The 57,068-nt window shown below is 67.9% G+C and carries 45 protein-coding genes and 1 pseudogene (2 of these 46 only partly in view); 35 read left to right on the forward strand and 11 right to left on the reverse strand.

All coding sequences use genetic code 11. The features are described 5' to 3' along the window. The 16 genes from ACE3RQ_RS05535 to ACE3RQ_RS05610 form a co-directional block, all read left to right on the forward strand. Positions 1 to 264: the end of a TIGR03084 family metal-binding protein gene (locus ACE3RQ_RS05535; protein ID WP_374520729.1), read on the forward strand. It extends 534 nt beyond the left edge of the window; only the last 264 of its 798 coding nucleotides appear in the window; its start codon lies beyond the left edge, outside the window; it ends in the stop codon at positions 262 to 264. Between the two features lie 7 nt (positions 265 to 271). Further along, positions 272 to 1,144, forward strand: coding sequence for a phosphatidylglycerol lysyltransferase domain-containing protein (locus ACE3RQ_RS05540; protein WP_374520731.1), 873 nt, complete (start codon positions 272 to 274; stop codon positions 1,142 to 1,144). Between the two features lie 184 nt (positions 1,145 to 1,328). After that, entirely contained in the window at positions 1,329 to 2,948 is a 1,620-nt protein-coding gene (locus tag ACE3RQ_RS05545) for an acyl-CoA carboxylase subunit beta (RefSeq protein ID WP_374520733.1), read from the forward strand. Positions 2,949 to 2,966: 18 nt separating this feature from the next. After that, positions 2,967 to 4,121 (forward strand): acyl-CoA dehydrogenase family protein, encoded by a 1,155-nt coding sequence (locus ACE3RQ_RS05550; RefSeq protein ID WP_374520735.1) that lies wholly within the window; start codon positions 2,967 to 2,969, stop codon positions 4,119 to 4,121. Positions 4,122 to 4,136: 15 nt separating this feature from the next. Then, on the forward strand, positions 4,137 to 6,113 hold the full coding sequence (locus ACE3RQ_RS05555; protein ID WP_374520737.1) for an acetyl-CoA carboxylase biotin carboxylase subunit: 1,977 nt from the start codon (positions 4,137 to 4,139) through the stop codon (positions 6,111 to 6,113). A gap of 19 nt (positions 6,114 to 6,132) precedes the next feature. Then, positions 6,133 to 6,912, forward strand: a complete 780-nt coding sequence (locus ACE3RQ_RS05560) for an enoyl-CoA hydratase/isomerase family protein (RefSeq protein ID WP_374520739.1) — start codon at positions 6,133 to 6,135, stop codon at positions 6,910 to 6,912. 25 nt (positions 6,913 to 6,937) lie between these two features. Continuing rightward, positions 6,938 to 8,509, forward strand: a complete 1,572-nt coding sequence (locus ACE3RQ_RS05565) for a long-chain fatty acid--CoA ligase (RefSeq protein WP_374520741.1) — start codon at positions 6,938 to 6,940, stop codon at positions 8,507 to 8,509. Between the two features lie 41 nt (positions 8,510 to 8,550). Then, positions 8,551 to 10,137, forward strand: coding sequence for a long-chain fatty acid--CoA ligase (locus ACE3RQ_RS05570; RefSeq protein ID WP_374520743.1), 1,587 nt, complete (start codon positions 8,551 to 8,553; stop codon positions 10,135 to 10,137). Positions 10,138 to 10,337: 200 nt separating this feature from the next. Then, a complete protein-coding gene (locus ACE3RQ_RS05575) occupies positions 10,338 to 11,138 on the forward strand; it encodes a helix-turn-helix domain-containing protein (protein WP_374520745.1) in 801 nt (266 codons plus the stop codon). Positions 11,139 to 11,359: 221 nt separating this feature from the next. Beyond that, complete coding sequence (locus ACE3RQ_RS05580) at positions 11,360 to 12,298, forward strand: hypothetical protein (RefSeq protein ID WP_374520747.1); 939 nt, start codon at positions 11,360 to 11,362, stop codon at positions 12,296 to 12,298. Between the two features lie 44 nt (positions 12,299 to 12,342). Further along, entirely contained in the window at positions 12,343 to 19,716 is a 7,374-nt protein-coding gene (locus ACE3RQ_RS05585; RefSeq protein ID WP_374520749.1) for a tandem-95 repeat protein, read from the forward strand. A 21-nt stretch (positions 19,717 to 19,737) separates the two neighbouring features. Next, complete coding sequence (locus ACE3RQ_RS05590; RefSeq protein WP_374520751.1) at positions 19,738 to 21,513, forward strand: hypothetical protein; 1,776 nt, start codon at positions 19,738 to 19,740, stop codon at positions 21,511 to 21,513. Further along, on the forward strand, positions 21,510 to 21,806 hold the full coding sequence (locus ACE3RQ_RS05595) for a hypothetical protein (protein ID WP_374520753.1): 297 nt from the start codon (positions 21,510 to 21,512) through the stop codon (positions 21,804 to 21,806). The genes ACE3RQ_RS05590 and ACE3RQ_RS05595 overlap by 4 nt, the downstream gene beginning before the upstream one ends. Beyond that, positions 21,803 to 22,291: an N-acetyltransferase family protein gene (locus ACE3RQ_RS05600; RefSeq protein ID WP_374520754.1), complete on the forward strand. Its 489-nt coding sequence runs from the start codon at positions 21,803 to 21,805 to the stop codon at positions 22,289 to 22,291. The genes ACE3RQ_RS05595 and ACE3RQ_RS05600 overlap by 4 nt, the downstream gene beginning before the upstream one ends. After that, positions 22,281 to 24,455, forward strand: coding sequence for a peptidase domain-containing ABC transporter (locus ACE3RQ_RS05605; RefSeq protein ID WP_374520756.1), 2,175 nt, complete (start codon positions 22,281 to 22,283; stop codon positions 24,453 to 24,455). Before ACE3RQ_RS05600 ends, ACE3RQ_RS05605 begins: the two co-directional genes overlap by 11 nt. 17 nt (positions 24,456 to 24,472) lie before the next feature. Continuing rightward, positions 24,473 to 25,837 (forward strand): HlyD family type I secretion periplasmic adaptor subunit, encoded by a 1,365-nt coding sequence (locus tag ACE3RQ_RS05610; RefSeq protein WP_374520758.1) that lies wholly within the window; start codon positions 24,473 to 24,475, stop codon positions 25,835 to 25,837. A 58-nt stretch (positions 25,838 to 25,895) separates the two neighbouring features. Here ACE3RQ_RS05610 and ACE3RQ_RS05615 read toward each other — a convergent pair whose 3' ends face one another. After that, a complete protein-coding gene (locus tag ACE3RQ_RS05615) occupies positions 25,896 to 27,080 on the reverse strand; it encodes an acetyl-CoA C-acyltransferase (RefSeq protein ID WP_374520760.1) in 1,185 nt (394 codons plus the stop codon). A gap of 44 nt (positions 27,081 to 27,124) precedes the next feature. Next, positions 27,125 to 29,236, reverse strand: coding sequence for a 3-hydroxyacyl-CoA dehydrogenase NAD-binding domain-containing protein (locus ACE3RQ_RS05620; protein WP_374520761.1), 2,112 nt, complete (start codon positions 29,234 to 29,236; stop codon positions 27,125 to 27,127). Positions 29,237 to 29,530: 294 nt separating this feature from the next. Here ACE3RQ_RS05620 and ACE3RQ_RS05625 point away from each other — a divergent pair, with 294 nt between their 5' ends. The 3 genes from ACE3RQ_RS05625 (at position 29,531) to ACE3RQ_RS05635 (ending at position 32,615) form a co-directional block, all read left to right on the forward strand. After that, a complete protein-coding gene (locus ACE3RQ_RS05625; RefSeq protein WP_374520763.1) occupies positions 29,531 to 30,685 on the forward strand; it encodes a C4-dicarboxylate TRAP transporter substrate-binding protein in 1,155 nt (384 codons plus the stop codon). A 66-nt stretch (positions 30,686 to 30,751) separates the two neighbouring features. Further along, complete coding sequence (locus ACE3RQ_RS05630) at positions 30,752 to 31,288, forward strand: TRAP transporter small permease (RefSeq protein ID WP_374520765.1); 537 nt, start codon at positions 30,752 to 30,754, stop codon at positions 31,286 to 31,288. A 19-nt stretch (positions 31,289 to 31,307) separates the two neighbouring features. Continuing rightward, complete coding sequence (locus ACE3RQ_RS05635) at positions 31,308 to 32,615, forward strand: TRAP transporter large permease (protein WP_374520767.1); 1,308 nt, start codon at positions 31,308 to 31,310, stop codon at positions 32,613 to 32,615. A gap of 87 nt (positions 32,616 to 32,702) precedes the next feature. Here the strand turns inward: ACE3RQ_RS05635 and ACE3RQ_RS05640 are convergent, their stop codons facing one another. Together ACE3RQ_RS05640 and ACE3RQ_RS05645 are read right to left on the reverse strand one after the other, a co-directional pair. Then, positions 32,703 to 35,102 carry an MASE3 domain-containing protein gene (locus ACE3RQ_RS05640; RefSeq protein ID WP_374520769.1) on the reverse strand — a complete coding sequence of 800 codons (2,400 nt, stop codon included), beginning with the start codon at positions 35,100 to 35,102 and terminating at the stop codon, positions 32,703 to 32,705. Positions 35,103 to 35,295: 193 nt separating this feature from the next. Then, a complete protein-coding gene (locus tag ACE3RQ_RS05645) occupies positions 35,296 to 35,859 on the reverse strand; it encodes a hypothetical protein (protein ID WP_374520771.1) in 564 nt (187 codons plus the stop codon). A 49-nt stretch (positions 35,860 to 35,908) separates the two neighbouring features. Here ACE3RQ_RS05645 and ACE3RQ_RS05650 point away from each other — a divergent pair, with 49 nt between their 5' ends. Beyond that, positions 35,909 to 37,099 (forward strand): MFS transporter, encoded by a 1,191-nt coding sequence (locus tag ACE3RQ_RS05650; protein WP_374520773.1) that lies wholly within the window; start codon positions 35,909 to 35,911, stop codon positions 37,097 to 37,099. A 38-nt stretch (positions 37,100 to 37,137) separates the two neighbouring features. On the opposite strand, the gene ACE3RQ_RS05655 is transcribed toward ACE3RQ_RS05650, so the two are convergent. Continuing rightward, positions 37,138 to 39,522: an MASE3 domain-containing protein gene (locus tag ACE3RQ_RS05655; protein ID WP_374520775.1), complete on the reverse strand. Its 2,385-nt coding sequence runs from the start codon at positions 39,520 to 39,522 to the stop codon at positions 37,138 to 37,140. Between the two features lie 235 nt (positions 39,523 to 39,757). Here ACE3RQ_RS05655 and ACE3RQ_RS05660 point away from each other — a divergent pair, with 235 nt between their 5' ends. Next, positions 39,758 to 40,549 (forward strand): polyprenyl synthetase family protein, encoded by a 792-nt coding sequence (locus ACE3RQ_RS05660; RefSeq protein WP_374520777.1) that lies wholly within the window; start codon positions 39,758 to 39,760, stop codon positions 40,547 to 40,549. A gap of 16 nt (positions 40,550 to 40,565) precedes the next feature. On the opposite strand, the gene ACE3RQ_RS05665 is transcribed toward ACE3RQ_RS05660, so the two are convergent. Both ACE3RQ_RS05665 and ACE3RQ_RS05670 read right to left on the reverse strand, forming a co-directional pair. After that, the gene (locus ACE3RQ_RS05665; RefSeq protein WP_374520779.1) at positions 40,566 to 41,549 is read right to left on the reverse strand and encodes a c-type cytochrome; all 984 of its coding nucleotides are present in this window, start codon (positions 41,547 to 41,549) and stop codon (positions 40,566 to 40,568) included. 162 nt (positions 41,550 to 41,711) lie between these two features. Then, positions 41,712 to 43,757 carry a bifunctional UDP-sugar hydrolase/5'-nucleotidase gene (locus ACE3RQ_RS05670; protein ID WP_374520780.1) on the reverse strand — a complete coding sequence of 682 codons (2,046 nt, stop codon included), beginning with the start codon at positions 43,755 to 43,757 and terminating at the stop codon, positions 41,712 to 41,714. Between the two features lie 187 nt (positions 43,758 to 43,944). On the opposite strand from ACE3RQ_RS05670, the gene ACE3RQ_RS05675 reads away from it, so the two are divergent. After that, positions 43,945 to 44,499 (forward strand): phosphatase PAP2 family protein, encoded by a 555-nt coding sequence (locus ACE3RQ_RS05675; protein ID WP_374520782.1) that lies wholly within the window; start codon positions 43,945 to 43,947, stop codon positions 44,497 to 44,499. Positions 44,500 to 44,515: 16 nt separating this feature from the next. On the opposite strand, the gene ACE3RQ_RS05680 is transcribed toward ACE3RQ_RS05675, so the two are convergent. The 4 genes from ACE3RQ_RS05680 to phnF are packed head-to-tail and all read right to left on the reverse strand — an operon-like array spanning position 44,516 to position 47,274. Further along, complete coding sequence (locus ACE3RQ_RS05680; protein ID WP_374520784.1) at positions 44,516 to 45,277, reverse strand: endonuclease/exonuclease/phosphatase family protein; 762 nt, start codon at positions 45,275 to 45,277, stop codon at positions 44,516 to 44,518. Further along, complete coding sequence (phnN, locus tag ACE3RQ_RS05685) at positions 45,274 to 45,837, reverse strand: phosphonate metabolism protein/1,5-bisphosphokinase (PRPP-forming) PhnN (RefSeq protein ID WP_374520786.1); 564 nt, start codon at positions 45,835 to 45,837, stop codon at positions 45,274 to 45,276. The genes ACE3RQ_RS05680 and phnN overlap by 4 nt, the downstream gene beginning before the upstream one ends. Next, entirely contained in the window at positions 45,834 to 46,541 is a 708-nt protein-coding gene (locus tag ACE3RQ_RS05690) for a DUF1045 domain-containing protein (RefSeq protein WP_374520788.1), read from the reverse strand. Before ACE3RQ_RS05690 ends, phnN begins: the two co-directional genes overlap by 4 nt. Continuing rightward, positions 46,531 to 47,274 (reverse strand): phosphonate metabolism transcriptional regulator PhnF, encoded by a 744-nt coding sequence (gene phnF / locus ACE3RQ_RS05695; protein ID WP_374520790.1) that lies wholly within the window; start codon positions 47,272 to 47,274, stop codon positions 46,531 to 46,533. Before phnF ends, ACE3RQ_RS05690 begins: the two co-directional genes overlap by 11 nt. Before the next feature lie 74 nt (positions 47,275 to 47,348). Here phnF and phnG point away from each other — a divergent pair, with 74 nt between their 5' ends. The 13 genes and pseudogenes from phnG to ACE3RQ_RS05760 form a co-directional block, all read left to right on the forward strand. Beyond that, positions 47,349 to 47,852 carry a phosphonate C-P lyase system protein PhnG gene (gene phnG / locus ACE3RQ_RS05700; RefSeq protein WP_374520792.1) on the forward strand — a complete coding sequence of 168 codons (504 nt, stop codon included), beginning with the start codon at positions 47,349 to 47,351 and terminating at the stop codon, positions 47,850 to 47,852. After that, on the forward strand, positions 47,849 to 48,463 hold the full coding sequence (gene phnH / locus ACE3RQ_RS05705; protein ID WP_374520794.1) for a phosphonate C-P lyase system protein PhnH: 615 nt from the start codon (positions 47,849 to 47,851) through the stop codon (positions 48,461 to 48,463). Before phnG ends, phnH begins: the two co-directional genes overlap by 4 nt. A gap of 4 nt (positions 48,464 to 48,467) precedes the next feature. Next, on the forward strand, positions 48,468 to 49,568 hold the full coding sequence (locus ACE3RQ_RS05710) for a carbon-phosphorus lyase complex subunit PhnI (protein WP_374520796.1): 1,101 nt from the start codon (positions 48,468 to 48,470) through the stop codon (positions 49,566 to 49,568). After that, complete coding sequence (locus ACE3RQ_RS05715) at positions 49,565 to 50,458, forward strand: alpha-D-ribose 1-methylphosphonate 5-phosphate C-P-lyase PhnJ (RefSeq protein WP_374520798.1); 894 nt, start codon at positions 49,565 to 49,567, stop codon at positions 50,456 to 50,458. Before ACE3RQ_RS05710 ends, ACE3RQ_RS05715 begins: the two co-directional genes overlap by 4 nt. After that, complete coding sequence (locus ACE3RQ_RS05720) at positions 50,455 to 50,916, forward strand: N-acetyltransferase family protein (RefSeq protein ID WP_374520800.1); 462 nt, start codon at positions 50,455 to 50,457, stop codon at positions 50,914 to 50,916. The genes ACE3RQ_RS05715 and ACE3RQ_RS05720 overlap by 4 nt, the downstream gene beginning before the upstream one ends. Further along, the gene (gene phnK / locus ACE3RQ_RS05725) at positions 50,913 to 51,710 is read left to right on the forward strand and encodes a phosphonate C-P lyase system protein PhnK (RefSeq protein WP_374520802.1); all 798 of its coding nucleotides are present in this window, start codon (positions 50,913 to 50,915) and stop codon (positions 51,708 to 51,710) included. The genes ACE3RQ_RS05720 and phnK overlap by 4 nt, the downstream gene beginning before the upstream one ends. An 8-nt stretch (positions 51,711 to 51,718) precedes the next feature. Beyond that, on the forward strand, positions 51,719 to 52,423 hold the full coding sequence (gene phnL, locus ACE3RQ_RS05730; protein ID WP_374520804.1) for a phosphonate C-P lyase system protein PhnL: 705 nt from the start codon (positions 51,719 to 51,721) through the stop codon (positions 52,421 to 52,423). After that, positions 52,420 to 53,574 (forward strand): alpha-D-ribose 1-methylphosphonate 5-triphosphate diphosphatase, encoded by a 1,155-nt coding sequence (locus ACE3RQ_RS05735; protein ID WP_374520806.1) that lies wholly within the window; start codon positions 52,420 to 52,422, stop codon positions 53,572 to 53,574. Before phnL ends, ACE3RQ_RS05735 begins: the two co-directional genes overlap by 4 nt. A 103-nt stretch (positions 53,575 to 53,677) precedes the next feature. Beyond that, a complete protein-coding gene (gene phnC, locus ACE3RQ_RS05740; RefSeq protein ID WP_374520808.1) occupies positions 53,678 to 54,532 on the forward strand; it encodes a phosphonate ABC transporter ATP-binding protein in 855 nt (284 codons plus the stop codon). A gap of 56 nt (positions 54,533 to 54,588) precedes the next feature. Beyond that, complete coding sequence (gene phnD / locus ACE3RQ_RS05745) at positions 54,589 to 55,533, forward strand: phosphonate ABC transporter substrate-binding protein (RefSeq protein ID WP_374520810.1); 945 nt, start codon at positions 54,589 to 54,591, stop codon at positions 55,531 to 55,533. Positions 55,534 to 55,548: 15 nt separating this feature from the next. Then, positions 55,549 to 56,355: pseudogene (gene phnE, locus ACE3RQ_RS05750) on the forward strand (phosphonate ABC transporter, permease protein PhnE). 7 nt (positions 56,356 to 56,362) lie between these two features. Beyond that, positions 56,363 to 56,926: a phosphonate degradation HD-domain oxygenase gene (locus ACE3RQ_RS05755; RefSeq protein ID WP_374520812.1), complete on the forward strand. Its 564-nt coding sequence runs from the start codon at positions 56,363 to 56,365 to the stop codon at positions 56,924 to 56,926. 80 nt (positions 56,927 to 57,006) lie between these two features. Beyond that, a protein-coding gene (locus ACE3RQ_RS05760) for a hypothetical protein (protein ID WP_374520814.1) crosses the window boundary here: on the forward strand, positions 57,007 to 57,068 show its 5' end (the start). 307 nt of this gene lie beyond the right edge of the window; only the first 62 of its 369 coding nucleotides appear in the window; it begins with the start codon at positions 57,007 to 57,009; its stop codon lies off the right edge, out of view.

The following is a 57,068-nucleotide window of genomic DNA, read 5'->3' on the forward strand; positions in this document are numbered from 1 at the left end:
AAGCTGCCGGTGCCCGCGCCGCAGCCCTACGTGGAACTCACCGCGCCCGACGGCAGCCTCTGGACCTGGGGCGAGCCCTCGGCCACCGACTTCGTGCGCGGCCCCGCGCAAGACTTCTGCCTGCTCGTCACCCAGCGCCGGAACCGCGCCGATACCCAGCTGCAGTGGGCCGGCGAGGGCGCCGAGCAATGGACCCGCCTGGCCCAGTGCTTTGCCGGTGACCCGGCCGACGGCCCCGGCCCCGGCGTGCGCCCCGCCATCTGACGCGCCCATGGTCCGCGAATCGGTGGACCTGGACCGCGCCCACGCCGCCCGCGTGGGCGCGCTCATTCGCGCCCTGGCAGAGGGCACGGGCGAGCGCTGCCTGTCCGAGTATTCGTTCACCAACCTCTGGCTGTTCCGGCGTGAGCACCAGTACCGCTTCACCGACGGGCCGTGGCCCTACATCAGCGGCCTCACCTACGACGGCGCGCACCACGCCATGCCCCTGTTCTCGCTGGACAAGGCCCCGGCCAGCGTGATCGACGACCTGCTGCGCCGCCACGACTGCCTCTACCCCGTGCCGCTGGCGCAGGCCCAGCGTCTGGACGCGGCGCGCTACCTGCACAGCGCCAGCCGCGACGACGCCGACTACCTCTACCCGGCCGACCACTTCCGCTTCTACCGGGGCGAGCTGCTGAACAAAAAGCGCAACCTGATGAAGCAGCTGCTCAAGGCGCACAGCGTGGTGGCCGAGCCCTATGGGCCCGACTGGCACGCGCGCGCCCTGGCCGTGCTGGACGGCTGGATGGCCGACAAGGGCAAACCCGCCGGCAGCGCCGACGAACGCCCCTGCCGCGACGCCCTGGCCGACGCCCGCGCCCTGGGCCTGGAGGGCTTTGGCTACACGGTGGACGGCGAGCCCGCCGGCTTCGTGCTGGCCGAGCCGCTGCAGCCTGGCGTGTACGCCATGCGCTTCGCCAAGAGCCTGCACCGCTTCAAGGGCCTGGCGCAGTACATGTTTCACCACTTCTGCACCGCGCGGCCCGAGGTGCAGTGGCTCAATTTCGAGCAAGACCTGGGCTTGCCCAATTTCCGCCAGACCAAGCAGTCGTACCAGCCCGAGGCGCTGCTGGACAAGTGCCGCCTGCGCGGCCGCGACTGACGCCGCGCCGCCCGTGCTGCGCCCCCGGGACAACCCGCGTGGCGCACAGCCAATTCTCGCAAGACAGTGCGAGAGCCCCTGCCTACGATGACCCTCACACCGGCAACAGGCATTCGTGCCCGCCGCCGGCGCGGCCACGGGGCGCCTGCGCCCAGGGGCACCAAGCCTTTCAACCGAGCACACCATGGCAAACATCGAGTCATCCTTGTCCGTCGCCAGCGAGACCTACCGCGCCAACCGCGAAGGCATGCTGGCCTTGCTGGACCGCGTCCGGCAGTACGAAGCGCGCACGCGCCAGAAATCGGCCGCCTCGCGCGAGCGCTTTGAAAAACGCGGCCAGATGCTGCCGCGCGAGCGTTTGTCGCTGCTGCTCGACCCGGGCGCGCCCTTCCTGGAGCTGTCCACCCTGGCCGGCCTGGGCCTGGACAACCCCGACCTCGACAAGAGCGTGCCGGGCGGCGGCATCATCACCGGCATCGGCTTTGTGAACGGCATCCGCTGCATGGTGCTGGCCTCTGACTCGGGCATTGACGCCGGTGCCCTGCAGCCCATGGGCCTGGACAAGCTGCTGCGCGCCCAAGAGCTGGCGCTGGAAAACAAGCTGCCCTACGTGCAACTGGTGGAAAGCGCGGGCGCCAACCTGATGGCCTACCGCGTGGAAGACTTTGTGCGCGGCGGCAGCAGCTTCCGCAACCTGGCGCGCCTGTCGGCCGCTGGCCAGCCGGTGGTGACCGTCACGCACGGCTCGTCCACCGCGGGCGGTGCCTACCAGACCGGCCTGTCCGACTACATCATCCTGGTGCGGGGCCGCTCGCGCGCCTTCCTGGCCGGCCCGCCCCTGCTGAAGGCCGCCACGGGTGAGGTGGCCACCGAGGAAGAACTGGGCGGCGCGGTGATGCACACCTCCATCTCGGGCCTGGGCGACTACCTGGCCGAAGACGACCGCGACGCGCTGCGCATTGCCCGCGAGGTGATGGGCCAGATCGACTGGAACCACGGCATGCCCGTTGACGCGCCGCGCCAGTTCAAGCCGCCGCGCTACGACAGCGAAGAGCTGCTGGGCATCATGCCCATGGACCACAAGCGCCCGGTGAACATGAAAGAGGTGATCGCGCGCATCGCCGACGACTCCGAGTTCCTGGAGTTCGGCGAGAACTACGGCAGCGCCACCGTGTGCGGCCACATCAAGATCGAGGGCTGGTCGCTGGGCGTCATCACCAACAACGGCCCCATTGACCCGGCTGGCGCCACCAAGGCCACGCACTTCATCCAGGCCTGCTGCCAGTCCAAGACGCCGATCCTGTACCTGAACAACACCACCGGCTTCATGGTGGGCCGCGCCTACGAAGAGGGCGGCATCATCAAGCACGGCTCCAAGATGATCCAGGCCGTGACCAACGCCACCGTGCCGCAGATCACCATCTACTGCGGCGCGTCGTTCGGCGCCGGCAACTACGGCATGTGCGGCCGGGGCTTCCACCCGCGCTTCTGCTTCTCGTGGCCCAACGCCAAGACGGCGGTGATGGGCGGCGAGCAGGCCGCCGGGACCATGGCCATCGTCACCGAGGCCGCCATGCGCCGCAAGGGCGAGGTGGACCAGGCCAAGATCGAGGCGCTCAAGCAAAACATCATCGAGCGCTTCGACCGCCAGATGAGCGTGTTCACCACCAGCGCGCAGTTGCTGGACGACGGCGTGATCGACCCGCGCGACACCCGCGCCGTGCTGGCCAATGTGCTGGCCGTCTGCCGCGAGGCCGCCGCCCGCCAACCCCAAGCCATGCAGTTTTCCGTGGCCCGTCCCTGAGGCCCGAGGAGTCACACCATGCAATTCACGCACGAGCACGAACAGATCCGCGCCACCATCCGCCGCTGGATCGCCGAGAAGGTCAACCCCCATGTGGACGCCTGGGAAGAGGCCGAGATTTTTCCCGCCCACGAGCTGTTCCGCCAGATGGGCGAGCTGGGCCTGCTGGGCCTGAACAAGCCCACCGAGTTCGGTGGCATGGGCCTGGACTATTCCTACGGCGCCCTGCTGGCCGAAGAGCTGGCGCAGATCAACTGCGGCGGCATTCCCATGGCCATTGGCGTGCAGACCGACATGTGCACCCCGGCCCTGGCCGAGCGCGGCAGCGACGAGCTGCGCGCCGAGTTCCTGGCCCCGGCCATCGCGGGCGAGGCCGTGGGCTGCCTGGGCGTGTCGGAAGTGGGCAGCGGCTCTGACGTGGCTTCCATCAAGACCACGGCGCGCAAGGACGGCGGCGACTACGTCATCAACGGCGGCAAGATGTGGACCACCAACGGCACCCAGGCCGACTTCTGCTGCGTGCTGGCCAACACCTCCGACGGCGCGGCGCACAAGAACAAGTCGCTCATCATCGTGCCGATGAAGACCAAGGGCGTGCAGGTGGCCAAGAAGATCCGCAAGATCGGCATGGACTCGTCTGACACCGCGCAGCTCTTCTTTGACGAGGTGCGTGTGCCGCAGCGCTACCGCATTGGCGAAGAGGGCATGGGCTTCATCTACCAGATGGAGCAGTTCCAGATCGAGCGCCTGTGGGGCGCGCTGAACACCACCGCCTTCGCGCAGCGCGCCATCGACATCACCATCGAGTACACCCGCGAGCGCCGCGCCTTTGGCAAGTCGCTGCTGGACAACCAGATGGTTCACTACAAGCTGGCCGAGTTCCAGGCCGACGTGGAGGCCGTGCGCTCGCTGTGCTGGCGTGGCGTGGACATGGTGGTGCGCAACGAAGACGCCACCCACCTGGCCACCATGGCCAAGCTCAAGGCCGGTCGCCTGGCGCGCCAGGTCACCGACGGCTGCCTGCAGTACTGGGGCGGCATGGGCTTCGTGAAGGAAAGCCTGATCTCCCGCCTCTACCGCGACATGCGCCTGCCCTCCATCGGCGGCGGTGCCGACGAGGTCATGCTCCAGATCCTGTGCAAGAACATGGGCATCTTCCCCAAAGCCGCTTGACCCTTGATGCCCGCCATGACCACCTCCACCCCTTTCCACAAAATCCTCATCGCCAACCGGGGTGAGATCGCGCTGCGCGTGATCCGCTCCGCGCGCGCCATGGGCTACCAGACGGTGGCCGTGTACTCCACGGCCGACGCCACCTCGCGCCACGTGCTGGAGGCCGACCAGGCCGTGTGCATCGGCGAGCCGCTGCCCGCGCAGTCGTACCTGCGCATTGACGCCATCATCGAGGCCGCGCGCCAGACCGGCGCCGACGCGGTGCACCCCGGCTACGGCTTTCTGGCCGAGAACGAAGACTTCGCCCGCGCCTGCCGCGACGCGGGGCTGGTGTTCATTGGCCCCTCGCCCGAGGCCATCATCGCCATGGGCCACAAGGCCGGCGCCAAAAAAATCATGATGGACGCGGGCGTGCCCTGCATCCCGGGCTACCAGGGCGAAGACCAGAGCGAAGGCCGCCTGCTGGCCGAGGCCGAGCGCATCGGCTTCCCGGTGATGATCAAGGCCACCGCGGGCGGCGGCGGGCGCGGCATGCGCCTGGTGCACAACGCCAAAGAGTTCCCCGACCTGCTGCGCAGCGCGCAATCGGAGGCGCAGAACGCCTTTGGCGACCCCGAGGTGATTCTGGAGCGCGCCATCATCGAGCCGCGCCACATCGAGATCCAGATTTTTGCCGACCGCCACGGCAACGCCATCCACCTGGGCGAGCGCGACTGCTCGGTGCAGCGCCGCCACCAGAAGGTGATTGAGGAAGCCCCGTCGCCGGCCGTGAACGCCGAGCTGCGTGAGCGCATGGGCGCCACCGCCGTGGCCGCGGTGAAGGCCATCCGCTACGAAGGCGCGGGCACGCTGGAGTTCCTGCTGGACCAGCAGGGCAACTTCTACTTCATGGAAATGAACACCCGCCTGCAGGTGGAGCACCCGGTGACCGAGGCCATCACCGGCCTCGACCTGGTGGAGCTGCAACTGCGCGTGGCCGCTGGCGAGGCGCTGCCCATTCGCCAGGAAGACGTCACCTTCAAAGGCCACGCCATTGAAGTGCGCCTGTGCGCCGAAGACGTGGGCAAGGGCTTCATGCCCCAGAGCGGCACCATGCTGCTGTGGCACGCCGCCGACAACCTGCGCGTGGAGCAAGCCCTGCGCACCGGCGCGGAGATTCCGCCCTACTACGACTCGATGATCGCCAAGGTGATCGCCCACGGCGCCACGCGCGACGAGGCGCGCCGTCGCCTCATCACCGGCCTGCAGCAAACCGTGGCCCTGGGCGTGACCACCAACCAGGTGTTCCTGGGCAGTTGCCTGCGCCACCCGGTGTTCGCTGCCGGTGGCGCCACCACCGCCTTCATCGCCCAGCACCAGGACGAGCTGCTGCAGGTGGACACCACTGCGCGCGAACGCGCCGTGGCCCTGGCCGCGCTGCTGCTGTTCGAGACCGCCAACCAGGCCCCCACGCGCCCCGCGCTGCGCCGCCTGGCGCACTCGCTGCCGGTGGGCATGCGCCTGGAGATCGACGGCGCCAAGCACAACGCCCAGCTCACCCAGAGCGGCGCGCACCGCTTTGACATTCAGGTGGAAGGCCGCCAGCACAGCATTGACCTGGTGGAGATCACCCCGCACCAGGTGCGCGTGGTGCTGGACGGCGTGATGGAAACCGCCGTGTTCCTGCGCGACGGCCCGCAACTGCTGCTGCACTACCGTGGCCAGCCCGTCACCGTGAACGACCACACCCGCAGCGCCAGCGAGCGCGCCACCGAGACCGGTGGCGACGGCAAGGTGCGCGCCTCAATGAACGGCCGCGTGGTGGCCGTGCTGGTGGCCGAGGGCGACCAGGTCGAGGCCGGCCAGCCCATCGTCACGCTGGAGGCCATGAAGATGGAACACGTGCACCTGGCCCCGGTGAGCGGCCGCGTGAGCGGCCTGAGCGTGGGCGTGGGCGAGCAGGTGACCCTGCGCCGCGTGCTGGCCGAAATCGAGGCGCCCGCCGCCGCCTGACCCCCACCCGGAGACCCCCATGAGCGACGTGCAAGAAGTGCTGTTGGAACGCCGGGGCCAGGCGTTCTGGATCATCATCAACCGCCCCGAGAAACGCAACGCCATTCACGGTGGCGTGGTGGCCGCCATGCGCGAGGGCATTCGCCAGGCGCATGCCGACCCCGAGGTGCGCGCCATCGTGCTCACCGGCGCGGGCGACAAGGCCTTTTGCGCTGGCGGCGACCTGCAACCCGGCAAGGGCTTTGCGTTTGACTTCTCCAAGCCCAGCGTCGATTACGCCGACCTGCTGCGCGACGCGCAGAACGCCACGCAGCCCATCATCGCCCGCGTCAACGGCACCTGCATGGCCGGTGGCATGGGCCTGCTGTGCATGGCCGACATGGCCGTGGTGGCCGACCACGCGCTCTTCGGCTTGCCCGAGGTGAAGGTGGGCGTGTTCCCCATGCAGGTGCTCAGCCTGCTGCAGAACCTGGTGCCGCGCCGCCTGGTGCGCGAATGGGCGCTCACGGGCGAGCCCATCGGCGCGCAAGAGGCGCTGGACGCCGGCCTGGTGAACTACGTGGTGCCCACGGCCGAGCTGGACGCCAAGACCGACTGGCTGCTCTCGCGCCTGGTGGACAAATCGCCCACCGCGATCCGCCGTGGCAAGTACGCCATGCGCGCCATCGAGGCCATGTCCTTCGACCAGGCCATTGCCTACACCGAGAGCCAGATCGCCCTGCTCGCCATGACCGAAGACGCCAAGGAAGGCCTGGCCGCGTTCAACGAGCGCCGCAAACCCGTGTGGACCGGCCGCTGAGCGCGGCCTTGCCCGGAGCCCCGACATGAGCACCCAACCCCAGTGGCCCGGCTCCCGGGCCGCCGTGCCCAGCCCCGTGCTGGGCTTGGCCGTTTGGCTGCGCCGCGTGGCCCAGCGCTACCCGGCCCGCCCCGCGCTCACCTGCGACGACACCACCTGGACTTACGCCGAGCTGCAGGCCCGCATCGAGGCCCTGGCCGCGGTGCTGGCCACGCGCGGCGTGAAGGCCGGTGACCGCGTGGGCTACCTCGGCTTCAACGACCCGCACTTTCTGGTGGCCCTGTTCGCCACCGCGCGGCTCAACGCCATCTTCGTGCCGCTGAACTTCCGCCTCACCGGGCCCGAGATCGCCTTCATCGCCAACGACGCGGGCGTGAGCCTGCTGCTGGCCGACGCCCACCACCGCCCGGTGATCGACGGCATCCGCAGCGGCCTGCGCTGCGCGCACTACCTGTCGGTGGACGGCCCCGCCACCGGCTGGGACGCGCTGCCGCCGCTGGACGTGGCGCCCGCCACGGTGCCGCCCGAGGTGCAGACAGAGCCCGACGAGGTGGCGCTCATCATGTACACCTCGGGCACCACCGGCCACCCCAAGGGCGCCATGCTCACGCACGGCAACTTCTGGACCAACAACCTCAACGGCATCCTGAGCAACGGCCTGAGTGTTGACGACATCACCCTGAACTTCGCGCCCCTGTTCCATGTGGGCGGCCTGTGCTCGGTGTCGCTGCCGGCCATGGGCGCGGGCGGTCACCTGGTGCTGCACCGCGCCTGGGATGCCGAGGCCGTGATGCGCGACATCGCGAAGTACCGCGTGAGCGTGACCTTCGCCGTGCCGTCCATGCTGCTTTTCATGAGCCAGCACCCCGGCTTCGAGGCGGCCGACCTGTCCACCCTGCGCACCATCGCCGTGGGCGGCGCGCCCATGCCGGTGCCGCTGCTGCAGCGCTACGCGGCGCGCGGCATCCCGGTGAACCAGGGCTTCGGCATGACCGAGACCTGCGCCACCGTGAGCCTGCTGGTGCCCGAGCGCGGCATCGACAAACAAGGCTCGTGCGGCACGCCCGCGCTGCTGACCGAAGTGCGCCTGACCGACTACGACGGCCAGCCCATCACCCAGCCCCATGTGAAGGGCGAGCTGTGCATTCGCGGCGGCAACGTGATGAAGGGCTACTGGAACCGGCCCGACGCCACCGCCGCCAGCTTCGACAGCGAGGGCTGGTTCCGCAGCGGCGACGTGGCCTATGTGGACGAAGACGGCTTCTATTTCATCTGCGACCGCCTCAAGGACATGGTCATCAGCGGTGGCGAGAACGTCTACCCCGCCGAGGTGGAGAGCGTGCTCTACCGCCACCCTGCCGTGGCCGAGGTGGCCGTGATCGGCGCGCCCGACGAGCGCTGGGGCGAGCGCGTGGTGGCCGTGGCCGCCCTCAAGCCCGGCGCCAGCCTCACCCTGGACGAGCTGCAGGCCTTCGCCCGCGAAGGCCTGGCCGGCTACAAGGTGCCGCGCGAGCTGCGCCTGGTGGACGCCCTGCCGCGCAACCCCACCGGCAAGGTGCTCAAGGGCAAGCTGCGCGAGCAGAACCAGCCGATTTGAATTGCCGATCGCCTACTTAACAACCACCCGCTGGAGACAACATGAGCACCACCCCTTCCCCCGCGCTGGCCGACGCTTTCGGCGGCGTGCCCGCCCCCCTGCCCAAGATCGGCATGGGCCAGTGGTTCACCGAGCGCGCGCGGCGCGATGGCGGCCGCCAGGCCCTCACCTTTGAAGGCGTCACCTGGACCTATGCCGACATGCTCGGCCACATCGACCGCATGGCCGGTGCCCTGAAGGCAGGTGGCGTGCAGGGCGGCACCCGCGTGGGCTACCTGGGCTTCAACCACCCCATGTTCTTCGTCACGCTGTTCGCGTGCTCGAAGATCGGTGCCATCTTCGTGCCGCTGAACTTCCGCCTGGCCGGCCCCGAGTTCGAATACATCATCAACGACGCGGGCGTGCACACCCTCATCGTCGACGCCGACCACACCGCCGTGATCGACACCGTGCGCGACAAGCTCACCTGCAGCCGCTACCTCTGCGCCCACGGCAGCCCGCAGGATGCCGCCCGCTGGCCCGACGCCGCCCAGGCCATGGCCGCCGCCACGCCCGTGACCGAGGCCCACCAGCCCCACCAGGACGACGTGGCCGTGATCATGTACACCTCGGGCACCACCGGCCGCCCCAAGGGCGCCATGCTCACCGCCGGCAACTTCTGGTGGAACCACGTGAGCGAGCTGGTGATGCTCGACATCCGCCCCGACGACGTGCTGCTCACCTTCGCGCCCATCTTCCACATTGGCGCGCTCAACGTGCTCACGCTCACCACCTTCCTCAAGGGCGCGCACATCGTGCTGCACCGCAGCTTCGACCCGGCCGCCGCGCTGCGCGACATCCAGCGCTACAAGGTGACCACCATCTTCGTGGTGCCCGCCATGCTGCTGTTCATCAGCCAGCACCCCGACTTTGCCAAGGCCGACACCTCCAGCGTGCGCTTCATCATGTGCGGCGGCGCGCCGTGCCCCGAGCCGCTGCTGCACCTCATGAGCCAGCGCGGCATCCTGGTGCAACAGGGCTATGGCCTGACCGAGACCGCCGCCATGGCCACCGCGCTCTCGGCCGAATGGGCCGTGAGCAAGATCGGCTCGGTGGGCGTCTCGCCCCTGCTCACCGACGTGCGCATCGTCGCCCCCGACGGCCGCGTCGTCACCCAGCCGCACGAGCGCGGCGAGGTGTGCGTGCGCGGCATGAACGTCACCCGCGGCTACTGGAACCAGCCCGAGGCCACCCGCAACACCATCAGCGACGACCACTGGTTCCGCACCGGCGACGTGGGCTACTTCGACGAAACCGGCTTCTTCTACATCTGCGACCGCGTGAAAGACATGGTCATCACCGGCGGCGAAAACGTCTACCCGGCCGAGGTGGAAAGCGCGCTCTACGCCCACCCCTCCGTGGCCGAAGTGGCCGTGATCGGCGCGCCCGACCCCCAATGGGGCGAAGCCGTGGTGGCCGTGGTGGCGCTCAAGCCCGGCACCAGCCTCACCCTGGACGAGATGCGCGACTTCGCCAGCGAGCGCCTGGCCCGCTACAAAGTGCCCAAGCAACTGCGCATCGTCGAGGCCCTGCCCCGCAACCCCACCGGCAAGATCCTCAAGTACAAGCTGCGCGAAGCGGCGAACTGAGCGGCGCCGCTCCATGAAAAAAGCCCGGGCGAGTCCCGGGCTTTTTTGTGGGCGCTACCGACCCAGGGTATCGGCCCTGGCGGTCCCTTCCAATGCCCGGCTGTGGCGGCCAGCGGTCAACGCCGGCCGCACCTCTTGCCCGGACTCGTCACCGCCACGGTGATGCCGGTGGTCCACCTCGATCCCGCCTGCGCCACCCCATGTCGAAGCTCTACGTGCTGGACGCCATCCGTGCCCACCTGAAGGCACGCCAACTCACCTACAAAGACCTCGCCCTCGGTTTGGGCCTGTCAGAGACCAGCGTCAAGCGCCTGTTTGCCAGCGCCGATTGCAGCCTGGAACGCCTGGAGCAAATCTGCCAATTCCTGCAACTTGAGTTCGCCGATCTGTTCCGCAGCGCGCCGAAGAAGCGCGCCCTCATCGCCCAGCTCACCCACGACCAGGAAGTCGAGTTCGCCACCCACCGCCACCTGCTCATGGTGGCCGTGTGCGCCCTCAACCGCTGGAAGGTGCCCGACATGTGGGAGCACCTGCACATCAGCCCAGACGAATGCCGCCGCCTGCTATGGCGACTGGACGACATCGGCTTTTTGGAAATGCAGACCGAGCACCAGTACCGCCTGCGCGTGGCCCCCACCTTCAGCTGGATTACCGGTGGGCCCATCATGCAAATGGTCCAAGGCATCAGCCACGAGTACTTCAACGACCCCTTTGACGGCGAAGGCGAAGTGCTGCGCATCGTCAACCTGCGCCTCTCGCGCGAGGCCCAGGTGCGCCTGAAAAGGCGCCTGGAACAGATCGCCCAGGAATACGTTGACCAGGCCCGCGCCGATGCCCACCTGCCCCTGCCCGAGCGCCCGCCCATCTCCCTGTGCATCGCCGCCCGCGCCTGGATCCCGCAGTTCATGCAAGACCTCATCAAGCAGGTGGACGGCGCCGACCAAAAGCCCCGCACCGGCCCCGGCCACGGCACCAAGCCCCGCACCCAGCACCGCCAATGAGGGCCACCAGGCCCCCGAAGTATCACCAGATGACCTTTTCACCCCCCGCTGGTGATACCTGCTGGGCGGCGCTTGTCAGCTGGAACTAAATGACTACATAGTCCGCGTCGGTCTGGCGAGGTGTTCCTGCTGGCTATTGCCGGTCCTGATGACAGATCTCGTTGTGCTGGAAGTCTTCAATTTCTGATTGCACCCCTGAAACGATATTGCCCTGACACCCTATGAATGACAAAACCTTGGTCCGTCTGTTTGTCTTCTTGCTCGCGCTCGTGATCAGCTCGGTGACATGGGCGCAAACTCTCGCCGAAAAAGAAAAGCAATGGCAAAGCTGCGAAGCGGCGCATTACACCGGCCCGCGTGAAGGCCGGCGCAATTACACGGTGGACAACTACCTGTGGGTGGTGACCCCCGAATTTGCCAAGCGCTATTGCATGCCCGAGAGCATGGTGAGCGATGAACTCAAAGGTGCGGAAGCCATTGCCTTTCGGATGGTCGATGGTGCGGACATGGACCGATGTGGTGTGGATGACCAGGGCAAGCACCATTGCACGCGGCAAAGCATGGGGCGGTTTGAGATTTATTTGCCGCAAAGTCTGAATTTGCCGGCTGCCAACCCGGACGTCAGATTCCATGACAGCCGGCGAAATACGAGTGAGTGGTTGCTGTCTGGTAATCCAGAAAGAGTGTCTAGGTCACAGCGCTACATCAAAGGTCAATACACGCCGCCGCCTGGAACAGTGCCGCGATTCGCAAAAATCTACGACATGGTTGACAGGGGGTATTGGTTCGGACTTTGGTTTGTTCCAAAGGGGTCATTGCCATGGCCTTCAAGTGCGCTTTTCGAGGTTGGCTTCCGTGAAGCGGCGGTTCCAGGTATGAATATGCTGATTCTGGAAAACAACCTCGGCATGCATTTTGGGTTTGAGTTGAACCACTACAAGGGAAATAGGGTGGAACCAGGTGATCCCAGTGGCCGATATGTCATTGTGATGCACAAACGCGATCTTGAAACAATCAACAGAAAAGACAAACGCATCCCGCAGGACTTTGAGCATGTCATTTACTTGCCGCATGCCTTTGCAATGCAGGTGCGCGAAATCGCCATGAAGAGCGGGGCGAGCAACTTGAATGATTTTGTTAATAATTTTCAACAGCGTTGAACTGAGCGTTGCCGCAAACCATCATTAATCAGGGAGATCGCAGAATGACCAAGAATTTGGTGCTCGATGCTCAATTGAGCAAAGACAGTTATGCCGTGAACAACGTGGGGGGCGGTTCCGTCAATGGCTGGGCTCGGGTGGAAGTGACGGGGTACAGATTGCCCGCCACGGTCGCCACTGGTTCCAACTTCGCCGCTCAGATGTACCAAGGGCCAGATGGCACCTACAAGATTGCCTTCCGGGGCACCGCCAGTTTGACGAGCCTGGGCGATGCGGCCATGAACGGCAGCGGCATCGTTGCCGGCAACTGGACGCCTGAGATGCAGCAGGCGATGGAGTTCACCACTTTGGCCATTCAGCAGGTGGCAAAGGCAAGGGGTATCGACTTCAAAGACGCCGCCAAACTCTTCACCGTCACCGGCCACAGCCAAGGTGGCTTTGAAGCCGAGTTGGTGTCCAAGATGTTTGGCCTGCCCGGCACCAGCCAGGACGGGCCTGGGGCCATCGCCATCACCGGCACGGCGGGCTACCAGGCCGCCAAAGCCGCCATTCAGGCGCAAGAACCCGGGGCGGTGCTCGATGGCGCCATGCCCGACTTTTTGGTGCGTCAGTACACCCTGATCGTGGGCGGTGTCAATGCCCACCTGGAGGGGGTGCAGGTCAGCGCCTCGGCCGTGCCCTTGGTGCTGTCGGTTGGCCTCATGCGCTCAGGGATGGGCACATTGGGTAGCTTGACCTTGCAGGCCGCGGTCTTCCACAAGCTCGACAACATCATCGCCATCGAAAAAGCCCGGGAGCAGTACCCCTGGCTCCAGAAAGTGGTTCAGTCAGACGACGCTGGTGATGGTGCGTCGAGCCTTGCCTCTGTGGTGTCAGACCGGTGGGCCAGTGTTCATGTGGCCGGTGGTGGTGCGGGTGTGTCGGCCAACGAAGTGCACGGCGTGCTCAGTGACTTTCTGTCCAATCGCGCGGGGCAGGCCATCAGCGTGCAGGAGTCTGAAAAAGCCCTCTATGTCCAGGCCAGCAACGGCGACACCCTGATCCTGATGCCCGATGGCTCTGGCGTGAGCACCGCCGTGCTGGGCGTGCAGCTCACGCAGAAGGAATACGCCAAGGGCGGCGCGTGGAGCAAGACCGTGCAGGCGCAGCGCGATGACGATGGCAACCTGCTGGTGTTCAGCGAAGGAAAGGGCTTCTCCTTCATGGGCACGGAAGATGCACTCGGGCGCATGCTGCAGGGCACTTACAAATCGTTCGATTCCAACGGCCAGCTCGTCAGCTCCAGCAGCACCCAGGTCAGCTACACCCAGGATGGGCAGGCGACCAAAGTCACCGAGACCCAATACGCCCAACCACGCCAGGACGGGGTGATCGAGTCCAAAGTGCTCGAGACCTCTGGCGGTGCCCGTATCGAGAACCACCTCAGGGCCGACGGTCACCTGGAAGAAATCACCTTCGGCAAAGACCCGGCCACTGGTCAGATCGTCAGGCAGTCCTCCAAAGTCCTGAGCTACAGCGCCAGCGAGCGCACGGTGGCCTCGGGCGAGGTGGCGCTGGCGGGGCTTGATTTGATGCAGGCGCTGCGCGCGGGCAACAAGCTGCAGGCGGTGGCCAGCCTGGCGCGGTTGGTGAACAACGCGCAGATCGCGGCCAACCAAGAGCCGGTGCTGGGTGCGGTGGGCACGGGGTTGTCGGGCGCGGTATCCATTCTCAGTGCGCTGGACCAATGGGGCGATGCCAGCGATGGCCAGCGCATTGCCCTGGCGGCGCGCGCGGTGCTGGGGGCCAATGATGTGGCCCGGGCCATTAGCGCCGATGGCAAGGGATTTATCGAAGCGGGCGCTGCACTGGGCGCCCTGCAAGGCGTGATTGCCCTGGCCAGCCTCAAGGACGTGCTGGAGAGCGGCAACCCCTTTGCCATCGCCAGCACCGTCATGACGCTGACCAACAGCGCCGTGGCCATGGGCATGCTGCAGGGCGTCAGCATGTTCCTGCCTCAGACCATGATCGCCGTGGCGATCTGCTCGGTGGTGTTTGCCAGCTTGTTCGAGGTGGAATACCCCGACCCGCCGCCGGCGGGCACGGTGGAGATTGGGCGGCTGGCCGATGGCACGCTGGGGCTGCTGATCAAGGACGAGGCCGGTGGGCAGGTGCACCAGACCCGTCGCCTGGATGGGCAAGTGGTGAGCGACAGCGCCAAGGCCACCGACACGCTGGACTGGGGCCTGGGCGCGCAGGTGCTGAGCCAGCGCATGGGCGAGGTGATCGGCGAGCTGCGGGCGCAGGCCCAGGCAAGCGGCGGCCACCTGGTGCTGGAGCGCCTGCCCGCGCTCAGCGTGCACGCCTTCCCCAGCTTCGCGGGCAACGGCCAAACCAACTTCTTCTTCAGCCTGCAATTCAACGACCCGGTGAGCGGCGCACAGCAACTGCTGGCCACCGCGCACCAAGACCTGACGCAGCGCTATGCGCAGGTGGCTGCGTACGCGGGCGCCTTGGTGGGCGACACCGAGTGGGCGCAGATCGGGCTGAAGCGGGCCGCCGGCGATGCCTTCGCCACCGAAACCGAGGGGCAGTTCGTGGACCGGCTCAGCGGCCCCCAAGAGGCCGACAGCCTGCTGACCCAGGCCCAGGCCGATGCACAGGCGGCCAGCAACCGCCAGAGCTACAGCCTGCTCACGCTGGACCTGGAGGGCGATGGCCTCACGCGGCGAGAGCTGGCGCAGGCCGGGCAAAGCCTGGACGACGTGAAGGCCGACACCACCCTGGGCCGCGCGCGGCTGGACGTGGACAACGACGGCTACCTGGAGCTGACCGAGTGGGTGGGCAGCAAAGAGGCGATCCTGGGCATTGACCGCAATGGCGACGGCCGCCTGGGCGATGCCAGCGAGCTGCTCACGGGCGGTGAACTGAGCGACGCGGCAGAGAACCTGGGCCTCAAGCGCCTGGCTTACTTTGACGCGAACCAAGACAGCAAGCTCGACGCGCTGGACCCGTACTTCAAGAGCTTCAAGCTGTGGCTGGACATCAACGGCGATGCGCGCAGTGGCGTGGGCGAGGTGTACGGCCTGGACGAGGCAGGGGTGCGGCAGATTGACTTGGCCACGGGCGCGGTCACTTTCACCGATGGCCAGGCCTTGACCTTGCAGCGCACCCAGCTCACGGCAGAAGCCCAAGGCGTGGCGGTGTCGGCGGTGGCCGATGGCCAGGGGGGCGTGTTGCCTGGGCAGTTCACCGTGCAGGTGGAAGGAAGGGACGCCGAGCTCAACCTCACGGCCGATGCCGCCACCGACCTCAGCGCCATCCTCAAGCTGGTGCGCCCCAATGCCAACTTGTCGGCCGCCGATCGGGCGCAACTGGTGGCGCTGGCCCAGAGATACGGCGTTGACCTCAATGACCCGGCCGCCTTGCTGGGCCTGGGTGGCGGCGGCAACGTGGCCGGCAGCCCCACCAGCACCACCGCCACGGCGGGCGATGTGTTCACGGTGAGCGAGGTGCCCAATGCGGAGGAAGTGAAGGCCGCGCTGCGGGCGTTTTTCCTGCAAGTGGTGCACAACCCCAACGAGGGGCCGGCGCTGGACAACCGCGTGTGGCAAGCCAGCGAAGACGCGCAGGTGCGCATCAAGACGGCGGACCTGCTGGCGGGCTTGGCGGGTGTTCGCCTGGTGGGCGTGCAAGACGCGCGGCGCGGCACGGTCGGCCTGGATGCCAACGGCGACGTGGTGTTCACGCCTTCCGCCAACCAGCACGGCACGGGCTATTTCACCTACACGGCGCAGGATGCGGAGGGGCGCCGCAGCACGGCCATGGTGTGGCTGAACATCGCGTCGGTCAACGACGCACCGTTGGCCCAGGCCGACCGGTTCAGCGTGACGGAAGACCAGGCGCTCACGCTGGCGGTGTCGCAGTTGCTGGCCAATGACAGCGACGTGGATGCCGCGCTGGACGCTGGCGAATCGCTGGCCGTGGCATCGGTGCGCGCAACCAAGCGCGGCACCGTGAGCCTGAACAACGGGCAGGTGGTGTTCCGGCCCGAGGCCAATTACCAGGGTGAGGCGGGCTTTGAGTACACCGTGCGCGACGCCGCGGGTGTCACTGCAACGGCCGTGGCCACCGTGATGGTGGTGGGGCAAAACGATGCCCCGGTGAGTGCCGGGCGAACCGTGAAACTGGCCGCTCGGCCCGATGCCTTGCTTCGCATTGAGGCCGACACCCTGCTGGCCTACGCCAAGGACGTGGACCAGCCCTACGGCGACTCGTTGCGGCTGAAGCGGGTGGTGTCGGTGAGCGCGGGCAGCGCCTGGCAGCAGAAAGACGGCTCGGTGCTCTTCAAGGCCGGCGGCACGGGCGATGTGGTGCTGACGCTGGAGATCGCCGATGGCCAGGGCGCCACTGTGCGCGTGCCCATCACGGTGAACGTGTCGGCGGCCAACAGCGCGGCGGTGCCGGCGCTGCCTTCTCTGGACCAGGCCACGGAAGACACGGCGGTGCGCATCACCTCCACCCAGGCCATCGTGGGCGTGGTGGGCGCCAGCAAAGGCACGGCGTTTCTGGACCGCGACGGCGCGGTGGTGTTCAACCCCACGCTCAACCAGAACGGCGCGGCCCAGGTGGTGTACCGCGTGCGCAATGCCGACAACAGCGTGAGCGAGAAAACGGTGGACTTCACCATCGCCGCCGTCAACGACGCACCCGTGGTGGTGCAGCCGCTGGCCGTGCAGTCGGTGAACGAAGACGTGCCGCTGCGCATTGCCGCCACCACCCTGCTGGGGTCGGTCAGTGACGTGGACGTGGCCACCAACGGGCAGGTGCTGCGCCTGTGGCGCGTGGGCGAGGCGGTGAACGGCGCGGTGGCGCTGGACGCCAATGGCGACGTGGTGTTCACGCCCTCAAAAGACTTCAACGGCACGGCCCGTTTCACCTACTGGGTGGCCGACGACGCGGGCGCCAGCGTGGCGGTACAGGCCACGGTGGCGGTGCGGCCGGTGAACGACGCGCCCGCGCCCGTGGCCCGGCAGTTCGCCCTGTTCGAAGACGAGACCCGCACCCTGAGAGCCACCGATCTGATCGGCAGCCCGCAGGCCACTGACCCTGACACGCAGACCAATGGTGACACCTTGCGCGTCACCGCCGTTCGCATGGTGGGCGCCAACGCCAGCCGGGGCAGTGTGGCCCTGGATGCCGCAGGCAATGTGGTGTTCACGCCCGCGCCTGACTGGTCTGGCCAGACCGCGTTTGAGTTCGAGGTGAGCGACCAGGCCGGCGCCAAGGGGCGCAACACCGCCACCTTGAACCTGGCGCCGGTGAACGACGCGCCGGTGGCGATCAACCCCATCCAGGCCTTGAGTGCGGGCATTGAAGACACGGCCAAGGCCATTCCGGTGGCCGACCTGCTTCGCAACATCCGAGACGTGGATGGCGACGCCCTGGTGCTCAAGAGCGTGACCAACAGCGTCGGGGGTTCGGTCAAGATCGAGAACGGCCAGGTGATCTTCACGCCCGCCAAAGACTTCAACGGCACGGCCAGCTTTGCCTACACCGTGGCCGATCCGTCGGGCGCGCAGGTGAACGCCACGGCCACCGTGGCCTTTGCCGCCGTGAACGACGCGCCCGTTGCCGCCTACAAACGCATCGACGGGCGAGCGGTGGAAGACGCCGAGCTGCGCATCGGTTTTGACGAGCTGCTCAAAGGCGCCTACGACGCCGATGGCGATGCCCTGAACCTGCAGGCCGTCAAGGGCCTGGGCGGGGCCTCGGCCAGCATCGACTGGACCGCCCGCCAGGTGGTGTTCAAGGGCGCGGCCAATGCCAACGGCACCGCCAGCTTCGAGTACACGCTGGCCGACCCGTCCGGGGCCACGGGCACCCAGAAGGTGGACGTGCAGGTGGCGGCGGTGAACGACAACCCCACGGTGCGAGCCATCACCGGCTTCAACACCTGGGAAGACGGTTTCGATGCCGCCAACAACCAAGACCCCAATGCGTCCCGGGCGGTGCGGCTGACCAACTTTTTGAAGACCGTGGGCGCGGCGGACGTGGACTCCACCAAGCTGTCGTTCGGCGAGTTTTCCGGGGCATCGCACATCACCTCGGTCACTCGCGAGGGCAACGATGTGGTGCTCAAGCTGGAGCGCCAGTACTCGGGCGCGGCCAGCTTCAACTACCGCGTGCGGGACGATGCCGGCGGTTGGGCCGATGGCCAGGTGGCTTTGAACGTGATGGCGCAGAACGATGCGCCTTGGATTGCGGGGGGCGTGACGTGGAACTCCATTCAGCCCATGGTTCGCTATCCCCGCCGGCCCCCCGTGGCGCTTGGACCCGAGTTCGAGCGAGCAAAGATTTATCTTAAGGATGTTGATACTCCCCAAGATCAGTTGATCCTCTACTCGGGCTCAACTCCGATTCATGGTCAGCCACTCGCGATTTCTCCGGGGATGCCGCGGGAGATGTGGTTCGACATGCGTGTCAGCCAATGGCTATCCAGTTCAGCCTCTGCTGGTTCCATGTGGACTGTTGTTTATCGAAGCACCTACGGAGATTCGTATAACGGCAATGTGTCCGTGCAATTGAGCGTTAGTGATCAGCACGGCGGGGTATCTACCAATACCTCCACCGTGACACACCACGGCAGTTCCCAATCCCGTGGCGGCAAGCCGGTGGCCATTGACCTCAACGGCGACGGCATTGCCTATAGCCAACTTGGCGACTCGCAGGTGCTGTTCGACATCAACGGCGATGGCGTGCGCGACCTGCTGGCCTGGACGGCGGCCGAAGATGGCGTGGTGGCGTTCGACAAAGACGGCGACGGCCAGATTCGCGACTTTGACGAGGTGTCGTTCCTCGCCTACCTGGCGGGCGCCAAGACCGATCTGGAGGGCTTGGCCGGGTTCGACACCAACCACGACGGCAATCTGACTGCTGCCGATGCCCGTTGGCAACAGTTCGGCGTCTGGCAAGACGCCAACCAAGATGGCGTGAGCGACCCGGGCGAATTCAAGTCGCTCGACGCCTGGGGCATTCGCTCGCTTGACTTGCGCTCCGACCAGACCATGGACCAGGTGGGGGATGTGTTCGTGATGGGCAAGTCCAGCTTTGAGTGGGCCGATGGCCGCCAGGGAGAGGTAGCCGACGTGGCCTTTCGCTACCTGGACGGCGCCGACACCTCGATCACCAACGAGCCGAAAACCTATGTGCTCGACGTGGAAGCCTTGCTGGAGCAGCGCCTGGTGGCCGCGCAGGCCGAGGGCGCCACCGACACCGAACTGGCGGCCATGTTGCAGCGCTTCATCGACGAGCTCACCCAGGTAGGCCGGCAAGAGGTGTGCCTGGACGGCGAGACCGACGCGCAATGGGTGGACGTGGCCACCGTGGGTGCTTCGCCCACCGACGAACTGGACCGGCTGGTGCACAGCGCGGCCTGAACAACACAAAGGGAGAGAACAATGAACAACAGCATTCGTTGGATGCTGTCGGTGGCGCTCGTCTGCGCGCTGGCAGCTTGTGGGGGTGGCGGCGGTGAGCCAGCACCCCAATCGGGGGGCACACCCTCGGTGACCTCGGGTGCCCCAGGCGCACCGCAAGAGGTGGTGCCGCCCGAGTCCTTGTTGACCGGGGTGGCCATTGATGGCCCGCTGGTGGGGGCGAAGGTCTGTCTGGACTTGAACACCAACTGGGTGTGCGAGCCCAATGAGCCTTTCACCACCACCGTCAGCGGCGGGCAATACCGGCTCAACATCTCGCCTTTGAAGGCGCAGGAGGTGCAAAACAAGCTGCTGATCGCCGAGGTGGGGCCTGAGGTGTGGGACGAGGCCGAGGGCAAGACCTTGCGGGCCTCGGGCATTGCCGCTTACGTGCTGGCCTCGATCCCCCTTCGCCAATCCGTGATCAGCCCAGTGAGCACCGTGATGCTCGCCCCCATGCTGGGCAACGGCTTGTGGCAGCAGGACTTGTCCGACGAGCAGGACGCGGTTCGCATTGGCGCGCTGTTGCGCACCAAAGGCCTGGCGGCCGAGTTCCACAACTACTTTGACGCGAGCCTTGAGATCACCCCCGATGAGCGCGCCCTGGCTCAGCGAACCGGCCGTTGGCTGGCGAAGGCCCTGGGCGCCGCGCGCCAGCACTTGCTGACCCAGGCGGCGCCGGTGTATGGCGCAGATGCCGCGCAACTCGGCCGTCGTGCCGCAGCCTTGGTGGCCGAGGCCTTGGACGGTCTGGCACCGCTGGCGAGTGCCGAATCGGAAGGGCTGCGCCTGGTCGATGCGATCAAGGCCCTGCCCGTGTTGGCCGAGGTCGAACAACTCAAGGCGCGGCGCGGCCGCCAGTTGTCGGTGCACGAGGCACTCGCGGTGCTGCGCGCAGGGCTGTTTGACGTGGCGCTGGTGGGCAGCAGCCCGCGCAGCCTGATGGGCTACACCCTGAGCGTCACGGACGACGGCTTTCGACCCAAGGCCTATCGCTGGTCGGGCGGGGCATGGGCCAATGACCTCACCTCTTCGGTGAATGGTGTCTCGGGCTACCAGGCCATCTGGTGGCCGCTGACGGAGACGGACCATTGGTACCTTGATCTGGGATTCCCTTTGGTGAAAGTCGAGGTGGCGGAATTGGTCGAGCGCTTCTCGCTTTCCTGGCCCGATTGGGGCCCTACCTATCGCATCAGCGTGGTGGAGCGGGACTTGTCGGGGGTGCCCTATCGCTCGGTGCCAGCCCTGGGGGGCCTGAACGGGCAGTTCGCCACGAGGCAGAAGGGCTATCAAGTTCGGCGTGTGGCCTACCAGGATAGCTTTGTGATGGATGCCATCACGCCATTCTTTTCTTCCTTGGCCCAGTTCCGGGACAACCCGCGCACCTGCCTGGCGGGCTTGTGCTGGCGCATCACCATGGCCGCCCCGGGGGCTGATGGCGACACGCCGGGCACCATCGCTTTCTCCACCCCGGCGAATGCCGGCAACCTGGACCTGGGGGTGGGCACCTTGGTGGAGCGGCGGGTGGACGGCGTGCCGGTGCTGCACGTGACGTCGGTGCCCATCGACGTGCAGAACCGGTCTGCCTCGTGGAGCACCAAGGATGGTCGCTATCCGGCGTTTGCAGAGATCGGGGGGCGTCTGTGGCAAGGCCGATTCGTCATGGCCGGATCGGTCTGGTACAGCGAGCTGATGCTGCCGCCTTCGGTGTTGAACGCGGTGCTCGCGGCGAGTGGTCTTGGCGAGGTGCGCCCATGAACGCTGTTCTGACTGAGCTTGCGGTGCACGCGGCACTGGGGCGATATGCCGTGGAGCGTCTGCGCCTGGACCCGGCCCTGGTGGCCCGCGACCTGCGCTTCGAGGAGATGGCCGTGGATTCGCTCACGCGGCTGGAGCTCCTCATGCACGCCGACGACACCTTTGGATCCCATGTGCTGGACACCCTGGAGGCCGGCGACAACACACAGCCGCCACCCGCACGCTTGAGCGAGTTGGCCGCGTGGGTGCTGCGCTGCCAAACGCCGAGCGCTCGGGCGGGGGAGGCAGCATGAAAGTTCGATTCGCCGAACAGGCAGACAGGCAAGCGCTGTTCGCGCTGGCGTTGGAGAACCGACACGAGATCGCCCACGCGCCGGTGGCGGTGTGCATGGAGCGCGTTGAGCAGACCTTACATGGGCTGTTCGAGTTGAACCAGGGCTCTCACGTGGTGCTGCTGGTGCAGACCGACGCTGGCGAACTGGTGGGGCTGCTGATAGGGTGCCTGGAGCGCTACTTCTACAGCGATGCGCTGCAGGCCCAGTTGATTCAGTGGTACGTGAAGAAAGCCTATCGCGGTACGTCGGCTGCGCCTCGCCTGGTGAAGGCTTTCGTGGCCTGGGCGCGCACGCGTGGGGCCAACGATGTGTTCATGGGCATCTCGTCGGGACTGAATGTGCACCTCACGCACCGACTGATGCGTCGCCTGGGGTTTTCCTACCTGGGGGGCAACTACGGGGTTCAGCTAAACCCCTCTCGCGAGGTGCCGCATGCCGCCTGATACCACTGTTGGTGCGTCTGCCTCTTCGGCCGTGGCCGACCGCAGCGGCCTGGACTGCGTGCGCCTCGTGGCCCTGTACTTCGACAAAACCGTGGACGCCGCCTGGCTGTGGCAGACCTACGCCACCGATCAAGGCACGTTTGACCGCCAATCGGTGGTGCGCGGGCTGCAACACCTGGGCTTTCAGGTCATGCTGAAGAAGTCGACCCGCCGGGGACTGGCGCGTGCGGCCTTTCCTTCCTTGCTGGAGATGGCCGATGGCCGCTTCGCCCTGATCGGGCGGGTACACGCGGGCGTGGCCTACCTGCAGGCCCCGGGCGAGGTGGGCATGAAAGCCGTGTCGCTAGACGAGTTGCTGCCTCAGATCGGTCGGTGCTGGCTGGCCATTGCCAGGAAGCAGGCGGTCTGGTCCAGCGAGCGCTTCGGCCTGGGCTGGTTTTTTCAGGCCCTGTCGCGCTACAAAGGCCTGCTGGGCGAGACCCTCATGGCCAGCCTGGCCTTGCAGGTGTTCGCGCTGATGTCGCCCTTTGCGTTCCAGGTGGTGATCGACAAGGTGTTGGTGCACAAGGGCTTGTCGACGCTGGACGTGATCGTGGTGGGCCTGGCGGTGAGCGCGCTGTTCGAGGTGCTGCTCACGGCGCTGCGCACCTATGTGCTCACGCACACCACCAGCCGGGTGGACGCCGAGTTGGGTGCCAAGATCTACCGCCACCTGCTGGGCTTGCCCATGGCCTACTTCGCCAGCCGAAAGGTGGGCGAGGTGGTGGCCCGCGCGCGCGAGATCGACGCCATTCGCGGCTTCTTCACCGGCACGGGCCTCACCAGCGGCGTTGACCTGCTCTTCACCGTGTTCTTTCTGGCGGTCATGGCCTACTACAGCCCGGCCCTCACGCTGGTGGTGCTGGTGAGCCTGCCGCTGTTCTTCGGTGTGTCGCTGTTGCTGCTGCCCTTGCTCAGCCGGCATGTGGAAGACCGCTTTGCCAAGGCCGCCGAAAACCAGGCCTTTCTGGTGGAGTCCATGGCCGGCATCGAGACCATCAAGTCCATGGCGGCCGAGACCCGTTTCATCCGGCAGTGGGAAGAGCGCCTGGCCGACTACGTGAAGACCAACTTTCACACCGGGCACCTGGCCAACCTCACGCAGCAGGGCATTCAACTGGTGAACAAGGTGCTGGCGCTTGTGCTGCTGTGGCTGGGCGCCAAGCTGGTGCTGAAGGGCGACCTGACGGTGGGGCAGTTGATCGCCTTCAACATGCTGTCGGCCCGCGTCAGCGCGCCCATTCTGCGGCTCTCGACCCTGTGGCAAGAGTTCCAGCAGATGCGGGTGTCGCTGCACCGCCTGGGCGACATTCTCGACACGCCGGTCGAGTCGCCCGCGTGCGCTGCCTTGTCGTGGGACCGCCTGCAGGGCCGCGTCGAGTTCCAGCAACTGGGTTTCCGTTACCGGCCCGATGGGCGCGACATCTTGCGCGACGTGTCGCTTTGCATTCAGCCTGGTGAACTGGTGGCCGTGGTGGGGTCGTCGGGCTCGGGCAAGAGCACCCTGGCCAAGCTGCTGTTGCGGCTGTACCTGCCATCGCGGGGCCGCGTGCTGCTCGACGGCGCCGACCTGCAAGGGCTTGACCCGGCCTTGGTGCGGCGCCAGGTGGCGGTGGTGACGCAGGACGTGACGCTCTTCTCCCGCAGCGTGCGCGAGAACATCGCCCTGGGGCAAGCCGACGCGCCGATCGACGCGGTGGTGCGCGCTGCCCGTGAGGCGGGGGCCGACGAGTTCATCCGCCAGTTGCCGCGGGGCTACGACGCCTTGTTGGGCGAGCGGGGCTCGAACCTCTCGGGTGGGCAGCGGCAGCGTATCGCCATTGCCCGGGCCCTGCTGATGGACCCGAAGGTGCTGATACTGGACGAGGCCACCAGCATGCTGGACGCCGACACCGAGATGCGCTTCTGGGCCCACATCCGCGACATTGGCCGCCAGCGCACGGTGCTGGCCATCACGCACCGCCTGTCCACTGTGCTGGACATGGACCGCGTGGTGGTGATGGAGGACGGACAGATCGTGGAGCAGGGGGCACCAAAGGAACTGCTGGCGCGCCGAGGTCGGTTTCGCCAGTTGTATGAGTTGCAGATGGGCGTGGCGCCCACGCAGCAGGAGGTGTTCGCATGACCGGGTGGCGCAGTGGGATGCCCCGTTGGCTGGACAAGCCCATGGCCCGGGCACAGGCCGTGTTCGATGGCGGCGATGCCGCGGCGTTTTCGCCGCTGTGGCTGGAGGTGCAGGCCAAGCCGCCCGCGCCCTTGGCCCGCTCTGTTGTCTGGACCATCTTGGCCGCTTTGTCGGCCGTGCTGGTGTGGAGCGCGTGGGCCGAGTTTGACGTGGTGGTCACCGCCAGCGGCAGCGCGGTGCCCTCGGCCAAGACCAAGCTGGTGCAGGCCTTGGACGCCGGGCGTGTGGTGGCCATTCACGTCAAGGACGGCGACGCCGTGGACCAAGGCGCGCCCTTGCTGGCGCTGGACGCCACCATCGCCGCCGCCGACCGGACCCGGGCCGACCAGGAGCGCGTGGAGGCCGCCCTGGACGTGCAGCGCCTGCAGGCGCAATGGCGCGGCGACCGTGCCCTGGGCCAGGTGCCCGATGGCGCGAGCCCGGAGCAGCTGCAGCGCCAGCGGCAACTGCTGGCCAGTCGCCTGGCCGAGCAGCAACAACGCATGGCCTCGCTCGACCAGGAGGTGGCCCGCAAGCGGGCCGACCGCGAAGCGGCGCTGGCGTCGATTCGCCGCATCGAACAGACCTTGCCGCTGCTGCGCCAGCGCCTGGACATGCGCGAGCGCCTGTTGAAAGAAGGCTTCATGGCCGAGTTGGCGGTGATCGACACCCGGCTGGAGGTGGGCAATGCCGTGAGCGAGCTGGCGGTGTTGAAAGAGCGCCAGAAAGAGGCCGACTCGGCCCTCAAGGCCGCCGAGTTCGCTCGCGCCCAGGCCCTGGCCGAACAGGCCTCGCGCACCAGCGCCGAGCTGGCCGAGGCCCGCCGGCGCTGGCAGGCAGGGCAGCAAGAGGCCATCAAGGCGGCGTATCGCGAAGAGCATCAGGTGCTGACGGCACCCATGGCCGGCACGGTGCAGCAACTGGCCGTGCACACCGTGGGCGGCGTGGTGAACCCGGCCCAAGGCCTGATGGTGGTGGTGCCACAAGAGGGCGGCATCGAGGTGGAGGCCCAGGTGCTCAACAAGGACGTGGGCTTTCTTCGCGTGGGCATGCCCGCCACCGTGAAGCTCGACGCCTTCGAGTTCACCAAATTCGGTGCGTTGGACGGCGTGGTGCAGTGGATCGCCGCCGACGCGGTGAAGGACGAGCGCCTGGGGTCTTATTACCCCGTGCGCATTGCCCTGAAGGGCACGCACTTGCCAGTGGCCGTGGGCGGGCAGCACCCGGTGGCCCGCCTCGGCATGGCGGTGACAGCCGACGTGCTGATCGGCCAACGCAAGGCCTACGAGTTCTTTTTGGGCCCCTTGTTGAAATACCAGAAAGAAAGCCTGCGCGAGCGCTGACCAGGCCATGCTCGCACCCCCCGGACGCCACCGTGGGCGGCGCCGGGGTGGGCGGCGATCAGGCCACCTCGAACAGGCCCGCCGCGCCCATGCCGCCGCCCACGCACATGGTCACCACCACGTACTTGGCGCCACGGCGCTTGCCTTCGATCAGGGCGTGGCCCACCAGGCGGGCGCCGGTCATGCCGTAGGGGTGGCCAATGGAGATGCCGCCGCCGTTGACGTTGTAGATGGCTGGGTCAATGCCCAGGTGGTCGCGGCAGTACAGGGCCTGGCAGGCGAAGGCTTCGTTCAGTTCCCACAGGCCGATGTCGCTGACCTTCAGGCCGTGTTGCTTGAGCAGCTTGGGGATGGCGTACACGGGGCCGATGCCCATTTCTTCGGGGGCGCAGCCGGCCACCGACATGCCGCGGTAGATGCCCAGCACGGGCAGGCCGCGCTTCTCGGCCAGGGCGCGGTCCATCACCACGCTGGCGCTGGCGCCGTCGGAGAGCTGGCTGGCGTTGCCGGCGGTGATGACGCCGCCTTCGATCACTGGCTTGAGGCTGCGCAGGCCGTCGATGGTGGTGTCGGGGCGGTTGCCTTCGTCGCGCGAGAGGGTCACTTCCTTGTAGCTCACCTCGCCGGTGGCCTTGTCGGCCACGGCCATCTGGGTGGTGATGGGCACGATCTCGGCATCCAGCAGGCCGGCCTGCTGGGCGGCGGCGGTGCGCTGCTGCGATTGCAGCGAGTACTGGTCTTGCGCTTCGCGGCTGATGTTGTACTTCTTGGCCACGAACTCGGCCGTCTGCAGCATGGGCATGTAGGCGTGGGCGGCGCGGGCGATCACGGCCGGGTCGGCTTCGGCGGCGGCCCACTTCATGTAGGCGTTCTGCACGGCGGTGATGTTTTCCTGGCCACCGGCCACCACCACGTCCATGCCGTCCACCATCACCTGCTTGGCGGCGGTGGAAATGGCCATCAGGCCCGAGGCGCACTGGCGGTCCATGGTCTGGCCCGAGACCTGCAGCGGCAGGCCGGCGGCGATGGCGGCGTGGCGCGCCAGGTTCATGCCGGCGGTGCCGGCGGTGAGCACCGAGCCGATCACCACGTCTTGAATTTCGGCCGGGTCCACGCGCGAGCGCTCCACCGCGTGCTGAATGACGTGGCCCAGCAGCGTGGGCGACTTGGTGTTGTTCAGGGCGCCCTTGAAGGCCCGACCGATGGGGGTGCGGGCGGTGGACACGATGACGGCTTCTCTCATGGGTTCTCCGGTGAAAAAACGGGGGGATCGGATGGGCGGATGGCTTAACCGGCGTACTGCGAGAGGCGGCCGCCTTCGCTGGCCAGGCGGCGCAGCAGGGGGCTGACCGTCCAGTAGCCGTAGGGGTTGCCTCGGGTGGCGGCGTAGTGGTCCAGGCGCTGCACCACGTGGGCCAGGCCGCGCTCGTCGGCCAGGAACATGGGGCCGCCCTGGAAGTCGGGGAAGCCGTAGCCGGCGGTCCACACCACGTCGATGTCGCTGCCGCGGTAGGCGATGCCTTCTTCCAGGATGCGCGCGCCTTCGTTGACCATGCTGTAGATCAGGCGCTCGATGATCTCGGCGTCGGTGATGTCGCCGCGCCGCGCAATGCCGTGCTGCTGCGCCAGCGCGGCGCAGGTGGCTTGCGTCTCGGGGTTGGCCACGGGCGTGCGGCCCTCGTAGCGGTAGTAGCCCGTGCCGGTCTTCTGGCCGAACTGGCCCAGCTCGAACAGCTTGCGCACCACCACGCGGTAGGTGGCGTCGGGCGGCAGGCCGCCAGCCTTCTCGTATTCGATGACGGTCTTGGCGCCCACGTCGATGCCGGCCATGTCCAGCATGCGGCAGGGGCCCATGGCCAGGCCCAGGCTTTCGATGGCCTGGTCGATCTGGCCGGGCGTGGCGCCTTCGAGCAGCAGGAACTCGGCCTCGCGCATGTAGACCTCGGCCATGCGGTTGCCAATGAAGCCGTAGCACACGCCCGAGACGGCGGCCACCTTGCCGATGCGCTTGGCCAGGCCCATCACCGTGGCCAGCACGTCGGGCGCGGTCTGGGCGCCGCGCACCACTTCGAGCAGGCGCATCACGTTGGCGGGGCTGAAGAAGTGGGTGCCCAGCACGTCGGCCGCGCGGCCCGAGGCCTGGGCGATCACGTCCACGTCCAGCGTGGAGGTGTTGGTGGCGATGATGGCGCCGGGCTTGCAGACCTGGCCCAGGCGCGCGGCGATCTGCTGCTTCAAGGCCATGTTCTCGAACACGGCTTCAATGACGATGTCGCAGCTGCCCAGGTCGGTGTCGTTCAGCGAGGGGGTGAGGCGGGCCAGGCGGCGGTCGCGTTCCTCGGCGCTGAGCTTGCCCTTGCTCACGGTGGAGTCGTAGTTCTTGCGGATGGTGGCCATGCCGCGCTCCAGTGCCTCGGCCGAGGCCTCCACCAGCACCGTCTCAAAACCGGCGTTGATGAAGCACATGGCGATGCCGCCGCCCATGGTGCCGGCGCCCAGCACGCCCACCTTCTGCACCGGGCGCAGCGCGAGGTTTCGGGGCATGGCCGGAATCTTCTCGGCCGCGCGCTCGGCAAAGAACAGGTGGCGCATGGCCTTGGACGTGCCCGAGCGCAGCACCCGGGCGAACCACTGCGCCTCCACCTGCTCGCCTTGCGCGAAGGGCAGGGTGGCGGCGGCGCGCACGCATTCCACGATGGCCTCGTGCGCGGGGTACTGCGGTTTGGCCTTGGCCTGGGCCAGGGCCTTGTCCAGCAGGCCATCGGGCAGGCTGGCCGGGGGCACGGTGAGGGCGCTGGTGCGACGCGGCGCCCACTTCTCGTTCACCAGCGCCTGGGCGCGGGCCAGGGCGGCCTGCAGCGGGGGCAGGTCGCTGATCTCGTCCACGATGCTGGCCGCCTTGGCCTGGGTGGCGTTGAGCATGCGGCCGCTGAGCATCAGGTCCAACGCCAGTTCGGCGCCGGCCAGGCGCGGCAGGCGCTGCGTGCCCAGCGAGCCGGGGATCAGGCCCAGCTTCACCTCGGGCAGGCCCACGCGGGCGGTGGGCGTGGCCACGCGCCAGTGGCAGGCCATGGCCAGCTCCAGCCCGCCGCCCAGGGCGGTGCCGTGGATGGCGGCGATCACCGGGCGGCTGCAGGCTTCCAGGCGGCCCAGGAAGGCGTTGAACGGCGCGGCACTGAAGGCCGGGTCTTCAAAGGCGGCAATGTCGCCACCGGCCACGAAGGTGCGGCCTTCGCAGTGCAGCACCAGGGCCTGCAGCTCGGGCTTGGCCTCGAAGGCGGCCAGGCCGTCGATCAGGCCTTGCACCGTGGCGGGCGACAGGGCGTTCACGGGCGGGTTGTCGATGTGCAGGACGCCGATGGCGCCTTCGCTGCGCAGGGTCACGGGAGATGAGGACATGGTGGTGTGAGGGCTGGTGGTTCAGGTCAATGTGGTTTGAGCGTAGGGGCGGGCCGCGCCCCTGTCTTGTGCCAACTGGTCGGCGCAGGGGCGGCGCAGTCGCCTTGGGTTTTTTATACCCCCCGGTAAAACCCGGCCAAGGTCCAGCCAAAAAACGCAAGACGCCCCGGGGGGGTATCCCTAACCATGCGAGGCGTCACGCAAAGGCTTGTCCATGGCTTTTGCGACAAGGGCAACTCTCTCGGCGGTTTGTCCGCCACCGATCCACCTGAAGGACTTTTGGTTATGCGTTTGATGAAGAAGTTGATGGCCACCCTCACCACCGGCGCGGTGGTGGCTTCTCTGGCCCTGGGCGCGGCCAGCGCCAATGCGCGCGACCTGCGCTACGCCATGGGCTTCCCGCCCGGCTCGGACTCGGACAAGGCCGGCCAGGAGTACGCCGCCGCGCTGAAGAAGGCCACCAATGGCCAGCTCAACGTGAAGGTGTACCCCCTGTCGCTGCTGAACTTCGCCGAGACCTCGGCCGGCCTGCGCGACGGCATTGCCGACGTGGGCTACCTGCTGGCGCCATATTTCCCGGCCGAGTACCCGCACTTCAACCTGCTGGCCGAGTCGTCCATGCAGCTGCTCACCATGGACGACCGCGTGCGCGGCAAGGAAGGCATGGCCTACGTGGGCGCGCTGTCCGAGTTCGTGTTCACCAAGTGCCCCGAGTGCATGAACGAGTTCGCCAAGCAGAACCAGGTGTTCACCGGCGCGGCCGGCAGCTCGCCCTACTACCTGAACTGCAGCAAGCCGGTGCGCAGCGAGGCCGAACTGAAGGGCAAGCGCCTGCGCGTGGCCGGCTCGCACTGGTCGCGCTGGGCCCGCGCCATGGGCGCCCAGCCGGTGACCATGTCGTCCAACGAGGCGCTGGAGGCCCTGAAGCAGGGTGTGGTGGACTGCGTGATCGTCTCGCTGCCTGAGCTGACCAACCTGGGCCTGATCGAAGCCGTCACCGACGTCACCCTGCAAGTGCCCGGTGGCATCTTCGCCGGCACCGCCATCTCGCAGGTCAACACCAAGGTCTGGCGCAGCCTCACCAAGGAACAGCGCCAGGCCATGCTGCGCGCCGGCACCGTGATGCCCGCCTACGTGCCCTACGTCTACCACCAGCGCGAGAAAGACGTGATCGAGCTGGTGAAGAAGCGCGGCGGCCGCGTGCACCAGCCCGATGCCGCCCTGCTGCAGAAGACCAAGGACTTCGCCGCGCAAGACATGAAGACCATCGTCGAGTTCTTCGCCAAGACCCACGGGGTGAAGCGCGGCGACGAGCTGCTGGCCCAGTTCCGCCCGGTGCTGGAGAAGTGGGTGGGCCTGGTGCAGACCGTGGACAGCCGCGAGAAGCTGGCCGACTTGTACTGGAACGAGATCTTCTCGAAGGTGGACGCCAACACCTACGGCATGTGATCGCCCGTGTCGCGCTGCCCGCCGGCGGCGCGACCCGACCCGCCAACCCAACCCCCAGGAGACGCCATGTACGCCATTGGCAAATTCCTCTCCCGAATCATCGACTCCCTCACGGTGATCTCGGGCCTGGCCATCGCGCTGATGATGCTGCACATCACGGTGGACGTGATCTTGCGCAGCGGCTTCAACTACCCGCTGCCCGGCACCATCACCATCGTCTCGTACTACTACATGGCCATCGCGGCCTTCATGCCGCTGGCCTTCGCCGAGCAGAAGCAGGCCCACATTTCGGTGGAGGTGGTCACCGAGCTGATGCCCAAGGTGGTGCAGAAGCACCTGGCGGGCTGGATGCTGCTGTTCTCGGCGGCGGTGTTCGCGCTCATGACCCTGCGCTCCTGGGAAGAGGCCATGAGCAAGTACGGCATCAAGGCCTCCATCGTGCAGGGCGAAGACAGCCTGCCGGTGTGGCCCACCTACTTCATGCTGCCCCTGGGCTGCTGCCTGATGTTCCTGGTGGTGGCCTACAAGTTCATCGTCTATCTCACCAACCAGCCCTCGGGCCTGGACACCGAGCGCGCCGCGCCCACGTCCGACGCCGACTGATCGACCCAGGAAACACAACATGACAGACGTACAAGTCGGCCTGGTGGGCATTGGCCTGCTGCTCACCCTCATCGGCCTGCGGGTGCCCATTGGCGTGTCCATGATCACCGTGTCCTTCACGGGCATCTGGTACCTCATGGGCTGGAACGTGGCCTGGGGCTCGCTGGGCGTGATTCCCTACCAGTTCTCCACCAACTGGGTGCTCAGCTCGGTGCCCATGTTCCTGCTGCTGGGCTTCATCTGCTACCACGCGCGCCTCACCGAGGGCCTGTTCCGCGCGGCGCGCATGTGGCTCTCGGGCGTGCCAGGTGGCCTGGCCATCTCGGGCATTCTGGGCTGCGCGGGCTTTGCCTCGGTGTGTGGCTCGTCGGTGGCCTGCTCGGCCGCCATGGGGCGCATCGCCGTGCCCGAAATGATGAAGCAGCGCTACAGCGCCGAGCTGGCCACCGGCACCGTGGCCGCGGGCGGCACCATCGGCGCGCTGATCCCGCCTTCGATCATCATGATCCTGTACGGCATCATCGCGCAGACCTCCATCACCGAGCTGTTCCTGGGCGGCGTGGCCATTGGCCTGCTCACCATGGTCAGCTACATCCTGGTGATCTTGATTCGCGTGAAGCTCAACCCTGAGCTGGCGCCTTCGGTCAAGGAAGACATTCCCATGGCCGAGAAGATCAAGGCCCTCAAGGACGTGTGGCCCATCCTGCTCGTGATGCTTGGCATCTTCGGTGGCCTGTTCAGCGGCATCTTCACCCCCACCGAGGCCGGCGCCATCGGCGCGTTCCTCTCGTGCGTGGTGGCCGTGATCGCCCGCCAGCTCACCTGGGAGCGCTTCAAGAACGCCATTCTGGAAACCCTGCTCACCACCACCGGCCTGCTCATCATCGGCATTGGCGCCAGCCTGCTGCAGCGCTTCCTGGCGCTCTCGGGCGCGGGCACCTACATCTCCGAGCTGATCATTGGCCAGAACGCCGACATCGCCTGGGTGCTGCTGGGCATCGTGATGATCTACCTGCTGCTGGGCATGTTCCTGGAGCCCATTGGCGCCATGCTGCTGACCCTGCCCATCGTGCTGCCCATCATCAACTCGGCCGAGCTGAGCCTGGTGTGGTTTGGCGTGGTGCTGACCAAGCTGCTGGAGATCGGCATGATCTCGCCGCCCGTGGGCATGAACGTGTTCGTCATCAAGGGCGTGGTGGGCAACCTCATCTCCACCACCGGCATCTTCAAGGGCATCATGTGGTTCCTCTTCGCCGACCTGGTGGTGCTGGCGCTCATGATGTTCTTCCCCGACCTGGTGCTGTTCCTGCCCAACTGGGGCAAGTGATCGGTCGCGCCCACGCGGCGCGATGCAGGCAAGACAAAGCCCGCCGGCCAATAGCCTGCGGGCTTTGTCATTTCACGGCCTCAGACTTCAGGTCTCGGCGGCGGGCGCCATGCCCAGTTCGCGCATCAGGGCATCGAGGTGCGGCACCAGCTCGTCAATCGTCTGCTGCTTCTCCAGCACGCAGTTCACGCCCTCGGTCTGCGCTGCTTCGCGCAGGGCTTCGCTCACGTGGCCCGAGATCAGCAGGGTGGGCAGATCGGGGCGCAGGCGGCGCACCGCTTGGATCAGCTCCAGCCCGGAATGGCCGGGCATGCGGTAGTCGGTCACCAGCACGTCCAGGCCGAAAGGCTCACGCTGCAACTGCGCCATGGCCTCGCGCGCGTCGCTCAGGCAGGTGACCTGATAGCCCGCGCGCTGCAGCAGCTTGTTCACCATGAAGGACACCACCGGCTCGTCGTCCACGTACACCACGCGCTGGCCGCGGCCGGGTTGGGGGGTGGCGGCCTCGCCTGCCACGGTTGTGGCGCCCATGCCCGCGCTTGGCGTCATCGCTGGCAGTTCGATGTCGAAACGCGTGCCCACGCCGGGGGTGGATTCCAGTGCGATGCGACCCTCGTGCTCGTCCACGATGCGCCGCACCACTGCCAGCCCCAGGCCCGTGCCCTGGCCCATGGGCTTGGTGGTGAAAAAGGGCTCGAAGGCGTGCTGGCGGGTGGCAGCGTCCATGCCGCAGCCGTTGTCGATCACGCTCAGGCGCACCGAGGCCTTGCCGCCGGCCTGGGCCGGGAACTGGGCCACCACCACCTCAATGCGGCCACCGGCCTCGCCCATGGCCTGCCAGGCGTTGGTGCACAGGTTGATGAGCACCTGCTCCAGTTGCGTGCGGTCTACCTTGGCGCACACCTCGGGGGCCTCGTCGCGCAGCACCAGCTCCACCTGCGCGGGCAGGGTCGAGCGCAGCAAGGCCAGGCTCTCGTCCACGATGGGCCGCAGCGGCTGCACCTCGCGCAGCGGGGCCTGGCGCCGGCTGAAGCTCAAGATCTGGTTCACCAGGCTGCGCGCGCGCAAGCCGGCCTGGCGGATCTGCTCCAGGCTCTCCAGTGCTTCCTGACGATCACCGCGCTTCACGTCTTCCAGGGCCATGGTGCTGTTGCCCAGAATGGCGGCCAGCACGTTGTTGAAGTCGTGCGCGATGCCGCTGGCCAGCGTGCCGATGGACTCCATCTTTTGCGCCTCGAACAGTTGCTGCTCCAGGCGGCGGTTGGACTCCTCGGCCTCGCGGCGCTCGGTCACGTCGATGCAGATGCCCTCCCACACCACGTTGCCCTCGGGCATTCGCCGGGGTGCGGAGATGAAGTGCAGGCGCCGGGTGACGCCGTCGGGGCGCAGGTAGCGCGCCTCGCGGTCGAACACCGTGAGGTTGTTGGCCGACGCCATCTCGGCCGCCTGCATCACGGCCTGGTCATCGGGGTGAAAGCGGGAGTAAATGCACTCCACGTCGTCCAGCACCTGCGATGGCGTGAAGCCCAGCACCCGCTGCACCGATTCGCTCACCTCGGTGGCGCGGCGCTTGCCTTCGCGCCCCATCACCAGCTGGAACATCACCGAGTTCGGCAGGTTGGCGCCGATCACGCTCAGGCGCTCCCGGCTCTCGCGCACCTTGTTTTCCGAGGCCTTGAGCGCCTGGTAGGGCCGCTTCACCGCCGTGGCGAAGGTCACCTGGTAGAGCACCAAGTAGGCCGCCACCTTGTAAAGATGGCCAGCGATGTTCTGGAAGTCGGACGGCGCCACGTAGCTGGTGTAAGCAAAGCCGCCCACCGCCATCAGGCCGCTACTGAGGCCCAGCAGGCCCATCATGCCGTTGCCCCCGCGATTCGCCCGGCGCCAGAACAGCAGCGCCACGATGGCGTTTGCGGCGGTCAGGGCATGCTCATAGGCGGCCTTGAAGGTCGTCACACCCGAGCCTTCTACAAAGGTGGGTGGGAAATGGTCCAGGCCCAAGTTGCCGTACAGGGTCAGTGCCAGCGCCGTGGCGCCGCCAAGCATCAGCGACGCGTGGCGCGTGAGGCGGGGCACTCCTCCCAGGGCAATGGCGGCAAGGGCCAGCACCTCGGCAGAGCGCCCCATCAACCAGAAAAAAATGGCCCTGGGCGTGGTGCTATCAGCCAAAAATTTCGGCATTCCAGCGTAAGTGAGTGCATGCTGCAAATCACAGGCCAGTACCACCACGAATCCCACGATCAGCACATGGGTGCTGCGGTTGCTGCCCTCGTCGAAGGTGTGCCAGGACGCAGCGACCACCAGCGCGGCCACGATGATGGACACCAACTCCAGGCTCAGGTGCACCGCCAGCATGCGCTCATGAAGCCAGGGCATGGTGCTTGGCGGGGCCACGATGATGGCCCACATGCCCATGGCCGACATCAGGACGATGAGGCCGTACGTCAGAGAGGGGGGGCGCGGCGATGGCATGGACTTGGTGGACATGGGCCAGTGGGCCGGGCCGTCAAGGCTGGGCCATGGATAAAGGACTTGTTGGGGTGAGGGTGCCTCGGCCTCATGGCAGCAACCTCGCCTGGCGCAGATTGCCATTGTGTGGTGCCGCGCCGACTGCGTTGGGTCAAGGAAAGCCGAAGAATTGGCACGGTTCCGGGGCGCTGTCTACCCGAGGCTGGGCGAATCACTGCAAGGAGGCTCCTTCCGGGCTGCCGGGCAGGTGAATGCGCACCACGGCATGGCCAAGTGCTTTGCACACGCGGATGCGCCGCGCCAGTGGCCACCAGTCGTACAGAAAGATCTGCATCGGCCGCCACATGGCCACCCAGCCGGTGATCGCCAGCCCCTCGCGCATCACGGCCATGCCGGTGCCGCCCGCGTATTGGCCAATGGCCTGCGAGCCCAGCAGGCACAAGCTCAGGAACACCACCCCAATCAGCAGGCTCATCCTGCCTTCCTGCAGCAGGTGCTGCAGCTCGGTGCGGATGTGCGCCGCCTTGGCCTCGAAGTGGTGTTGCACGCCCGAGGTCACCACCGCGTCGCTGTCGAGCTGCCGGGGCTGCTGCGCCAGGTGAACCGTCAGCCGGATGCGCGCGTGACGTGGCAGGTTGCGCGCCCAGTTCTCGATGAAGGTCTCGATCTCCGGGTCCAGGTGCTTGTGCTGCAACGGGTTGGCGTCGATCGCATTGAACAGGTTCGCCACGTCGTTGACACGAAGGCGCAACTGGTGCGTCAGGGGTGGGCTCATGGCTGAATACCTTGCCGGGTATAACGTCGGGTCAGCAGAGGATACCGGCATGTCCCGCCCACCCACCACTGTCTTGCGCCAGTTGCCCCCGTCCATCTGGGCCTTGGGCTTCGTGAGCCTGCTCATGGACATCTCGTCCGAGATGATCCACAGCCTGTTGCCCCTGTTCATGGTGGGTGCCCTGGGTGCCAGTGCCTTGGTGGTGGGTGTGGTGGAGGGCCTGGCCGAGGCCACCGCGCTCATCGTGAAGGTGTTTTCTGGCGCGCTCAGCGACTGGTTGGGCCGGCGCAAGGGGCTGGCCTTGCTGGGTTACGGCCTGGGGGCGCTCACCAAGCCGGTGTTTGCCCTGGCCACCGGCATGGGCTGGGTGCTGGGCGCGCGCCTGGTGGACCGGGTGGGCAAAGGCATGCGCGGCGCCCCGCGCGACGCGCTGGTGGCCGACATTGCCCCGCCCGAGCTGCGCGGTGCCGCCTTCGGTCTGCGCCAGTCGCTCGACACCGTGGGCGCCTTCCTTGGGCCGCTGCTGGCGGTGGGCCTGATGCTGCTGTGGGCCAACGATTTCCGGCAGGTGTTCTGGGTGGCCGTCATTCCGGGCGTGCTGGCGGTGTTGCTGCTGTGGCTGGGGGTGCGCGAGCCCGAGCGGCCGGTAGGGGCGGTGCGGGTCAACCCCATTCGGCGTGAGAACCTGCGCCGCCTGGGCGCTGCCTATTGGTCGGTGGTGGCGCTGGGCGCTGTCTTCACCCTGGCGCGCTTTAGCGAGGCCTTTCTGGTGCTGCGAGCCGAGCAGAGCGGCATTCCCCTGGCCCTGGTGCCGCTGGTGATGGTGGCCATGAATCTCGTGTACGCCGCCACGGCCTATCCCTTTGGCCACCTCTCCGACCGCATGGGCCACCACCGCCTGCTGGCCGGGGGGCTGGTGGTGCTGATCGTGGCCGACCTGGTGCTGGCCTCGTCGTCCCACTGGGCGGTGGTGTTGGCGGGCGTGGCCTTGTGGGGCGTTCACATGGGCATGACGCAAGGCCTGCTGGCGGCCATGGTGGCCCACACCGCCACGGCAGACTTGCGTGGCACCGCCTATGGTGCCTTCAATTTGGTTAGTGGCGTGGCGATGTTATTGGCCAGTGTGGTGGCGGGTGCTCTGTGGGACTCGCTGGGCGCGAGCGCCACTTTTCTGACCGGAGCCATCTTCAGCGCGCTGGCCCTGCTGGTCTTGGCAAGGTGGCGGCGCACCGGCGAATGACACTGCCTAGGGGATGAGGCCGTGCTCGCTTTCTTTGCTCATGCGGCGGTGGCGTGGGGCTCAGCAAGCAGGCTATCCAGTGAGTGCACCAGTTCGTCGAGGATGGCCTGCTTTTCCAGCACTTGCGAGGCACCATCGGCCTGAGCCGTCTCTCGCAGCTCGTCGTCGACATAGCCCGACAAGAGCACGGTGGGCAGATGGGGACGCCAGCGGCGCGCGATGCGAATGAGTTCAAGCCCTGAGATGCCCGGCATGCGGTAATCGGTCACCAGTGCGGAGATCGAGTCGCCCTCATCGCGCAAGCGTTCAATGGCTTCGCGTGGATCGCTCACGCAGCTCACCCGGAACCCGGCGCGCTGCAGCAGCTTGCCCGTCATGTCAGCCACCACGGTTTCATCGTCCACGCAGAGTACCCACTGGCCGCGCTCGGGTGCCGTGTTTGCCATGTTCTCACAGGCCTTGGCCGAGCTCTCGGTCGTGCCGGCCAGCAGTTCCCGTATGGGGAACAGCGGCAAGTCGATATCGAACCGCGTTCCCTGCCCGGGCGCCGATGTCACGGCAATCTGGCCTTCGTGCTCGCGCACGATGCGCTGCACCACCGACAGGCCCAGCCCCGTGCCCTGGCCCACGGGCTTGGTGGTGAAGAAGGGTTCGAAGATGCGTTGCACGGTTGCCTTGCTCATGCCCTGGCCGTTGTCGGTCACGGTGATACGCACCAGGCGCTTGCCCTCTGGGCTGTTGAGTTCGGTCAGGGTCACCTCGATCTGGCCATTGCGCTCGCCAATGGCATGGGATGCGTTGGTGCAAAGGTTGAGCAGAACCTGTTCAAACTGCGTGCGATCAACTTCGGCGCAGGCGTCGGGCGCGTCGCAGCGCAGGGTGAGTTCAATGTTCGCCGGCAAGGTGGCGTGCAGCAGCGAAAGGCACTCCTCCACGATGGGCCGCAGGTGTTGTGCGCTGCGCTGCAGAGGCTGCTTTCGGCTGAAACTCAGGATTTGGCTCACCAGGTTGCGCGCCCGCATCGCCGAACGCCGCACCTGCTCCAGCCCGCGCCGTACCTCTTCATGGGCATTTCGTTCCAGGTCTTCCAGTGCCATGGCCGTGTTGCCCAGGATGGCCGCCACAGCGTTGTTGAAGTCATGTGCGATGCCGCTGGCCAGGGTGCCGATGGATTCCATCTTGTGAGCCTCGAACAACTCGTGCTCTAGCCGGCGACGGGCCTCATCGGCCTCGCGTCGGTCGGTCGTGTCGGTGGCCATGCCTTCCCAGGCCAGCCGACCATCGTCCAGGCGGCGAGGCACTGAAACAAAGTGCAGCCAGCGGACTTGGCCGTCCGGTCGTACGAATCGCACTTCCCGGTCAAACACCGTCATGGTTTCGGCGGACATGGCATGGGCCTCGTGCACCAGAGGCTCATCATCAGGGTGAAAATGCCGGTAGACCATGGCCAGATTGCCCCTTACCTCGTCGGCGCGCAGTCCCAGAACGCGCTCCACCGAGTCGGATACTTCGGTCAACACCCGCTGACCGTCCGGGGCGTGCATCACTTGAAACAGCACCGAGTGCGGTAGGTTGGCGCTGATCAGTGCCATGCGGGCCTGGCTCTCTCGTTCACGTTGCTCCGATGCCTGAAGATCGCGCAACGGGCGGCGGATGGCCACCGCAAAGGTGGCGCGGTAGAGCATCACGTAGGCCATGAGCTTGTAGACGTGACCCGCGAGGTTCTGCACGTCACTCGGGCTGAACAGCGGTGTGTAAGCAAGGCTGCCGAATCCGAGCAGAAAGGCCGCGGTGCCCAAGGTGGCCAGGGTGTAGGAGTATGCCGCCCAGGCGCGCCGCCACAGGCCGACGGCGACCAGCCAGAAGGTCACCACGAGCAGGACGTTGGCGATGGCGTGAATGGGCACCAGTCGAGGCATGAGCGCGATAGGCAATGGCGACACCAGCAACTCGCCACCGGCTGTGACGGCAGCCACCAGGCCAATGCCACTGAGCAAGGAGGTGCGCAGGGTCAGGTGCGGTGCAGCTCGCAGGGCGATGGCCCCAAGCGTCAGGAGTTCGGCTGTGCGGCCCATGAGCCAGAAATAAAGCGCCAGTGGGGTCTCGTCGTCCTGTGCGCCGACCGGCTGACTGGCGTAGGTCAGGGCGTGCTGCAGATCGCACGCCAGCACCACCAGGAAGCCCACGATGAGCAGGTGGGTGTGGCGGTTGTCGCGGCGCTCGAAGGTGTGCCAGGACGATGCCACGATCAATGAGCCGATCATCAAGGCCAGGATTTCCAGCAGCAGGTGCAGCCCCGGCAGACGGCCTTGGATGGGAGATAGCGTGAGCCACTGGGCTGGCAGCGCCATGATCGCCAGCATGCACAGGCCCGTGATGGTGCAAAACACCGCAATGGGAAGGATGAGAGGGCGTTGCGTCATGGTGAGCGGCGGTACTCGTTGGAGGTTGTTATTTAATACCTAAATGTCCATTTGTGGCAGAACAAAATCACACAAAGGTTCCTGTTTTTTCTTGTTTGTGATTGGTTTTGACTCTTTTTTGGCGGTGCTTGCTGGCGCAAAGGATCGCCTGTGTGCGGCCCCGGTGGCGTTGTTCGGGGTACATTGGCGGCCCTGTGACCGTGTGCTCTGCACGGTGCCTGCCTTCTGTTTCCTCATGCATTTGCCACCACTGCCCCCGCTCATCGAGGCCGACCTCGCTCGCGTCAACGAGCTCATGCGCCAGCGCCTGAACACCGATGTGGCACTGATCGCCTTTGCCGCCCAGATGCTGGTGCACAGCCAGGCCAGCCGGCCCCGCCCGGCCCTGTTGATGGTGGTGGGGCGCGCCCTGGGCGGCGAAGCCGAGCGCCTGCGCATGCTGGCCGGCGCGGTGGAGTTCATTCACACCTCGCTGCAACTGCACCACGAACTGGATGGCGCGCCTTCGGAAGACGCCGCACCGCGCGCCTTTGGCGGCAATGCCAGCCATGTGTTGCTGGGCGATCTGCTCTACACCGGGGCGTTTCGTTTGCTGGTGGACCTGGGCGACATGCGCGTGCTGCGCCTGCTCTCAGACGCCACCAACGTGATCGCCGAGGGCTCGGTGATGTACCAGCAGGCCTTGGCCGGGCCGGGCCTGGATTGGGCGGCTTGCCGTCGCATCCTGCAGGCGCGCAGCGCCACCTTGTTTGAAGCCGGCGCGCGTTGCGCGGCGTTGCTGTGCGGGGCCGATGCCGCCACCGAAGAGGGCTTGGCCTTGTATGGCCGCCACCTGGGCATGGCCCATCAGTGGGCGGTGGAGGCGCGCATGGGGGCGGGGGCGCTGGTGTTGCCCGAGCAGGGTGAGGCCCTGGCGGCCCAAGTGGCCCAAGACCTGGCGGCCGCCCGGGCCGCGCTGCCCGAGCTGGCCGATGCCGAGTTGCGCGCTGCCCTGCTGGCCTGGGCCACGCCTCGCGCCCAGGCCTGAGACAGACGGCTTTTGCTCAGCGACCGGACGCCTTGAGCAGGCTGTCCTTGAGTTGCTTCATGTTTTCTTGCAGCGGCGCGAATGGCCCGAACTTGTGCTGGTCGGCCGGGGCGCCGTCCACGTAGGGCGGGAAGGCCGCGTCCACCGGCTTGTTCCAGCGGGCGGGGAAGTCGCGCTCCAGGTTGGCCTTCTGCGGGCGCGGGTGGCTCAGCATGAAGGCCGCCACGTCGTAGGCCTCGTCGTCGCTGAGCTGTGGCTGACCGTGTTGTGCGCCCAGCGGCATGTTGGTCTTGATGAAGGCCGAGGCGAACAGCAGGCGGCCCATGCCGGCGCCGTTGTTGAACGAGTCAGCGCCCCACAGCGGCGGGAAGGTGTAGCCCTCACCCGGTGCGCCGGTGCGCAGGCCCTGGCCCTCGGTGCCGTGGCACACCGCGCACTTGGCGGCGTACACCTGGCCACCGGCCACCGTGTCGGCGCGGCGGTTGGGGGCTTTGAAGGGCGGCAAGCCCTGGCCTTCCACCTTGGCGCCCGTGGGCACGTCTTTTGAGAGGAAGTGGATGTAGGTCATGAAGGCCTTCATCTCGGTGCTGTCCAGCGGCAGCGGCTTGCCGGCCATGCTGCGCTCCATGCAGCCGTTGATGCGCTCTTCCACCGTGCTCACCTCGTCCTCGCGGGCGCGGTACTGCGGGAAGCTGGAGTGCACGCCCACCCAGGGCATGGCGAAGGCCTTGGTGGCCGAGGCCTGGTGGCACGACGAGCACGCCAGGTTGTTGCCGGCGTAGCGCATGGCCGGGTTCTTGGCTTGCGGGCCGATGTGGGCGAAGGTGCGGTCGGTCAGCTCTTTGCCATAGCGCGCCAGGCGGCCGTAGTGGTCGTCGGGCAGCTTGGACACGTCGTAGGCCTCCAGCGGCTGAATGGGCACGCCCTTGGGGGCGGAGGCTTGTGCCAGGGCGGCGCTGGCCAGCACGGCCAGGAGCAGGGGCGAGAGTTTGGTGTTCATGGTTCCTCCGGTGAATCACATACTGGTAAGGGTATGTGATTCCCGGCGCCATGTGTTGCGCCAGATCAAGCCGAATGGCCGTGGCGCTGGTGCGTCGCCACGGCCGTGCGCAGGCCGGTCCGGGTCACGGTGTGCCGTGCCCGAACCGGTGGGTTGCCACCGTCAGGGCAGTGCCAGGGCGCGCTGCGACAGGTTCTGGATGCGGCCGTCCAGCGAGATCGGCGTGTCGGCCACGCTGTAGGGTGCGGTGCGCGGGAAGCGCGCCTTCATGTACTGCGCGAACGCGTCCTGCTCGCCGCCCACGGTGCTGAAGGTTTTGGTGGTGGTGCCCACCGGCACGAGGTCGGCACGGGCGGGGGCGCTCAGCAACTGGAAGGGGTAGCCATCGCCGCCGGTGCCGTTGCTGCCCACGGTGGCCAGGAAGTCCAGCGTGACCATGCGGTAGGCCGTGGTGCTGGGCACGGCGAAAGCCCCGTTCTGGTAAACCACCTGCGGGCCGCTGAGCGGACCCGGGCCGTCGGGGTCGTCCACCACGAGGGTCGTCACGCGCGAGCCAGCGGGCTGCGTGGGGTCGAACGCGAACTTCAGGCCCGCCACTTGCGGGAACTTGCCCTGGGTGGAGGTGGCCGTCCAGTCGGACACGCCATGTTCCAGCAGGCTCTTGAGCTCGGCGGCCGTCACCGTGACCAGCGCCAGCCCGTTGTTGAACTTGAGCGCGAACTCGATGTCGAGCTGCGAGATGTCGCCCGCCTGCTTGCCCACGCTCGCATTGGCCTTGGTGGGGCCCTTGACGCCGGTGGTCGAGCCCGGGGGCGCGTCGACCGCGCCGATGGAGGAGCGGATGCCGCCGCCGTTTTTCAGCGACAGGGTGGCGGTGGCGTCAAAAGCCTGGGCGTAGGCCAGGTTGGCTTCGGCGCTCAGGGTGCCGAGGTTGGTTTCCTGGTTGCGCACGAACACGCGGTCACCCTCCAGGTACACGCTGGCTGCACCGAAGAGGTTGCCGTCCTTGGCGGCGATCACCGCGGCGATCTTGGTGGCGATGGCGCTCACGCCGGGCATGGCGTCGGCCAGGGTCAGGCCGACACGGGCCAGGCCGTCGGTGTCGGTGGCCCAGGCGCCATTGACGGCGCTGTCGAGCTTGCCGGTGATCACGCGGCCTTTGTCGTCAAAGGGCAGCACGATGCGACCGAGGTACTTGTAGTCGGCGTCCACGTTCACCACCAGCACCGGCTCGTTGGCCGGCGAGGTGTATTGCAGCGGGTAAGTGCCCCGGCTGGTGTCGCCCGGGCGGACGCGGTCATTGGCGTCGTACAGGCCGGTGTTGGAGCCACCGGCCACGATCAGGTCCACGCCGCGCAGGCGAGTGGCCAGCGCCTGTTCCACCGAGAGCTGCTGCATGTGGGCCAGCAGAATGACCTTGTCGATGCCGCTGGCCACCAGGGCGTTGACAGCCGGCTGCACCTCGGCGGCGATGGCGTCGGCCGTGGCGGAGGCGGCAGGGCTCACGGTGATGCCGCCCACCGTGGTGATGCTGGGCAGCGTGGGTGTGCTCGCGCCCACCACGCCGATGCGTTCGCCATTGACGGTGATGACCGAGTACTTGGCCAGCTTGCCCTTGAGCGTGGAGGCCTCTGCGCCATCGTTGGCCACGTTGGCCAGGCTGGCCAGGTTGCTGTCGCCGCTGAGGTTCAGGTTGGCGCCCAGGTAGGGGAACTGCGTGCCGCGCCAGCCGCTGCCCGCCTTGATCAGCGAGGCGAAGAAGTTCGTGCCCAGGTCCAGGTCGTGGTTGCCCACGGCCGAGGCTTGCAGACCCATCAGGTTGAGGATTTCGATGTCGCCCCTGCCTGCGCCGGTGGCACCGAGATCGGTGTTCAGCGACGCGTCGTCGGCGGCGTTGAAGAAGGGACCGGGAATGTAGTTGTCGCCTGAGGAGACGAACACCGTGTTGGGCTGTTCGCTTCGGAACTTGGCGACCAGGGCCGACAGGCCCTGGCTGTTGGCCACAAGGTCGCCGCCGCTGTCCATGTCGGACACGTGCAGTACCTGCAAGGTGTAGTCGGTCGCGGGCAGTGCGACCGGGGCGCTGATGTTGCCGTCGCCGCCGCCGCAGGCGGCGAGCACGGCGCCCATCAGGGTGGCCGCGATCAGCGGACGGGTCAGGCGCCAGGCGCCTGACCGGCGTGGTGAGAGGCTGGGATTCGAGTTCATGTGCGGGTAGGAGATGGGCACTCGGTGGGTGAAAACCGGCGAGTGTCTGCACCAGGCATGAAAGAACCGTGACCTGTTGTGACCGGGTACTGGCCGCTTGGCATTCACGCCGTTGACATGCAGCCGGCCTACGGTGGGCGCGCCAAAGGCGCTAACTGCGCCGACCCGCTCAACCAAGGCCCGCCCCATGACCGACCGCCTGTTGTCCCCGCCACTGGCCTTGCGCCCTCATGCCCTGCGCGCTCTTGATGTGTGGCTGTTTCGTCGCCTGGGTTGCGGCAGCACGGCGCGCCCGCTCACGCTTGCCACTGCGGTGTGGATCGCCCACTGGAGTTGGGTGCCCCTGGTCGCTGCGCTCGTGGTTGCGTTGTGGCGGGGGCCAGTTGCCACGGCCCCGGTGCTTGGCGCGCTGGCCACGGCCACAGGGCTGCAGGTGGTGACCAAGCGGCTGGCCCGCCGGGTGGCGGCCCCGCGACCCTTCGCCCTGGGCTTGTGTGACAACCACCTGAACCATTCCATGCGCGGTGGCATGCCCAGCACGCACGCCGCGGTGATGGGTGCCCTGGCCGGTGCGCTGTGGCCCTGGATGGCCATGTGGCCCGAGCTGGCCCTGGTGCCCGCCATCGCGGCGCTCACGGCCTGGGCGCGGGTGCACGCGGGCGCACATTTCCCCAGTGACGTGCTGGTGGGCCTGGCCTTGGGGGCCGCGCTGGGCCGCCAGGCCATGGCCGCGCTGGGCTGATCTCGCGTCGTGAGTGTCAGGCCCAGCGCACCCACACGGCGCTGTGGTCGCTGGTGGGTTGCGGCGCACCGTTCGGCTGGGCGGGCAAGGCCACGCCCGCGCCGATCACGCGCGGCGCGCACTGGCTGAGGTGGGGCAGCACGAACACATGGTCCAGCGCGTGGCCCTGGCCTTGCGCGTCCCAGTAAGTGGGTTCGCGGCCCCGGCCCCAGGCGGCCACGGCGTCTTGCCACTGGTCAGCGAATGGGCCCAGCGCGGGGCCTTGGGCTTCTTCGTTGCAGTCGCCGGCCAGCACGGTCAGGCCGCTGGGGCCCAGGCTGTGCAGGTGCTTTAGCACGGCCTGCAGTTGGCGCAGGCGCAGGGCGGGGTCGTTCACGTGGGTCAGGTGCACATTGGCCAGGGTGAGCGCCAGCTCGCCGGCTTGCACGCGCACCACCTGGGCCATGCGCCCGCCGTCCTCCGGGCTGGTGGGCAGGGTCAGGCCCCAGCTCTGCTCGATCGGCCAGCGGCTGAGCACCGCCAGGCACGAGTGGCTCATCACCTCATGGCCTCGGTAGAGGCGGCGCTTGCCGCGCGCGCGCACCACGCTCAGGTGGTGGCCCAGCGCCTGCGCCAGTTCGCGCGCGGTGTCGGCCTGGCCGTCTTCGCTGAGAAAACATTCCTGCAGCGCGATCACGTCGGGGCGCAGTTGCCGCAGGCCGTCGCGCAGGCGGCGCAGGCGCTCGGGGTAGTCGCCGTCGGCCTTCCAGGTGTTCAGGGTGAGCAGGCTCAGGGTCATGGCTGGGCCCAGGCCGGGTCGCGCTGGGCCAGCTGCGCCAGCAGGGCGCGGCCGGTGTCGTCCAGCGCGCCGTCGTTGAGCACGCTCAGGGCGTCGGGCGGCACGGCGTAGGCCTGGGCGCGGGCCAGGCGCTCGGCCACTTGTGCCTCGGTCTCGCGCCCGCGCGCCAGCAGGCGCTGGCGCAGCACCTCGGGGCTGGCGCCCACGTGCACCACGGTCAGGCCGGGGAAGCGCTGGCGGGCCTCGTCGATGTGCGCGCGCGAGCCGCTGAGCAGCACCCAGCCGCCTTCCGCCATGGGCGCCAGTTCGGCGTGGCGCACGCCGTAGCCGGTGTCGTTGGCCAGCCAGTGCAGGGCAAAGGCTTGGGCCTCGCGCAGGGCCAGGAACTGGGCCATGGTCACGCTCTCGTGGCCTTCGCTGCCGGCGCTGGCGGGGCGGGTGATGGTGCGCCGCGCGTGGTGCAGGCGCAGGCCCTGGGGGGCGTGTTGCAGCAGCCATTGCAGCAGGCTGTCTTTGCCCGCGCCCGAGGGGCCGATGAAGGCGATCAGGCGGTGGTTCATGCGTTCAGCTCCCAGTGCCGGTGCAGCACGAAGTCGGCGCCGGGTTCGCGCTCGATGAACACCGCCAGGCTGGTGATGGGCTGTGCCGGCAGTTGGTCGAACGCTTCTTGCGCGGCCCGCTCAATGGACTGCACCTGGGCCTCGTCGGTGCCGCGCAGATCGCCGGTGAGCGAGCAGTGAAAGCGGAACTCGTCCAGCACCCAGGGGTAGCCCCAGGCGCGCAGCAGTTCGTCCTGGTGCGGGCTAAGCCCGGCGCGGCGCCGGCGCGCCAGCTCGGCGTCGTTCAGCGGCTGGGCAAGGGCGTGCAGGCGCTGCACGCAGGCCGTGGCCAGCGCGTTCACCGGCGCGGTGTCGCCCTCGGGCCGCAGCGCCAGGAAATGGCCCAGCCGGGCCACGCGCAAGGCGGGCAGGGGCACGGGCCGCCACTCGCGGCACAGCGCGTACACGGCGGAATCGAGCGCGTCCAGGCTCAGGCCCTGGCGCAGGCGAAACGGCGGCTTGAGCGTGGCGTGCCAGCCGTAGCGGCGCGGCTCGGCCGTGAGCTGCGCCAGCGTGCAGGCCTCCATGCCGTCGATGCGGGGCTGGGGCAGCGGTGCGTTGGTGGCGGCGTCACGGCCCAGCCAGCGCGAGCCGGCCTGCCACGCGGCGCTGCCGGGCGGTGGGGCGAAGTAGATCGCGGCGCGGTAGGGGCGGTCAGTGTTCATCGTGGTTCACCGTGAGGGTGACGCGGTCGCCGGCGAACCAGGTCTCGGCGTATTCAATGGGGGTGCCCTTGGGGTCGCGGTTCACGCTGGTGACGTGCAGGGCAGGGCGGGTGGGGGCCTGGCGCAGGCGCGCGGCGGTGGCGGTGTCGGGCAGGCGGGCGCTGATGCGGCTTTCCTGGCGCTGGTAGTCGCTCACGCCCAGGGCGGCGAAGGCGGCGGTGATGGAGCCGGTGGCGCGCACGTGCTCGTCCAGGCCCTCGAAGCGCGGCAGCGGAAAGTGGCGCACGCTGGCGTGCAGCGGCTGGCCCGCGCCTTCGCCCAGCACCTCCAGCCGCAACACCGGGCTGCGCGTGGGCAATTCCAGGGCACGGGCCACCTCGGCGCTGGCGCGCTCGCGCTGCGCGTGCAACACGGTGAGCCCGCCACGCACGCCGGCCTGGGCCAGGTTCTGGCGGTGGCGCGTGCGCTTGCCAATGGCCAGGTCCACCGCGAAGTCTTCCACGTAGGTGCCGCTGCCTTGCTCGGCCCGCACCAGCCCGCGCTGCACCAGCGCGGCCAGCGAGCGGCGAATGGTGTGGCGGTTCACGCCGAAGCGCTCGGCCAGCGAGTGTTCGGACGGCAGGCGTTCGCCCGGCGCGTACACGCCCTGGCCGATGGCCTGCGCCAGTTCATTGGCGATGTGAGACCAGAAGTGCTCGCGGGGCGAGCCGTCGTCAAGGACCAGGTTTGTCATGAAAGGGACATGCGGGCCGCCTACGCTGGCGGCTGTGTTCAAGTTGTCTAGACAAATGACAGAGTACCACCACGATGTTTCACGCTGTTGACACAAGCCCCGCCCCCGGGGCAATCACCCGAGCCGATCGCATGGCCTTGCTGGCCCGCGCACCGATCGACCTGCTGGAGCGCACCGTTGGCGCGCACCACGCTGGCGGCCTGCACTGGCTGCGCCGTCCCGAGACGGGTTTGATGATGGTGCAGGGCCGCGTGGGCGGCACCGGCGAGCGCTTCCACCTGGGCGAGATCACGGTGACGCGCTGCGCGCTGCGCCTGGGCGCGGCCGACGCGCCCGCTGGCGTGGCCTGGGTGCTGGGCCGCGACGCGCGCCGCTGCACCCTGGCCGCCGTGGCCGACGCCTTGCTGCAAGACCCCGCCCACCACGACGCGCTCAGCCTTGAGCTGCTGCAGGCCACGCGCCAGCACCTGGCCGAGCAGGCGCAGGCGCGCCAGCGCCGTGCCCAGAGCACGCGGGTGGACTTTTTCACCATGGCCCGCGAATCCGATGGCGGTGCCGACGACGAGGACGAGGCATGAGCACCGACACCCTGCAAGGCCTGGTGGCCGGTTTTGACGACGAGGCCCTGGGCAGCCAGGCCAGCTTCCGCGCCGCGCTGCACGCGCTGTCGCACCCCGGCCAGCCCGTGGCTATGGACGCCGCCAGCGGCTTGCCGGTGGCGGGCCAGCCCGCCGCCGCGCGCCTGCTGCTGGCCCTGCTCGACGCCGACTGCGCCCTGTGGCTTTCGCCCACGCTGGCGGCCTCGCCCAGCGCGGCCTGGCTGCGCTTTCACACCGGCGTGCGCCTGGTGAACGACCCCGCCCAAGCCCAGTTCGCCTGGGTGGGGGCGGGCGATGCCTGCCCGCCGCTGGCCGCCTTCAACGCCGGCACCGACGCCGACCCCGAGGCCTCCACCACCCTGGTGCTGGACGTGCCCGGCTGGCAGGCCGGCGAAGGCTGGCGCCTGAGCGGCCCCGGCATTCGCGGCGAGCGCCAGCTCGCGGTGCAAGGCCTGCCGGCCGACTTCGCCGCCCAGTGGGCCGAGAACCACGCCGCCTTCCCGCGCGGGGTGGACGCCTACCTCGCCAGCGCCGACGCGCTGGTGGGCCTGCCGCGCACCACGCGCATCACCGACACCGTGGAGGCCTGAGCCCATGTACGTTGCCGTCAAGGGCGGTGAAACCGCCATCCTCAACAGCTACCGCCTGCTGGACCGCCAGCGCCGGGGCGACACGGCCCTGGCCGAACTCAGCGTGGACCAGATTCGCGCGCAGCTCAAGCTGGCCGTGGACCGCGTGATGACCGAAGGCTCGGTGTACGACCCCGAACTCGCCGCGCTGGCCATCAAGCAGGCCAGCGGCGACCTGGTGGAGGCCATCTTCCTGCTGCGCGCCTACCGCGCCACGCTGCCGCGCCTGGGCACCACGCTGCCCATCGACACCGGCCGCATGCAGCCCGAGCGCCGCATCAGCGCCACCTTCAAAGACCTGCCCGGTGGCCAGTTGCTTGGCCCCACCTACGACTACACCCAGCGCCTGCTCGACTTCGCCCTGCTGGCCGAAGGCGGCGTGAACACGCCCCCCGCCGAGGGCCGCGCCGTGAGCGAGCCCGTGCCGCGCGTGGTGGACCTGCTCAACCACGAAGGCCTGATCGAGCGGCGCGAGCCGCCCCAGGGCGACCCCGCGCCCACCGACCTCACCCGCGAGCCCCTGCGCTTCCCGGCCAACCGCGCCACGCGCCTGCAAAACCTGGCGCGCGGTGACGAGGGCTTTCTGCTGGCCATGGCCTATTCCACCCAGCGCGGCTACGCGCACTCGCACCCCTTCGTGGGCGAGCTGCGCCTGGGCCAGGTGGAGGTGGTGGTGGAGCCCGAAGAACTGGGCTTTGCCGTGTCGATCGGCGACATCGAAATCACCGAGTGCGAAATGGTCAACCAGTTCGCCGGCAGCAAGACCGAGCCGCCCGCCTTCACCCGTGGCTACGGCCTGGCCTTCGGCCACTGCGAGCGCAAGGCCATGGCCATGAGCCTGGTGGACCGCGCCCTGCGCGCCGACGAGCTGGACGAGGCCGTGGTCTCGCCCGCCCAAGACCCCGAGTTCGTGCTCTCGCACAGCGACAGCCTGGAGGCCTCGGGCTTCGTGCAGCACTTGAAGCTGCCGCACTACGTGGACTTTCAGGCCGAGCTGGCGCTGGTGCGCCAGATGCGCGCCGAGGCCCTGGCCCAACCCCGCCTTGACGAGGACACCCCCGCATGAACGCCCGCACCGACGACGACCTGCTGCAGCCTTCTGAGGCCACGGCCGGCGTGAACTTCGCCTACCTGGACGAGCGCACCAAGCGCATGATCCGCCGCGCCATCCTCAAGGCCGTGGCCATTCCCGGGCACCAGGTGCCCTTTGGCTCGCGCGAGATGCCGCTGCCCTACGGCTGGGGCACCGGCGGCATTCAGGTGACGGCCGCCATCCTGGGCCGCGACGACACGCTCAAGGTGATCGACCAGGGCTCGGACGACACCGTCAACGCGGTGAACATTCGCCGCTTCTTCCAGCGCACCGCCGGCGTGGCCACCACCACCCGCACGCCCGAGGCCAGCGTGATCCAGACGCGCCACCGCATCCCCGAGACGCCGCTGCGCGAGGGGCAGGTGATCGTGTACCAGGTGCCCGTGCCCGAGCCCATGCAGCGCCTGGAGCCGCGCGAAACCGAGACCCGCACCCTGCACGCGCTGGCCGAGTACGGGCTGATGCACGTGAAGCTGTACGAAGACATCGCGCGCCACGGCCACATCGCCACCACCTACGACTACCCCGTCATGGTGAACGGCCGCTACCTGATGGCGCCGTCGCCCATCCCCAAGTTCGACAACCCCAAGATGCACATGAACCCGGCGCTGCAGCTCTTCGGCGCCGGGCGCGAGAAGCGCATCTACGCCGTGCCGCCCTACACCACGGTGGAGAGCCTGGCGTTCGACGACCACCCCTTCGAGGTGCAGCGCTGGGACACGCCCTGCGCGCTGTGCGGCGCCACCGACACCTTCCTGGACGAGGTCATCACCGACGACAAAGGCGGGCGCCTGCACGTGTGCTCCGACTCCGACCACTGCCAGGAACGCCAGGCCGCCGGCCACACCGGAGCGGGCGCATGACGGTCACCATCCGCGAGGCCCGCGACGCCGACCTGCCCGCCGTGCTGGCCCTCTACGCCCAGCCCGGCATGGACGACGGCGACGTGCTCACGCCCGACGAGGCGCGCGCCATCTGGCAGCAGTTCGCGCGCTACCCGAGCTACCGCTTGTTTGTCGCGGAAGACACCGGTGGCGAGATCGTGGCCACCTACGCGCTGCTGGTCATGCACAACCTGGCGCACCGCGGCACGCCCTCGGCCATTGCCGAAGACGTGGTGGTGAGCCCCACCCAACAAGGCCGTGGCATTGGCCGCGCCCTCATGGCCCACGCGCTGGCGCAGGCCCGCGAAGCCGGCTGCTACAAGCTCGCGCTGTCGTCCAACGCCAAGCGCGAAAGCGCTCATGCCTTCTACCGCTCGCTGGGCTTCCAGCAGCACGGCCTGAGCTTTCTCATCGAGACCTCCCAGGAGTTGTCATGACGACCCTTCCCCCCGTGGCGGCCACGCTGCCGCTGCTGCGCGTGCGCCAGGTGGCCCAGCGCTACGGCCAGCGCCTGGTGCTGCAAGACGCCTCTTTTGATTTGTGGCCCGGCGAGGTGCTGGCCGTGGTGGGCGAATCGGGCTCGGGCAAGAGCACGCTGCTCAATGCCCTGGCCGCCCGCGCCCGCCCGGCCGATGGCAACGTGGAATTCCTCGGCCGCGACGGCGTGCTGCGCGACGTGCACGGCATGAGCGAGGCCCAGCAGCGCCTGCTGGCCCGCACCGACTGGGGCTTTGTGCACCAGAACCCGGCCGATGGCCTGCGCATGGACGTGTCGGCCGGTGCCAACGTGGGCGAGCGCCTCATGGGCCTGGGCGAGCGCCACTACGGCCGCCTGCGCGCCACCGCCGCCGAGTGGCTGGCGCGCGTGGAGATCGACCCCGCCCGCATCGACGACACGCCGCGCACCTTCTCGGGCGGCATGCGCCAGCGCCTGCAGATCGCGCGCAACCTCGTCACCCACCCGCGCCTGGTCTTCATGGACGAGCCCACCTCGGGGCTGGACGTGTCGGTGCAGGCCCGCCTGCTTGACCTGCTGCGCGGGCTCACCCAGCAAATGCAATTGGCGGTGGTGATCGTCACGCACGACCTGGCCGTGGCCCGCCTGCTGGCCCACCGCATGGTGGTGATGCAGCGCGGCCGCATCGTGGAGACCGGCCTCACCGACCAGGTGCTCGACGACCCGCAGCACCCCTACACCCAGCTCCTCGTTTCTTCGGTACTCCAGCCATGACCGCCGCCATGACCGCACCCGTCATCGAACTCCAGGCCGTGAGCAAACGCTTCACGCTGCACCACCAGCACGGCGCCCAACTGCAGGTGCTGCAAGACGTCAACCTGCGCGTGGCCCCCGGCGAATGCGTGGTGCTCGACGGCCCCTCGGGCCAGGGCAAGAGCACGCTGCTCAAGCTCATCTACGCCAACTACCTCGCCAGCGGCGGGCGCATCCTGCTCACGCCGCCCGGTGGCGCCGCGCTGGACCTGGGCCAGGCCGAGCCCCGCGCGCTGGTGCAAATGCGCCGCGACACGGTGGGCTACGTGAGCCAGTTCCTGCGCGTGATTCCCCGCGTGAGCGCGCTCGACGTGGTGGCCGAGCCCCTGATGGACGCCGGCCACAGCCAGGAAGACGCCCGCGCCGAGGCCGCGCGCTGGCTGGCCCGCCTGCGCATTCCCGAGCACCTGTGGCCGCTGCCACCGGCCACCTTCTCGGGCGGTGAACAGCAGCGCGTGAACATCGCGCGCAACATGATTCGCCCGCGCCCCTTGCTGCTGCTGGACGAGCCCACCGCCTCGCTGGACGCGGCCAACACCGCCACCGTGATCGAGCTCATTCGCGAGGCCGTGGCCCGTGGCGCGGCCGTGATCGGCATCTTCCACGACCGCGCCGTGGGCGACGCGGTCGCCACCCGTCGTGTCGACATGAGCGCTTTCCGGAGGGCCGCATGAGCATTTCCCAGGTTTTCACCAACGCCCGCCTGGTGCTGCCCGATGGGGTGGTGCCCGGCAGCCTGCACGCCGTGGCCGGCCTGATCGCCGCCATCGACAGCCCCACCCACCTGGCCGCCGCCCACGACTGCGAGGGCGACTGGCTCATGCCCGGCTTCGTGGAGATGCACACCGACAACTTCGAGCGCCACCTCATGCCCCGGCCCAAGGTGCAGTGGGCCGAGCTGCCCGCCCTGGTGGCGCACGACGCCGAAGTGACCGCCGCCGGCATCACCACCGTGTTCGACGCGCTGGGCGTGGGCGACGCCGACCCCGACAGCCTGCGCGGCAGCACCTGGGACGGCGTGGTGCGCACCATCGACCACGCCGACTCGGCCGGCCTGCTGCGCGCCGACCACCGCCTGCACGTGCGCTGCGAACTGCCCGCGCCCAACACCATCGACCTGTTCGCCCCCTTCCGTGGCCACGACCGCCTGGGCCTGATCTCGCTGATGGACCACACCCCCGGCCAGCGCCAGTGGGAAGACATTGGCCAGGCGCGCACCTACTACACCGGCAAGAAGGGCTGGAGCCTGGACAAGTTCGAGCGCCAGGTGGCCCTGTCGGCCGAGCTGCAGGCGCGCTACGCCGAGCCGCACCGCGCCTACTTCGTCGAGCACTGCCGCGAGCACGGCATTGCCCTGGCCAGCCACGACGACACCACCGTGGACCACGTGGCCCAGGCCCACGCCGAAGGCGCCAGCATGTGCGAATTCCCCACCACCGTGGCGGCGGCCAGCGCCGCGCATGAGCGCGGACTGCTCACCGTGATGGGCGGGCCCAACGTGGTGCGCGGCGGCTCGCACTCGGGCAACGTGGCGGCGGCCGAGCTGGCCCGCCTGGGCCTGCTGGACATCTTGTCCAGCGACTACGTGCCCGGCAGCCTGCTGGGCGCGGCCCTGCGCCTGGTGCGCGACGGGCTGGCCACGCTGCCGCAGGCCATCAACATGGTCTCGCTCAACCCGGCGCGCGCCACCGGCCTGCTCGACCGGGGCGCGCTGATCCCCGGCCTGCGGGCCGACCTGATCCAGGTGCGCGAGGTGACCCTGGCCGACGGCAGCGTGCACGGCGTGGTGCGCGGCGTGTGGCGCCAGGGCCGGCGCGTGATCTGACGCCCGCCGCCGAAGCCTGACACCCAAATTTCCCAGGACCGTCAAGAAGCTGTCACGCCGCGCCCGGAGACTGCTTGTCTAGACAGATTTCAGCGAGCCCACCATGACCCTGAGCATCCGACACCTCGACAAGCACTTCGCCAACGGCAAGCACGCGCTGCGCGACATCCACCTGGAGATCGGCCAGGGCGAGATGGTGGCCCTCATCGGCGCCTCTGGCTCGGGCAAGTCCACCTTGCTGCGCCACATCGCCGGCCTGATGCCGGCCGACGCCGGCAGCGCCTCGGTGATCGAGGTGAACGGCCGCATCGTCCAGCAGGGCGGGCAGATCCAGCGCGACGTGCGCCGCACCCGCGCCGACATCGGCTTTGTGTTCCAGCAGTTCAACCTGGTGGACCGGCTGCCGGTGCTGGTGAACGTGCTGGTGGGCCGCCTGCACCGCATGCCGCTGTGGCGCGGCCTGCTGCGCCGCTTCAACGCCAGCGAGCGCGCTGCTGCGCTGGACGCGCTGGACCGTGTGGGCATTGCCGAGTGCCACGCCCAGCGCGCGTCCACCCTTTCAGGCGGTCAGCAGCAGCGCGCGGCCATTGCTCGCACTCTGGTGCAGGGCGCGCGCGTGGTGCTGGCCGACGAGCCCATCGCCTCGCTTGACCCCGAGTCGTCGCGCAACGTCATGGACATCCTGGCCCGCATCTGCCAAGAAGACGGCTGCACCGTGGTGGTCTCGCTGCACCAGGTGGACATGGCCCGCCGCTACTGCCCGCGCACCGTGGCCTTGCACCAGGGCCGCGTGGTGTTTGACGGCCCGTCCAGCGAACTCACCCCCACCCTGCTGCGCGAGCTCTACGGCATGCAGGCCGACGAAATCCTCAATGGCAGCGAGAGCCTGCACGGCAAGGTGACCCGCCTGCCCGAGCCAGCGCCGGTGTGGCAGCAGCCCGTGCCGCAAGCCGCCTGACCCGCACGCCGCCCGACCCGAATTCCCCCATTCCGTTCTTCCAACAGGAGCCTTCCATGTACAAGCACGCCTTTGCCGCCCTGGCCGTGGGCTTTGCCTTCACCGTCGCCCACGCCCAAGAGATCAACTTCGGCATCATCTCCACCGAGTCCACCCAGAACCTCAAGGCCGACTGGCAGCCGCTGATCGAGGACATGGAGAAGCAGACCGGCCTGAAGGTCAAGGCCTTCTTCGCCCCCGACTACGCCGGCATCATCGAAGGCATGCGCTTCAACAAGGTGCAGCTCGCCTGGCTGGGCAACAAGTCGGCCATGGAAGCGGTGGACCGCGCCAACGCCGAGGTGTTCGCCCAGATGGTCAACGCCGACGGCACCCAGGGCTACTACTCGCACCTGATCGTGCACAAGGACAGCCCGCTCAACACCCTGGACGACGTGCTCAAGAACGGCAAGTCGCTGGCCTTCGGCAACGGCGACCCGAACTCCACCAGCGGCTTCCTAGTGCCGGGCTTCTACGTGTTCGCGCAGAACAAGATCGACCCCAAGACCCACTTCAAGATCGTGCGCAACGCCAACCACGAGACCAACGCCATGGCCGTGGCCAACAAGCAGGTGGACGTGGCCACCAACAACAGCGAGAACCTGGACAAGTTCAAGCAGCGCCAGCCCGAGAAGTTCGGCGAGATCAAGGTGGTGTGGACCTCGCCGCTGATTCCGCTGGACCCGATGGTCATGCACAAGAACCTGCCCGAGGCCAGCAAGACCAAGATCAAGAACTTCTTCTACAACTACGCCAAGACCGACGCGCGTGAGAAGGAAGTGGTCTTCAAGATCTCCAAGCTCTCGGGCTTCAAGCCCTCCACCAACGACCAGCTCAAGCCCATCCGCCAGCTTGACCTGTTCGGCAAGCGCAACAAGATCGAAGGCGACACCACCCTGTCCGATGCCGACAAGAAGACCCAGCTGGCCGCCATCGACCAGCAGCTCGCCAACCTGAAGTAAGCCGGACAGCGCCCCATGACGACGATTGCCCACCCGAAATGGCAAGCCCTGGCCGAGAGCGCAGCCCCGCGCCGTGGCCTGGTCTGGTACCTCGCCTGGGGCGCGCTCATTGCCCTGCTGGCCGCGTCCTGGCGTGGCGCCGACATGCGCCCGCTGGACCTGCTGCGCGACGGCGGCAACATGGCCGCCTAGGCCGCCGAGTTCTTCCCGCCCAACTTCTCGCAGTGGAAGCTGTACGTGAGCGAGATGATCGTCACGCTGCAGATCGCGGTGTGGGGAACGGCGCTGGCGGTGATCACCGCCATTCCGCTGTCGCTGCTGGCGTCCAGCAACATCGTGCCCTGGTGGGTGAACCAGCCGGTGCGCCGCCTGCTCGATTCCTTCCGCGCCATCAACGAGATGGTGTTCGCCATGCTGTTCGTGGTGGCCGTGGGCCTGGGCCCGTTTGCCGGTGTGTTGGCGCTGTGGATCCACACCGCCGGCACCCTGGCCAAGCTGTTCTCCGAGGCGGTGGAGTCCATCGACCCGCAGCCGGTGGAAGGCATTCGCTCCACCGGGGCGGGTGCGCTGCACGAGATCGTCTATGGCGTGATCCCGCAGGTGATGCCGCTGTGGACCTCTTACACCCTCTACCGCTTCGAGGCCAACGTGCGCTCGGCCTCGGTGGTGGGCATGGTGGGCGCCGGTGGCATTGGCGTGGTGCTGTGGGAAATCATTCGCGGCTTCCAGTACGCCGAAACCTGCGCGGTGATGATCATCATCGTGCTCACCGTGAGCCTGATCGACATGGTCTCGGCCCGCATTCGCCAACTCGTGGTGTGAGGCCCGCATGAGCACCTCCCTGACGCTGGATGAAATCGCGGGTCTGCTGCAGCGCCGTGGCGCCGCGCAGTACGGGCGCGAGGCCGTGAGCCAGCTTGACCACGCCCTGCAGTGCGCCCACCTGGCCGAGCAGGCCGGCGAGACCCCCGCCACGGTGGCGGCCGCCCTGCTGCACGACCTGGGCCACCTGCTGGCCGCCGAGCGCCAGCAAGCGCCAGAGCCCGACGACCGCCGCGACGACCTGCACCAGTACATCGCCCTGCCGTTCCTGCGCCACCTGTTCGACGAGGCGGTGCTGGCCCCCATTCGCCTGCACGTGGACGCCAAGCGCTACCTCTGCCAGGCCGAGCCCGGCTACTTCGACACGCTTTCGCCCGCCTCGGTGCACAGCCTGGCCCTGCAGGGCGGCGCGTTCAACGAGCAAGAGGCCCGCGCCTTCCTGCACCAGCCCTTTGCCGCCGAGGCCGTGCGCCTGCGCCGCTACGACGACCTGGCCAAGGTGGCCGGCCAGCCCACGCCCGAGCTGGGCCACTACCTGCCGGTGCTCGCCCAGGCCGCCCGCCAGGCCTGAGCCTCGCGTTGGCCGGGGGCTTCTGAGGGCCCTGCCGGCCCTTTCCCTGAGCCCCTCTGCCGGCGCACAATCGGGCTCTCATGAGCCCCGCCTTCGAGTCCCTCGTTGTCATTTGCGAGCGCATGCGCCACCTCACCGGGAC

This window comes from Hydrogenophaga sp., from assembly GCF_041913525.1.
GTDB lineage: Bacteria > Pseudomonadota > Gammaproteobacteria > Burkholderiales > Burkholderiaceae_C > Hydrogenophaga.

Bases quoted from the DNA above. Each gene is read 5' to 3' on its own strand.
- ACE3RQ_RS05600 (WP_374520754.1), top strand. From the start codon at position 21,803: ATGAAAGTTCGATTCGCCGAACAGGCAGACAGGCAAGCGCTGTTCGCG.
- phnH (WP_374520794.1), top strand. From the start codon at position 47,849: ATGAGCACCGACACCCTGCAAGGCCTGGTGGCCGGTTTTGACGACGAG.
- ACE3RQ_RS05550 (WP_374520735.1), top strand. From the start codon at position 2,967: ATGCAATTCACGCACGAGCACGAACAGATCCGCGCCACCATCCGCCGC.
- ACE3RQ_RS05655 (WP_374520775.1), bottom strand. From the start codon at position 39,522: ATGACGCAACGCCCTCTCATCCTTCCCATTGCGGTGTTTTGCACCATC.
- phnG (WP_374520792.1), top strand. From the start codon at position 47,349: ATGTTTCACGCTGTTGACACAAGCCCCGCCCCCGGGGCAATCACCCGA.
- ACE3RQ_RS05735 (WP_374520806.1), top strand. From the start codon at position 52,420: ATGAGCATTTCCCAGGTTTTCACCAACGCCCGCCTGGTGCTGCCCGAT.
- ACE3RQ_RS05570 (WP_374520743.1), top strand. From the start codon at position 8,551: ATGAGCACCACCCCTTCCCCCGCGCTGGCCGACGCTTTCGGCGGCGTG.
- phnF (WP_374520790.1), bottom strand. From the start codon at position 47,274: ATGACAAACCTGGTCCTTGACGACGGCTCGCCCCGCGAGCACTTCTGG.
- ACE3RQ_RS05565 (WP_374520741.1), top strand. From the start codon at position 6,938: ATGAGCACCCAACCCCAGTGGCCCGGCTCCCGGGCCGCCGTGCCCAGC.
- ACE3RQ_RS05645 (WP_374520771.1), bottom strand. From the start codon at position 35,859: ATGAGCCCACCCCTGACGCACCAGTTGCGCCTTCGTGTCAACGACGTG.
- ACE3RQ_RS05545 (WP_374520733.1), top strand. From the start codon at position 1,329: ATGGCAAACATCGAGTCATCCTTGTCCGTCGCCAGCGAGACCTACCGC.
- ACE3RQ_RS05560 (WP_374520739.1), top strand. From the start codon at position 6,133: ATGAGCGACGTGCAAGAAGTGCTGTTGGAACGCCGGGGCCAGGCGTTC.
- ACE3RQ_RS05610 (WP_374520758.1), top strand. From the start codon at position 24,473: ATGCCCCGTTGGCTGGACAAGCCCATGGCCCGGGCACAGGCCGTGTTC.
- phnD (WP_374520810.1), top strand. From the start codon at position 54,589: ATGTACAAGCACGCCTTTGCCGCCCTGGCCGTGGGCTTTGCCTTCACC.
- ACE3RQ_RS05680 (WP_374520784.1), bottom strand. From the start codon at position 45,277: ATGACCCTGAGCCTGCTCACCCTGAACACCTGGAAGGCCGACGGCGAC.
- phnN (WP_374520786.1), bottom strand. From the start codon at position 45,837: ATGAACCACCGCCTGATCGCCTTCATCGGCCCCTCGGGCGCGGGCAAA.
- ACE3RQ_RS05635 (WP_374520767.1), top strand. From the start codon at position 31,308: ATGACAGACGTACAAGTCGGCCTGGTGGGCATTGGCCTGCTGCTCACC.
- ACE3RQ_RS05710 (WP_374520796.1), top strand. From the start codon at position 48,468: ATGTACGTTGCCGTCAAGGGCGGTGAAACCGCCATCCTCAACAGCTAC.
- ACE3RQ_RS05690 (WP_374520788.1), bottom strand. From the start codon at position 46,541: ATGAACACTGACCGCCCCTACCGCGCCGCGATCTACTTCGCCCCACCG.
- ACE3RQ_RS05615 (WP_374520760.1), bottom strand. From the start codon at position 27,080: ATGAGAGAAGCCGTCATCGTGTCCACCGCCCGCACCCCCATCGGTCGG.
- phnC (WP_374520808.1), top strand. From the start codon at position 53,678: ATGACCCTGAGCATCCGACACCTCGACAAGCACTTCGCCAACGGCAAG.
- ACE3RQ_RS05630 (WP_374520765.1), top strand. From the start codon at position 30,752: ATGTACGCCATTGGCAAATTCCTCTCCCGAATCATCGACTCCCTCACG.
- ACE3RQ_RS05665 (WP_374520779.1), bottom strand. From the start codon at position 41,549: ATGAACACCAAACTCTCGCCCCTGCTCCTGGCCGTGCTGGCCAGCGCC.
- ACE3RQ_RS05595 (WP_374520753.1), top strand. From the start codon at position 21,510: ATGAACGCTGTTCTGACTGAGCTTGCGGTGCACGCGGCACTGGGGCGA.
- ACE3RQ_RS05605 (WP_374520756.1), top strand. From the start codon at position 22,281: ATGCCGCCTGATACCACTGTTGGTGCGTCTGCCTCTTCGGCCGTGGCC.
- ACE3RQ_RS05585 (WP_374520749.1), top strand. From the start codon at position 12,343: ATGACCAAGAATTTGGTGCTCGATGCTCAATTGAGCAAAGACAGTTAT.
- phnK (WP_374520802.1), top strand. From the start codon at position 50,913: ATGACGACCCTTCCCCCCGTGGCGGCCACGCTGCCGCTGCTGCGCGTG.
- ACE3RQ_RS05580 (WP_374520747.1), top strand. From the start codon at position 11,360: ATGAATGACAAAACCTTGGTCCGTCTGTTTGTCTTCTTGCTCGCGCTC.
- phnL (WP_374520804.1), top strand. From the start codon at position 51,719: ATGACCGCACCCGTCATCGAACTCCAGGCCGTGAGCAAACGCTTCACG.
- ACE3RQ_RS05755 (WP_374520812.1), top strand. From the start codon at position 56,363: ATGAGCACCTCCCTGACGCTGGATGAAATCGCGGGTCTGCTGCAGCGC.
- ACE3RQ_RS05660 (WP_374520777.1), top strand. From the start codon at position 39,758: ATGCATTTGCCACCACTGCCCCCGCTCATCGAGGCCGACCTCGCTCGC.
- ACE3RQ_RS05540 (WP_374520731.1), top strand. From the start codon at position 272: ATGGTCCGCGAATCGGTGGACCTGGACCGCGCCCACGCCGCCCGCGTG.
- ACE3RQ_RS05555 (WP_374520737.1), top strand. From the start codon at position 4,137: ATGACCACCTCCACCCCTTTCCACAAAATCCTCATCGCCAACCGGGGT.
- ACE3RQ_RS05620 (WP_374520761.1), bottom strand. From the start codon at position 29,236: ATGTCCTCATCTCCCGTGACCCTGCGCAGCGAAGGCGCCATCGGCGTC.
- ACE3RQ_RS05640 (WP_374520769.1), bottom strand. From the start codon at position 35,102: ATGTCCACCAAGTCCATGCCATCGCCGCGCCCCCCCTCTCTGACGTAC.
- ACE3RQ_RS05650 (WP_374520773.1), top strand. From the start codon at position 35,909: ATGTCCCGCCCACCCACCACTGTCTTGCGCCAGTTGCCCCCGTCCATC.
- ACE3RQ_RS05670 (WP_374520780.1), bottom strand. From the start codon at position 43,757: ATGAACTCGAATCCCAGCCTCTCACCACGCCGGTCAGGCGCCTGGCGC.
- ACE3RQ_RS05715 (WP_374520798.1), top strand. From the start codon at position 49,565: ATGAACGCCCGCACCGACGACGACCTGCTGCAGCCTTCTGAGGCCACG.
- ACE3RQ_RS05720 (WP_374520800.1), top strand. From the start codon at position 50,455: ATGACGGTCACCATCCGCGAGGCCCGCGACGCCGACCTGCCCGCCGTG.
- ACE3RQ_RS05675 (WP_374520782.1), top strand. From the start codon at position 43,945: ATGACCGACCGCCTGTTGTCCCCGCCACTGGCCTTGCGCCCTCATGCC.
- ACE3RQ_RS05575 (WP_374520745.1), top strand. From the start codon at position 10,338: ATGTCGAAGCTCTACGTGCTGGACGCCATCCGTGCCCACCTGAAGGCA.
- ACE3RQ_RS05590 (WP_374520751.1), top strand. From the start codon at position 19,738: ATGAACAACAGCATTCGTTGGATGCTGTCGGTGGCGCTCGTCTGCGCG.
- ACE3RQ_RS05625 (WP_374520763.1), top strand. From the start codon at position 29,531: ATGAAGAAGTTGATGGCCACCCTCACCACCGGCGCGGTGGTGGCTTCT.